This is a genomic window from Helicobacter sp. CaF467b, from assembly GCF_022664765.1.
Lineage (GTDB): Bacteria > Campylobacterota > Campylobacteria > Campylobacterales > Helicobacteraceae > Helicobacter_D > Helicobacter_D colisuis.
Genome location: NZ_JALAIY010000001.1, coordinates 215,134 through 268,762 on the forward strand (window position 1 = coordinate 215,134; position 53,629 = coordinate 268,762).

Below are 53,629 nucleotides of genomic sequence, written 5' to 3' on the forward strand. Positions count from 1 at the left end.
ATTTACTCCTGCAAATGGTTTTACAAACCAGCTATTACTAAAATCAAATACTTTACCTACATTTGCACTCAATCCAAAGAATTTTTGATCAAAGTCTGAAGTGTTGATACCAGCAATGCTTGTAACATCTTGATCAGTTTTGCCTAATTGTCCATAAGCTTTTAAGTTTAATTCCCAAGTTGGAGCAATTTTGATTTGAGAGTAAATACCCAATTGGAAGTTATCAGAATCTTGTTTTAAAAGCTTGTCTTGTAATTCTGCATTTGCATAAGTGAAATAAGCACCAATTAAAACATTATCAGTTAAATTGCTATCAGCACCTACGCTAATTCCATATACACCACCTGATTCTCCATCGATGATATTAGCACCACCAAAAGCATTTGCCCATACTGCTGCATTGTAAGTTTCATAGTATTTATAAGGCGCATCACTTTGGATAGAAGCAAATCTTTCTTTAGAAAGTGATTGGAATGGATTGTTAGCTCTTGCGATTCTAGAACCAATTGCCATATCATTAGAAACATTAACTGCAGTCATTGCTGATGAAGAAGCATCTGCAAAGCTTGTAGCACTTCTAGCGGCATCTCTTGTGTCTTTAAAGAATCTTTGGTTAGTAATTACTTGCATTACTTGTTGATTGTGAATATTAGAGCCTGCAATACTAGATAAGATTCCAAGTGATTCACCTGTGTTTCCTGAAGCTTTAGTTGCAGAAACGATTGGGGTGAGTGTATCATTCATACCACCAAGCACAATTCCACCTAAGATAGTATAATCTGTGCGAGTTTTTACTGCTTCTAGAATGCTATTAGCTAATGAATAATCCCCTGTATTAATGCTAGGTGCAAGAGCTTCTAACATAAGGTTTTTAAGCTCATTGAGTTTTTTTGCTTTTTCAGCATCAGTAGTTCCATCTTGTAAATTTTGAATTTCAGTTTGAAGCTTTGTAAATGCAGTGTTTCTCTCTGTTAAATCTTTAATAGCAGCTTCAATGGCGTTAAGTTGAGCAGTAGCGGCATTAAGATCGCTTGTGATTTGGTTAAGTTCTTTTTGTTGCGCAGTGATAGTAGCGTTTGCAGCATCGATTTTACCTTGAGCTGTTTTTTTAGCTGCATCATCCTTTGCTGCTGCGAGTTCTTTTTCTGCTTTAGCTTTATCTGCTTCTGCTGTTTTAATTGTAGCTTCAGCAGTGGTTTTCTGACCTTCTAAGCCTGTTTTTGTAGCAGTAACATTTGTTTGTGCTGTGCCTAATACGCCTTGTGCTGCAGTAATATTTGTTGATTCTGCATTTACAAGGTTAGTTGCAAGGCCTTTAAGATTAGTAAAATCTTGATTTTTGTTGAAAGCATTTTTGAAAGCATCTGTTAATTGCCCATCTACATAAAGGGTTTTGTTGTCTGTAGAAAGTTTAACTTGATAATCAAGATAAGCGCCATATTGAGTTTTAGCGTCAATAGGTATTAAATCATAATTACCAGTATCAAGATATGGAGCTAGAAGGCTTTGGTTGCTTAGATATTCAGAAACATCTTGTGCAAAACTAACACTGCCCAATGTAGCTGTATTGGTGATTTTTCCACCAGAAGTGATGAGATTGAGTTGTCCAAGTGGCAAATCACTGCTTTGGATATTTAATGTGCCATTGTTAAGTGTTACATCTCCTTTTGCGTAGATTCCTTGATTGTTATTATTCCAGCTATTATCTAATGAACCAAAAGTGAAATTGTTACCATTTGAAGCTAGCTTTCCTGTAACATTTAATTTACCAGATTCTATTGTTACAGCACCTGTTCCAAGATTAGCATCACCTGTAACATTTACATTTCCTTTGTTGCTAATAGTTAATGCATTAAGCACACCATTAAAAGCAGTCCCTGTTTTGCTTGTAATATCTAAGTTTGCACCCTCAACATTTACTGCACCACCAAAAGTTACTGCTCCTTCACTGCTTTTGATGCTAGAGTTGTGATAAACATTGGTTGCACCATTTTGTTTAACATCACCTTTAGTATCAATGTTAAAAGAATAAGTGTCTGCAAGTGGATTTTTTGGATTGAGTGGATTTTCAGCTCCACCTAGTGTTACGGCAACATCTCCAGTAAATGAGTTAGCATTAATAGTAAGCTTATTAAGTTCTATATTTGTGCCTTCACCTGTGGTTACCGATGTTGGATCAACACTAAGAGTTAAATCATTAGCTGTGTTTTTGTATTCCCAATTTCCTGTTGTGTTTTCTTTAAACTTTGTAGTAAAGTCTGTCTTATTAACAGTATCTGGGGCTGCAATAGCACTGCTTGATAAAGCAGCGACTACACCTAAGCTTGTCAAAACTCGACTTGCTGCGATTGAAATTTTCATTCATTCTCCTTTAAAAAAAAAAATGCCCCACTATTATGCCCCCCCCCCCTTATTTTTTGCTTAAATTTAAAAATATTTATGTTTTATGATTTAAATTATTTTTTGAGTGGATTTGAAGTGCTTGGAGTAAGGTAGGAAGTTAAATGGTAGCTTTGGAATGCGTGGGCTTAGATGAAGTCCATTATTTCACAGCCAAGCACTTCAGAATCTTTTGGGAGATAGTGGATGAATTGATCTAGGAATTGTTTGTTTAAAAACATTTCTCCGCAGATGATGATGCCTTTTGTGCTATAGTTTTCCTCCATATCGCGACTTAGGTTAGCAAAGAATTCTGCCATCGAATCTAAAATGCCAAAACAAAGCAATTCGCTCTCCACTCCTGCGAGTTTGAAGCTCATTACTGATCGCAAGGTGCGTAGAGTGTCAAGGTAGATTTTGCCTTCCTTGTCTTTTTCTAATCTAAAGTCAATACGTGGTCCTTTGGCACCGACAAATTCCCCTGCTTTTTGCAAGAGTGCTTTTGTAGCGGCTTTGAGATTTGAATCAAAGTTTGGTGTAAAGGGAAAGGGTGCGTGTAAATCTAGCAAGATAGCGCACAAGCCTAGTAAATCTAAGAGATTGCTTGAAAATCTATCGTGTGGGGGGAGTGATTCTAGCTGTGAGATGAGAGTTTCATTAGCTTTGGTGAAGTTTTTTAGCAAAGATTGGGTGGTGGGGTTTTGGGTTTTTAGAATCTCTAGGATTTGGGCTAGGTTAGTTTGGAGGGTGAATTCTATAGGGGTTTTGAAGCTTTGGTTAAAATAGAGCATAAAATGCGTTGGGTGCTTGCCTAGATAGAGCGCATTTGTTTGGGTTAAGTTTTGGGATTTTATCGTGTTTTTAAAGGCTAGAAGTTCTGGGCAAGTGGCTGTGGTGGGAGTGGCTTTAAAATGATGTTTTAAAATAAGGGAGTTTTTACCAACGCTAATTTCTAGTGGAGTGTCATCAGTTTTGAAAAATTGGCAGATTCCGTTACTTAGCTTTTGGCTAGGTTCTATGAGATAAAAGCCGCTGTGGGATTCTAAGAATTTGCTTAGTAGTAACAAAATAGGATCAAAGGGGAGAATACAAGGCACTTCGTGTGTCGGAAAAAGCGCTTTGAGAATGGATTTGGGCTTGAGTGTGATGAGGGGCTTTTCTAGCGTGGCTAATGCTTGGCATTCTTCAGTGCTAATTTTAAAGAGGGATTGGGCATTGTTTAGACAAAATGGCACAAAAATGTAGGGGGATTGAATTTTTGGTGGATTATTTTCATCAAAGAGAATGACTTCTTTTTTGCCTAGGGGAGTTTTTAGAAAAATACTTTGTTTATTTTTAAGAAGTGTGCTTAGGTATTGGAGTGATTCTTGGAGTTCTTTTGGGTTGTTTAGGGGGAGTTTTTGATTGTCTTTTAGAAAAGTAACTTTTTGGGGTGTGAAGTCAATGAAACTTTCCCATAGATTACAAAAAGTGCTTGAATCTTTTTGGGTAATTTTTTCTAATTCAAGCGGGGTGAGTAGGTTTGATGATTCTTGTGGGCTTGGGAGAGAGTGGGTGGGGGAGAGCGCTTTTAAGATTCTTAGCTCCTTAAAAGTCCATTGCAAAGAGAGTGGAAGACTTGTAGATAAAGCGTTTGTGAAATCTAATAGGTTTTGCTCCTCTCCTTTGGCTTCTAGTGTGAAGCTTGTATCAGTTTGGAGTATTTGTGTTTCAAGCTCAAAAGTATGGGCGGTTTGGGTGAGTGTTTTGCAAAGAAAGTTTTTGATTTTTTCTAAATTTTGTAAATTTTGGATAAGTAAAAAGTCAAGTGCAAGTAGCAAATTAAAAGCCTTTGTAAGAGAGATTTGCGATTTCTTGTAAATCTTTTTGGGTTTTTTGATCTTTTGGGTTGGTTTTGATTCCTAGCTCTTGGAGGTATTTGATAGCTTGTGTTTCCATTGTTTTAGCCGCTTTTAGAATTTCAGGAGATAATTCAAATGTTGGATCGCTTCCGATAACGACAGGCTTCACACCTAGGATTTTGGTGGGTGGCAAGTCGCCTAACATTTCAATCATCTTTAGTGTTTGTAGCATTTCTACTTCGTGTGCGCTACCTGCCCAAGTGATATTATCTGGGATGGCACTGAAGTCAAAAAAATACACATCTCCGATTTTGGCATCATCAGCATCAATGCAATCTAAGATTAAAACGCGGTCATATTGAGTGATAATGGGGATTAGGTGCTGCGCCATCGTTCCGCCATCAATAATATCTAGTGAATGCTCACCGCTAAAAGTGTAATTGACTTTGAGAAAATTGGAGAGATGCACTCCAATCCCCTCATCGCCAAAAAGAATATTTCCAATGCCTAAAATGAGAATCTTCATTGATTTGTTTCATCTTTTTCAAATCTTAGTCCGCTTACGATTGTGTCGATTCCTGAACCTGGAAATTTCACTGCATTCCAGCTTGCCATATAAATATGGATAGGAATGAAAATAATAAATGCCCAAGTCAAAATGTGGTGAATCAAGCGGACATTTGCTATCCCGCCACAAAGCACTTCTAGGGGCTTCATAATTGGCATAAGGAAACCGCCAAGCCCTTGGTGATAAACATGTGTATAGAGAATAAGCCCTGTTAGCGAGATGAGAATAATAAGAATCATTATGGCAATGTAGGTTACAAGCTGCAAAGGATTGTAAGAGCCTTTGTTGTGCGGATGTCCCCCAAGCAAAAGATAGGTTTTTAGAATCTGAAACCATACTATTGGGTTAATGAGATCTAAAAATGAGCGACGCTCCATTTGACATTCTTTTGTAAAAACAAAGAGGTAGATTCTAAAGATTGAAATTGCAATAAGTAAAAATCCGATGGATATATGCCAGATTCTTGATAGAGAATAAATCTCATAATCTGGATTGGCACTTAAAAAAGGGTAGGCAAGGTAGAAACCTGTGGCGATAAGCGCAAAAATCGCCAAAGCACGAATCCAATGAAATATCCTTGTTAGTTTTGAAAACTCAAGGACAGATTTGTATTTTGTTTCCATAATATGCCCCCTTTAGATATTGCAATTCATCGCGATTGGGTCAATTTTATATTGTCCAATTTCGTTACCTTTAGTATCCATTAAATGCACCGCACAAGCAATACAAGGATCAAAAGAGTGGATTGTGCGGATAATTTCTAAAGGTTGAGTAATGTCTTGAATCTTAATGCCCACTAAGGAAGCCTCATAAGGTCCCATTTGATTTTTAGAATCTTTTGGTCCTGCATTCCAAGTGCTTGGAACGACTGCTTGGTAGTTTGAAACCACTCCATCTTTGATTCTAACCCAGTGGCTTAGCATACCCCGTGGAACATTTCCGATGTAGCGCCCTTTGTATTCTTTGTTGTTATCTATCTCATAAGGTGCGCAAGTAGCTTGATCGCCGGTTTTTAGGTTTTCAACTAGAGAGTTAAAGGCTTCAATTCCATAATCTGCAGAAAGCTTACATTCTAAAAGTCTTGCTGCTGTTCTGCCCAAAGTTGTGAAAAGCGCTTCAATAGGCAAACCAGTGTCTTTTAGGAATTGGGTGGCAATTTTTGTGATTCTTGGATTTTTAGCTGCTAATCCCACAACGATAGCAGCCAAAGGTCCAACTTCCATAGACTCACCATTGTAGCGAGGAGATTTTATCCAGCTATATTTTCCATCTAAGTTTAGAGCTTTTGTTTTTATCGGAGTGCCATCAGGTCCGATTGTATCAGCATCTACAAAGCCGGTATAGTTAGGTGTTGTCTCTCCATCATAGGGGTGAAGGGCTTTGTTGTTTTGATACCACGAATGTGTTGCTTCTTCAGTGATTAATTCCTCGTTGATTTCGATGAGTTTTGAAATATCTCCATTGCGAACGATTCCGCTGCTATAAAGTGTCTCATTGCGATTGACTGGAATCTCTGCATAGCTTAGGAAGTTTTTTACGCCACAACCTTTAAGCACACTGGGTTCGTTTTTATAGACTTCAGCTGCCATTACTACATCAGCATAATAAGCACGATTTATAAAATCGGCAACTTCTTTGTATTTGGTAAGCCAATCTCCAAGCCTTGAAGGATCTAAAATATCGGCTACACAAGTTACTCCACCAACGGTTAAGCTTTGTGGGTGTGGTTGTTTTGCTCCAAAGATTGCCATCATTTGCGCAGCTACTCTTTGTACTTCAAGCGCTTTTAGATAATGAGAAAGCACAATGAGATTTTGTTCTGGTGAGAATTGGTAAGTTTTATGCCCCCAATAAGCATTTGCAAAAGGACCTAAGCCTTGTTTGGCGCTTGCAAATTTTGCTACTTTTTCTTGCACAGCTTTAAGTTCATCTTCGCCTGTTGCAATAGGGTTTTTAACATATTTAAAGGCAAGTTCTGAAGCTTTTTTGGGATCAGCTTTGAGAGCGCTAGTAATGTCGCACCAATCTAATCCGTGTAGGTGATAGAAATGCACTAAATGATCGTGTAGCACAAGAGAAACATTCATAAGGCTTCGCACCATTTGGGCATTAAAAGGGATTTGAATACCTAGAGCATCTTCAACGGCTGTGATTCCTGCTTTGTAGTGAGAATAGGTGCAAACTCCGCAAATCCTTTGCACCATAAAACCAACATCTCGGGGATCGCGGTTTTTGACAATCACTTCAATACCTCTCCACAAAGTCGAGCTTGAATAAGCATCAGTGATGACATTATTTTCATCAACAATGACTTCGATTCTTAAATGTCCTTCGATTCTTGTAATAGGATCAACAATAATTCTTTTTGTCATTTATTCCCCTTTGTGAATTAGTCTTTATTTTTTCTCATACTAGATAAAACAGCGTGTGCTGCCATACCAATTGCCGCAACCCCTAATAGTGTGATTCCGATATTGTCTGCTGTTCTATCTTTTCCACTAAAGAAAGGGACATTATAGACTTTGTTTCCAAGTGGTTCTTCAAAAGGTCCCATAGTATCCCAGAAGTTTGGTTCGCTACAGCCAATGCAGCCGTGTCCTGCTTGAATTGGCCAACTTGTGTGGGAGTTAAAGCGAAGTTTGGAGCAGTTATTAAAAGTGTAAGGTCCTTTGCAACCAACTTTATAAAGGCAATATCCATTTTTGGCTCCCTCATCGCCAAAGTTTTGAACAAATTCCCCTGCATCAAAGTGTCCTCTTCTCTCACATAGATCGTGGATTCTAAGTCCATAAGCCCATTTAGGACGATTGAAAGCATCAAGGCTTGGCAAGGTTCCAAACAAAATAAAATGAATCACATTTCCAACAATATTCTTTTCGCTTGGAGGACAGCCTGGGACATTGATAACAGGCTTATTAGTAATGGCACTAAGTGGTTTAGCAGCAGTAGGATTTGGATTAGCTGCTTGAATACCGCCAAAACTAGAACAGGTTCCAATTGCAAAGATAGCTGCTGCATTTTCACTTGCTTCCTTAGCAGTTTCTAAACCTGTTTTGCCGTGTGCTCCAATGGTTAAATATTGCCCTTCTAGTGCAGTTGGAACGCCACCTTCTACCATTAAAACATAACGACCTTTGTATTTTTCCATAGCTGATTGAAGATTGTGTTCGGCTTGGAAGCCAGAAGCTGCCATAATGGTTTCGTGATATTCTAAAGAGATATAATCAAAAATTAAACTTGCAATACCTGGTCCATCGCTTCTAAGTAAGCTTTCACTGCAGCCGGTGCATTCTGCTAAATGAAGCCAAATGACAGGTAAGCGATCAGCTACTTCAGCAGCCTTTGCAGTTAGCGGTGCAAAGCTTGCGGGAAGTGAAAGCATTGCAGTCATCGCACCTGCCCATTTTAGAAAATCTCTTCTTGAAATTCCCTTTTCTTGTAACATTCTTTTAATGCTGCTTCCTTCTTTTAAGGCTGGGAATTTACTAATCTCTTTTAATCTTTTTTGTGCTTTTTGAAGCAAGAGCTCTTCTTTTTCCAACTTAATCCTCCTAAAGAAATGTGTTAAAAATAAGATTATTTTTAACTTTTAAAAACTTTTAAAGAGTCAATCTTGGCAAGTTTAAGAAAAAATTGACTTTTAAAGTTCATTATTTTATCACTTTTTTACAGATTATTTCTTGAAATGCAAGAAAATTAATTAAAATTAAGAAGATTATCGGTTTGTTCTTGAATATCTTTTTCTTGGTTGGCGTTAATGAGCCAATAAAATTGTGATATTTCTTTTAAGAAGGGTTTAATAATAGCGATTTGATAGCCTTGTCTTTCTTCTACGGATTGGACTTCTCCTATAGGAATCTCAGGGTAGAAAATCCCATCATAACCACTTGTTTTTATTACATCCCCTGCTTTTATTTTTGGATAGGGTGGAATATAATCCACAATAAAGCCTTTGTTAATATCGTATTTTGCGATTCCTGGGGCTTTGTTTTCTCCTATAATCACACTATAATTACATTGTTCATCGCCATTTAAAAAGCCCATTAAACGATTGTTTCTAAAAATCGCAATCCCTGCAACTTGATTGTTTATAACAAGCCCAAAAATTTTGTCCTCTTTATCTTGGGAGATAATTTTGTTATCGCCTTGGAGCCAAACTTTTGTGTAGTCATTGAGGCGTGCATAAGAAATCGTTCGGACAAGATGAAAATTAGGCGATTCAAAATTACTAGCTTGGAGCAGTTCTAAGAGGGCATTGTATCTATGTTCTAAAGAGTTAAGGGAGTATTGCAAACTTTCTTTGTTTTTTAATTCATTAGTTAGATGTTTGATTTGCTCTGCTTGGTTAAAGTGTCTTGTGATGATATTGGTAATGTTTTGGTTTAGGTTTAAAATGCCAATTTTAACTCCATCGCTAAGGTAAAGAAGCTTGGAGTGCAATCCTTTGGAGACTTGTGTAGAAAGAAAGAAAACAATAAGAATAAAAAGTATCCAAAGGAAGAGTTTTTTCATTTTTTACTCATAGGAAAGTTGTTGAAGAATATCAATTTCTTCTAGTGCTTTACCAGTTCCTTTTGCAACGCACAAAAGTGGCTCTTCGCCAACATACACAGGAAGTTTTACAATTTCGGATAGATATTTATCAAGTCCTCTAATGAGGGCTCCACCGCCGGTTAAAACGATTCCATTCTCAACAATGTCTCCAGCTAAATCCGGTGGCATTTGCTCTAGAACATCTTTTAGGGCATTGGAGATTTCTTTTAGTGGTTCTTTCATTGCTTCTCTGACATCCTCGCTTGTAAGCTCGATAGTGTTGAGTAATCCACTTACTTGATCACGCCCTTTGACTTGCATACTTAAAGGTTCATCAAGGCTAATTGCAGATCCGATTTCTATTTTGATAATTTCACCGGTTCGCTCACCAATAAGTAAGCTGTATTTGCGCCTTACATAATCTACTACGGCATTATCAAGCTTATCTCCAGCAGTTCTTAGGGATTTTGAAATAACCAAACCACCTAGTGAAATTACACCAATTTCTGTTGTTCCACCCCCAATATCAACTACTAAGCTACCTTTTGGCTCTTTAACAGGCAATCCAGCTCCGATTGCAGCAGCCATTGGTTCTTCGATTAAGAATACTTCTCTAGCTCCAGCACTCATAGCTGATTCTCTAACGGCTTTGCGTTCTACGCCTGTTAAACCATAGGGGACACAAACGATAATTCTAGGACGCATTAAAGCCTTTCTGCGGTGAGCTTTTTCTATAAAATGACGAATCATCTTTTCGGTCATATCAAAATCTGCAATAACACCATCTTTCATAGGTCGCACCGCTAAGATGCTACCTGGAGTCTTTCCTACCATTTCTTTGGCTTCATGTCCCACTGCTAGAATCTTATTTTTGCCATATCTGTCATTTCTTACAGCTACTACAGAAGGTTCATTGATAATGACACCTTGCCCTTTTACAATAACAATTGTATTTGCAGTTCCTAAGTCAATTGAAATATCATGTGAAAACCAACCAATTATTTTATCTAATAACATTTCTCCCTCTCTTTTGTAAATTAAGCACTTTTTTTGTTTTTTTTCTGTTTGATAAGTATGGGTTTTTCTTTTTTGGACACCAATTCTTGAGTAATGATGACTTCATACCCTTTAAGTTCTGGCAATTCATACATAATATCTAGCATAATTTCTTCCATAATTGAGCGCAATCCCCTTGCACCAGTCTTTCTTTGAATAGCTAGTTTAGCGATGGCTTCTAGGGCTTCTGGTTTGAAAGTTAATAAAACATCATCAAGCTCAAAAAGTTTTTGATATTGTTTGGTTAGTGCATTTTTGGGTTTTTGGAGAATAGTTACCATTGCTTCTTTAGTTATTTCATCTAAAGTTGCAATCATATGCAAACGCCCAATAAGCTCAGGAATCAATCCAAAACTCACTAGATCATCTGGTTCTACTTCATCAAGTAGATTCTTTGATTCTGTTTTAGCATTTTTTTGGTGATGAAATCCAAGAACATTGCCTCCAATGCGCCTTTCAATAATTTCGTTTAATCCATCAAAAGCACCGCCACAGATAAAAAGAATGTCTTTGGTATTGATTTGAATAAAATCTTGATTGGGGTGTTTTCTGCCCCCTTTTGGCGGGATATTAACAACACTTCCTTCGATAATTTTTAAAAGTGCTTGTTGCACACCCTCGCCAGAAACATCGCGCGTGATTGAGCGATTTTCAGAAAGTCTTGAAATTTTGTCAATTTCATCAATAAAAATAATCCCTTTTTCTGCCCTTTCTATATCACCATTGGCTTCTTGCAAGAGTCTTGTTAGGATATTTTCTACATCTTCTCCCACATATCCTGCCTCTGTTAAGCTTGTGGCATCGCAGATTGCAATAGGGATATTAAGCGCTCTAGCTAGTGTTTGTGCCATCAGTGTTTTTCCACTTCCTGTGGGTCCAATAAGCAATATGTTGGATTTGGAGATTTCTGTTTCGCCTTCTTTTGGTTTTTGTAAAATTCTTTTATAATGGTTATACACTGCAACACTAAAGACTTTTTTAGCTTTTTCTTGTCCGATTACATAATCATCAAGAATCGCTTTTAGTTCTTTGGGTGGTATGACCTTTAAATCCATTTCTTGATCGGTTTTGGTTTCTTCTAAATGATTTTCTGTGCCAAAAAGTAGATTATAAGAAGCAATGATGCAATTTTTGCAAATGCAGACATTATTTCCAGTGATTAAAGGATTTTTGTGAGATTCTTTTGATTTGCAAAAATCACAGATTCTTTCGTTCATAGGCTTTTCCTTATAAATGGGATTCCTCTTGTAGAATTAAGAACGAAATGGCACATTTTTATGACATTTTCATCCTTTGGATTCTCATCTAAGATTTCTTGGGCGATTTCTTTGATGGGTTGGTTGCTAAAAAATAGGCGCTTATAAGTAGAATGAATCTTATCTACTTGATGATGTTCAAAGTTTTTTCTTAGGCGGTGGAGATTAAGTCCCCTAACTACTGCACGATTCCCCTCTGCCATACAAAAGGGAGGAATGTCTTGAGAAAGTGCGCTTGCACCAGCAATCATCGCATAATCTCCAATTTTAACAAATTGATGTATGGGTGTTAATCCACCAATATTAATGTGATTTCCCATAACAATATGCCCACCTAGTGTGGCTCCATTAGCCAAAATGCAGTGGTCTCCAATAATGCAATCGTGTGCAACATGCACATATGCCATTAATAAATTATTGCTTCCAATAATGGTTTTGCTTCCACCACCTTCAGTTCCTGGGTTGATCATTGTGAATTCGCGAATCTTGTTGTTGTTGCCAAAAATAAGCTCATTAGGTTCGCCGTGATATTTGAGATCTTGGGGCTCTGTGCCTAGGGTTGCATTAGGAAAAATTGTATTGCCTTTACCTAAAGTCGTGTTGCCTAAGATTGTTACATGATTGTATAGCTTTGAATTATCTCCGATTTTAACATTCTTGCCAATAATGCAATAATGCCCAATTTCAACATTTTCTCCAATCACTGCCCCTTCTTCTATGATTGCACTTGGGGCTATTTTAGCAGTTTTTGCGATACTCACTTGTTTGCCCCTTCTTTGTTTTTATCGACAATCATTGCTTTTAATTCAGCTTCTGCTACTAATTTTTCTTCTACATAAGCATAGCCCTGCAAGACCCAAATGCCACCTTTTTGTTTGATTACTTCAAGCTTATAAGTTAGTCTATCACCTGGGATAACAGGATTTCTAAATTTGGCTTTATCGATACTCATAAAATACACGATTTTATCGCCATTATTGCTTGATTCTTCTCCAAACATACTCACAAAGGCTAACACTCCACCTGCTTGCGCCATTCCTTCAATAATATAAACACCCGGATAAATAGGTTGCACAGGAAAATGTCCATTAAAAACTTCTTCATTTATAGTAACATTTTTGTAAGCTTCGATAGTTTGATTAGGGGTGATTGCTGTGATTCTATCTACAAGCAATAAAGGATAGCGGTGGGGTAGAATCTCGCGTATTTTTTGCACATCATAAATCATAGGATACCTTTAGTTATTAAATTTTTGTTTTGTAATAAAATGAAATTCTCTTTCATAGTGCCATTTTACCTGGATTTAAAATATTATTTGGATCAAAGGCTTTTTTGATTGATCTAAAGAGATTCATTTCCTCTTGAGTGAATGCAAGATTCATAAAAGGAGCTTTGGAAATGCCAATGCCGTGTTCTCCACTTAGTGTGCCACCAAGATCAATGGTGATTTTAAAAATCTCTTCAATGGCTTTGTGTCCTTTTTTTAATTCTTCTGGGTTGGAGCCATCTACCATAACATTTGTATGCACATTTCCATCACCTGTATGCCCAAAGCAAGGGATTACAACGCCATATTTTTGAGAGACTTGTTGAATCTTCTCTAATAATTCTGGGAGTTTGGAGCGTGGCACGGTAATGTCTTCGTTGAGTTTTTTGCTGCCATAAATTGTAATGCTTGGACTCGCATTTTTTCTTGCAAACCATAAATCAGCTGCTTCTTGCTCATTGGTTGCTTTTATGAATTGGGTTGCACCATTTTCATAGAATTTTTCTTCAATTTTGGTAATTTGATATGCAATCTCTTCGGGTAAATTTCCATCTACTTCTGTGATAAGAATTGCTCCTGCATCAGTAGGCAAACCTTTGTGAAATTTTTCTTCTACGGCTTTAATACTAAGATTGTCTAAAAATTCCATTGCTACAGGCGTGATTCCACTTGCCATTGTTTTATAAACAGCATTCATTGCGGCTTGAATACTTGGAAAAATACCCATAGCACTTTGCTTGTGTTTAGGTTTGCTAAGTAACTTTAGGGTGATTTCAGTGATGACTGCTAAAGTCCCCTCACTAGCAATTAGGATTCCTGCGATATTATAACCTGCTACATCTTTGATGGTTTTTTTGCCTGCACAAATAATATCACCATTAGGTAAAACAGCGCGTAAAGCCATCACAAAATCTTTGGTGATTCCATATTTGGCTGCACGCATTCCCCCAGCATTTTCGCTAACATTGCCACCTAGTGTAGAGTAATGCTCACTTGCAGGATCAGGTGGATAAAACAATCCGACAGCTTCTACAGCCTTTTGGAGTTGCATATTCACAACGCCCGGTTGAACTCTAGCTACCATATTTTCCATATCAATTTCTAGAATCTTGTTCATATGCTTCTCTAAAGCCAATACCACCCCGCCCTCTATGGCTAAAGCACCTCCTGTAAATCCACTTCCAGCACCGCGTGGAACGATTGGTATTTTATGTGTGTTACAATATTTTAATACCTTACTTACTTCTTCTTCATTGTGTGGAAATACAACACATTCAGGATATTTGCGGTCTTTGGTAGCATCATAGCAGTAAGCAGTCAAATGTGCCTTGTCGCTATAGCAATCTTCATTTCCAACAATCTTTTGTAAGTCAAGAATGTTTTGCTCTGTCATTTTGTGGATTCCTTAAAAAATATCTTTAAGATTTTGGCTGAAATAGTTCGTAACTCTACCAAAGAAAGTCGCATCGCTATCTTTGATTTCCCCCTTGATTAAAGCATCAAAATAGATATAGTAATCTTGTGTTCTTTTGTCGTTAATCAAATAAGAAAACCATTCTTGATTGGTGGTTCCAATACGAGAGAAAAAGGGCAACATTCTTTCTTTAATAGGGGCTCTTCCAGTGATATAATCCTTTTTTATAAGACTAAAGGTTTGGCAATCTAGGGCTTGTCCTTCATTGAGATTAACAATATAAACAACCCCAGTAGCGTATTGGGAACATACTTTTCTAAAATCTGCCTTCACAGGTGCGGTGTGTCCAACATCCATTAAATAAGCAGCAAATAAATCAGGATGGAGCCAAGTGATCTCAGGATAAGTATTTTTGACTTTTTCATAAATATCTTGAGTGGGCGCGATTAAAAAGGCGCGATCATTGAAGCTACGAAAAATAACTTCATCGTTTTTTTGTGGTTTTAAAAGTGGAGTAGGAAAAGCTTTTTGTTCTAGTGCTACAAAAGGTTCAAAGGCTATTTTTGCTCTATTGTCTTTTATTTCTACGACTGCAGCCATTGCTATGATTCCAGAGTGATCCTTATCAAACCAACGAATAATTTCTCCGCTCTCACCGACTTTCAAATCAAATGCAGGGACATAAGCAAAATGTTCAGAATCAAGCTCAATAATGGGAACAATAAGTTTGTTTCCAAAGGGTAAGGCAAATGCAGTAAGGCTAAAAAATAAAGTAAAAATAAAAAGTTTAATCTTTAAATGTTTCATTAGATCAATGACCTTAAGTGTAAAATATTTGCAAAAATAACGAAGTTAATTATACATTTAATTTTCTTAAAATTTTGACATATTTTGTAAATTTTACTAAGGATTATTGGAGTTTGCTTGAATTTATTTGATAGACAAAAAAAGGAATGTCAGAAAATATTCTTTATATACTAGAATTTCTTTTTAATAAAAAATTCTAGCTAGGATTTTTTATTGCTTTTTTATTTTCACACTACAAAATTTATTTTTAAGATTATGAAAACGCTTTAAGGATTGTTGATTTACAACAATTATAGAGTAAATTTGCTATACTTATGAGTTTTAATCCAAAATTACATTCCAAATGAGAGAGTAGCGAATGCAGCTTAAAATTTATGATAGCATCAAGAAAGAAAAGGTGGATTTTTCCCCCATTAATCCCCCAAAAGTAAGGCTTTATGTCTGTGGTCCAACGGTGTATGATGATTCACATTTGGGACACGCAAGGAGTGCGATTGTTTTTGATTTGTTGCGCCGAATCTTAAGAGAGAATGGCTATGAAGTGCTTTTTGCAAAAAATTTCACCGATATTGATGATAAGATTATTAATAAATCTTTACAAAGTGGCTTAAGTGTTACGGAGATTACACAAACTTATACGCAAAAATATCTTGATGAAATGGCGGCTTTAGGAGTGGAGAGAGCTGATATTGAGCCAAAAGCTACAGAGAGTTTAGAGAGCATTTGTGCGATGATTGAGGAATTACTAGAAAAAGGTTTTGCTTATCAAACACCTAATGGAGATATTTATCTCTCAGTGGAGAAAGATTTGCAATATGGCTCTTTAAGCGGGAGAATTGCTGAACTTGAAACACAAAGCAGAATTCAAAATAGCGAACAAAAAAGAGATGCAAGAGATTTTGCTTTGTGGAAAAGTTATAAGGGAGTTGGTGATATTGGCTATGATTCTCCCTTTGGCAAAGGGCGTCCAGGGTGGCATATTGAATGTTCAGCTATGATTAAAAAACACCTCGCTTATAGTGGGGAATATGCTATTGATATTCATGGGGGTGGAGCAGATTTGCTCTTCCCACACCACGAAAATGAAGCTTCTCAAACGCGTTGTGCGGATAATCAAGCTATCGCAAAGTATTGGATTCATAATGGATTTGTGACTATTAATGGTGAAAAAATGGCAAAATCTTTGGGGAATAGCTTTTTTATCAAAGATGCATTAAAAAATTATGATGGTGAAATTTTGCGATTCTATCTTTTAGGGACACATTATCGTGCTGGATTAAACTTTGCAGAAGAAGATTTACTAGCAGCTAAGAAGCGCTTAGATAGAATTTATCGTTTGAAAAAGCGTATTTATCCAATCCAAAAAGTTGATGAAGGGGAATGTTGTGAGTTTAGAGAATCGTTTTTGGAAGCTTTAAATGATGATTTAAATGTTTCAAGAGCTTTGAGCGTGGTGGATGAATTTGTAGCAAAGGCAAATGAGCTTTTGGATAAAAAGCAAAAAGATAAGGCACCAATGATTGCTGGGAATTTAGCGATAATAGAGCGACTTTTGGGAGTTGGTGGCAAGAATCCTTTTGCGTATTTTCAGCTTGGAGTGAGTGAAGAGCAGAAAAATGAGATTGAATCTTTAATAGCAAAGAGGAGTGAAGCAAAAAAACAAAAGGATTTTGCAGAAGCCGATAAGATTCGAGAGGAATTACGCAAAATGGGGATTGAGATTATGGATACTTTTGAGGGTTGTGTGTGGGAGAAAGTTTAAAGCTTCTTGAATTGAGTAAGGATATTTATGGAATATGCAGGTTTGTTTGGTCTTTTTGTAGTAGCTTTACTTGGTAGTTTTGGTCATTGTATTGGAATGTGTGGTGGCATTGTTTTGGCTTATAGTGGAAAATTAACTAATAATGGGATAACTAGTAAAGGGACTTTGGCGCTTTATCATATTTTGTATAGTTTGGGGCGTATAACTACTTATGTGATTTTAGGGGCGATTGTAGGAGTTTTAGGGAGTATGTTTAGTTTTAATGCTACCTTGCGTGGAATCTTGTTTCTAATTGCGGGGGTTGCTATGATTCTAGCAGGATTGTCTCTTTTTGGTAAAATGCAATTTTTGACAAAATTAGAATATTCTTTGCAAAATTCCAAATGGTATCAAAAAAGCTTTCAAACAGCTTTAAATCTAAGAACGCCACAGAGCATTTATTTGCTAGGGTTATTAAATGGACTTTTGCCCTGTGGGTTTGTGTATGCGTTTTTGTTTAGTGCAGCTGGGAGTGCTAATGTTATAAATGCTATGCTTGTGATGCTAGTTTTTGGGATTGCGACGACTTTTCCTTTATTTTTGTTTGGAATACTAGCTAACACGCTTTTTTATAAGTCAAATTTTAGAAAAATTTTGATGAATCTAGCTGCAATAGCCATTGTAATTTTTGGTGGTTTGATGGTGCAAAAAGGTATTAAGTTTTTACAAAATCCGAATATGGGGCATAAAATGCATATGAGTATGTTGGTGCTAGAAGATTCTAAGCCTATTAAATCCATAGAAAATCTTGGGGATTCTTAGAATTTAAAAGTGTAAAATTTTTATGAGAAAATTCTATTATTTAAGACAAAATTGCATACTATATAGAAAATAAAAGAAGCATTAAGGTTAAAATAAAAATGAATCTTGCAAAAATCATCCACCATTTTTTTCCCACAGTGATTGTTGGGATTGAAATTGACAACAAAAATTGTAATATTGTTGTGAAGTTTTATCGAGGTGGTAAGCATATACGCACACAGACAAAAAATTTCAAGACTATTCCTGGGGAGTTACCTGCACAAGCAATTTGGTTTTTAAGAAAAATTTATGCAAAAAATCCATTTACTTATATTACAACCCTTCCTTCTTCTATTATTCAAGGTGCAATTAACACTAGTCGCAAAGAAGATTTTAATCAATATGGAATCAATGTTGATGAGGTTGCAAAAAAAAGCTTTAATGATGGCTGGTCAGTGTATATTTCTAAAGAAGGTATTACTGAAACAAAAAAAAGATTTTCGAAATTGGGGGTGGATTTTATTATCTCACCTTTTTTGGTGCTTTATCATTTGGCTAAAGACACTTTTCAAGAAGATCATTGCAAACTTTATATTTTATTTCAGCGTTCTAATATGACTATGATTGTTACAAAATCAAATAGCGGAGTCTTATTTGGCGGTTATTATGCCTTAGAGAGCGAGATTGATTCAGAGTTAAAGGTTGTAAAAAATTCATTTACACAAGATGGCAGAGAAGAGATGGATATTACAAAAGATATTCAACAAGAGCTTAGTGAGATTGGGGATGTAGGTTTAGAGAATGAAAAAGGGGATGATGAGCTTATTGAAATTTTAAGGAGCGAAGATAAACAAGAAGATGAAGAAAAGACTGAAAACTTAGAGAAAGGCAATGATGATTTAGATGATTTTGCAAGGGTAAATATGGCGACTAAATTTATCCAATCTGCGATGAGTGAATTTTATAGTAATGATATTTATAAGAGCGAATTCATTAGTGAAATCGTGCTTTTTAATCCTAATAATATTTCAGAAGAGACACTCAAACAAATTCAAAACTTTACAATGTTAGAGATGAAAATTATGCCTTGCAATATTGCAGAAATACTAGTTGAATTGGGTTTTGAAACTTATCGATTTTTTGAAGCAAGGGGGGAAGTGTAATGAATTATAGTTTTGTCTCACCCAATAAAAAAACATTGCTAAAAAAAGTTTCGCGCATTTGGTGGGGTTATATTTTTTTGACGCTTTTTATCTTTGTTGGTTTTGTAGTTACCTTGAAGATTCAAGGGTATTTTATGGAAATAAAAACAACAGAAGCATTACAAGCACAGCAAACAGCTTTAGATGAAATCAAAAAATTTCAAGAAATTAGAGACCAAGAAGCACAAAGGGTGCAGTTTGGAAAATTTATCGCCAATCAAAACGCAATGCTAAAAGAGAGTGTGGAGAATTTGTTTGATTTGATTCCAGAGCAAATCACTCTAAATAAGGTTCAAATGGAACAATACCAACTTGTTTTGTATGGCGCAACTCCCTCAAAACAAATTTACACTTTTTTGCTTGAAGTTCCTTTGCGCTCCATCTTTCATCAAAGCAGGGCGGATTTTTATTTATTGCCTAATGGTTGGTATAATTTTGTCTCTGTGAGTAAGTTGAATAAAGAGGAGCAAGCACAATGAAAGCTTTTTTTGCACAGATTGATTGGGTAAGAAATACTTTCTTTTTTGTGTTTTATTTTTTCTTGGTGGCGCTTATTTTTATAGCTATTATCAAGCCACAGCTAGAAGTCTTTAAGACAACAAATACTAATTATAGAAAAGAAATCTTTGCTTTAAATCAAATTCAAAATCAACATAATTCTCAAAAACAAGAATTGTTAGATTATCAAAAACAAAATATTGAAATTATAAGAGCCTTTGAGACTCCTATTACACAACAAGAGATTGAAGAGAAGTTAAAAATTATCTTTGATACTTCTGGAGTTGTGCAAGATGGTGAGCCAATAAGAGAGGGTGAGTATTTAAAACAACGCTATGTTGTAAGTGGAAAATTAAAAGGAATAGAGAAATTAAAGAGTGCATTAGATTTGGTGCAAAGTTTTAATGCAATTGTGCGATTTAATTTTCCCCTCCATATTGAAAAAGAAAATGAGATGCTTGTTTTTTCTTTTCGGTTAGATGTTTATTATTCACCCAAAGATTCTAGTATATTAATCAACAATTAAAGGAGAATGCGATGCGAAGTGATATTATCAAACAAGGCTATCAAAGGGCACCACACAGGAGTTTATTGCGTGCCACAGGGCTAAAAGACGAGGATTTTAATAAGCCCTTTATTGGTGTGGCAAATAGTTATATAGACATTATTCCCGGACATTTTTTCTTAAACAAATACGCAGAGATTATCAAGGAGGAAATCCGCAAAGCTGGTGGTGTGCCATTTGAGTTTAATACTATTGGCGTGGATGATGGTATTGCTATGGGACATAATGGTATGCTGTATTCCCTCCCTAGTCGTGAGTTAATCGCTGATTGTATCGAAACGGTGATGAATGCGCATAGCCTAGATGCGATGATTTGCATTCCAAATTGCGATAAGATCGTGCCTGGTATGCTTATGGGGGCATTGCGTGTCAATGTGCCAACGATTTTTGTAAGTGGCGGACCGATGATGGCAGGGAAGCTAAGCGATGGAAGCGTGCTAGATCTAAATTCTGCTTTTGAGGCAGTGGGTGCGTTTGAAAGTGGCAAAATCGATGAAAAACGCTTACACGAAATAGAATGCAACGCCTGTCCTGGTGGCGGAAGTTGTAGTGGTATGTTTACGGCAAATTCTATGAATACGCTTTGTGAAGCTATGGGTGTGGCCTTGATGGGTAATGGAACAATCCCAGCACTAACGCCTCAGAGGGAGGAGCTACTACGCAAGGCTGCAAGGAGGATTGTAGAAATTGCCCTAGATTCTCAAAAGAGTGAGCAGTTTAGATTCCGCAATATCTTAAATCACAAAGCTGTGCATAATGCCTTTGTTGTGGATATGGCAATGGGGGGAAGCACAAATACGGTGTTGCACATGTTAGCCATTGCGAAAGAAGCAGAGGTAGAGTTTAACCTTCAAAATATTAATGACATTGCCAAAAATGTCGCGCATATCGCCAAAATCGCTCCAGCACTTAGCAGTGTGCATATGGAAGATATTAATCGTGCAGGTGGTGTAAGTGCGGTGATGAATGAAGTAGCCAAACGAGATACACAAACTTTATTTTTAGACGCCCTAACGATTACAGGAGAGACTTTAGGCGAAAGAATTAAGGGCAAAGAAATCACTGATACGCACATTATCCATACTAACGAAAATGCTTATTCACAAGTTGGTGGGCTAAAGATTCTCTTTGGGAATCTCGCAGAGCAAGGCGCCGTGCTTAAAGTGGCAGCTGTAGCAGAATCTATGAAAGAATTTAAGGGTAAAGCGATTTGTTTTAATTCCCAAGCTGAAGCGATTAAAGGCATAGCAGGTGGCAAGGTAAAAAGTGGCAATGTCGTGGTTATCCGCTATGAGGGTCCAAAAGGGGGTCCGGGAATGCAAGAAATGCTAAGCCCTACAAGTTTGATTATGGGAATGGGACTAGGCGAATGCGTGGCACTTATCACTGATGGGCGCTTTAGCGGAGCGACGCGTGGGGCGTGTATCGGGCATATTAGCCCAGAGGCAGCAGAGGGAGGGCTTATCGCGCTTATTGAAGATGGCGATGAGATAGAGATTTCTGTTTCACGCGGAGAGCTAAATTTGGTTGTGGATTCTAAGACTTTAGAATCTAGGCGGGCAAAATGGCTAGAGCAAGACTTGGCAAAGAAAATTATGCAGAATAAAAACATCACAAGCAAATGGCTCAAACGCTACTCTTTGCTTGTCAGCAACGCCGCAAATGGTGCGGTACTAAAAATAGAGCTGTAAAGAGAAACAATGTTACCTCAAATGCTTCTTGAAATGGTGGATTTTTTAAGAACACAGAATTTTACTCTAAGTATCCAAAATCGTGATGGACGCATAAATTCTGCCTTTAATGAAGATGAAATTTTTACTCTTTTAAATCAAAATTTTAGTATTAATCGCCCTAATATGCGAGATTGGGTGGATTTTAGTTTTAGTGAAAATGAGATTTTTATTCCTGTAAATATTAAGGTTAGCACGACAAAAACTGCGGATAATCTTAATTGCAAACTTGGAATCTATTATGCCCTTACAGGACAGATTCCGCCATTTAATAATGGTGTATCTTGGGAAAATTATTTTAAAACTTTAAGTGAAAATCTACAAGAAAACACTGCGGATTATTATTTTTTGATTATCAATAAAGACAATCCTAACGATGTTTTTGCTACCTCTCTTAAGGGCTTAGAATCTATCAATCCAAATGGCAATAATCTACCCTTTCAAGCAAAATGGGATAGTAATCGCAATCATATCCATAGGGATTTCACACAAGCAAAAGAGTTTATTTTAACCACTTTTGAGGAATCACTAAAATTAAGAGCTGATGCCTACCTCTCGTTTAGAAAGTATTTCTATGAATCTTGATGTAGCAAATCTGGGGCAGGTTTTTACTCCACAACATATCGTGAGTGATATGCTAGGGCTTATTAAAAATACTACAAAAATGAAAAATCCAAGATTCTTAGAGCCAAGCTGTGGTAATGGGGCATTTTTTAAACATTTACCACAAAATAAAATTGCTATCGAATTGGATTCTAATGTGATAGCAGATTCTAATGTTTTAAATACTGATTTTTTCTCCTATCCTGTGAGTGAAAAATTTGATACCATTATTGGCAATCCCCCTTATGTGCGGTATCAAGATATAGTAGAATCTACTAAGTTTTTGCTTAGTAGATATAGTGATATTTTTGATTCTCGCTCTAATCTTTATCTCTTTTTTATCTATAAATGTGTGTTACATCTTAAGGAGGGCGGTGAGCTTATCTTTATCACGCCTAGAGATTTTTTAAAAAGCACGGCTAGTATGAAACTCAATGAGTTTCTGTTTTCGCAAGGTAGCATTACGGACTTTTTAGACTTAGGAGATAAAAAGATTTTTGAATCTGCACAGCCAAATTGTGCTATATGGCGGTTTGAAAAGGGAGATTTCTCTCGTAATACTAATTGTCTGAGGCAGTTTTCCTGCATAAATGGGCAACTACTCTTTACCAAAAACAGCTATACCATTCCTTTTTCTAGCCTCTTTTTTGTCAAAGTCGGGGCAGTGAGTGGGGCAGATTCTCTCTTTGTGAATGAGGAATTTGGCAATATGGACTTTGTGTATTCACAGAGTGCTAAAAGTGGCAAAACACGCAAGATGATATATGGAATCTATGGCAGGGATTTGGCATTTTTACAGAAACATAAGGAAGCATTATTAAAGCGAAGAATCAAGAAATTTGATGAAACAAATTGGTGGGAATGGGGTAGAGATTATTACAAAAGTGATTTACCTAGAATCTATGTCAATGCTAAAACACGCAATAAAAAGCCCTTTTTCCTCCATTCTTGCAAGGCTTATGATGGCTCAATCTTGGCTATTTTCCCAAAGTTTAGGGTAGATTCTAAGAATTTAGAGAATCTCTGCACAAGACTTAATGAGGTAAATTGGCAAGAGCTTGGCTTTGTGTGCGATGGGCGGTATCTCTTTTCGCAAAGGAGTTTGGAATCATGTGTGTTAGATTCTAGCTTTGGGGAATTTGTGAAGATTCCAAATGTGCTATAATGCTTAAAAATATTACAGACAAATGATTGAAAAGATACTCCTTGCTTGTAAGCAATGCCGCAAATGGTGCCGTGCTAAAAACGGAATTATAAAACATTCTATGGATTTTTAAATCCATAGGATTGTAAAATGCTTGGTTTGTTGAAGTTAAAGATTAATGAATTAAAACTTTTGTGTGGTGTGCAGAAATAAAACTAAACTTTTAGATAAAATAAGTGGCGAGAATTATAATAAGGGAATTTAGAGCAGCCTCTCGCTAGGAGTACCCCACAACTATCGGCAGGTTAGCCCTCTAAACTGGCGGAATTGTAGCAGACAAAACATTAAAGAAAATTAAATAAAGGTGTAAAAATGGGTTTTTCTTTGCAGAATCTTGAATATGAAAAGATTAAGGCTTTGTTTTGTGATTTTCCAAATTTATTAAATAAAAACTTTGAAGTTCGTATGAAAAAAGCGCTAAGTGTATTGCATTTTGCTTATTTATGGGGTGCTTGCAGGGAAGCAGAAAAAGCTCTAATAAAATATAAAAAAGATGACTTATATGAATTTATCATGCAATTATATAGAAAAAGAATCAAAACACATCAAGCTAATTTTTTGCTCTTGCATTGTTTTGAAAATGCACTGCGTAGCACATTGTGTGTTAAAATTGCAAATTTTTACAATAAAGATAATGGCGATTCGTGGTTTATAGATCAAACTTCAAACCCAAAAATCGTTACCAAGCTTCTTCAAATAAGAAAAAAACATCTAAAAAATAAAAAAGCTAAAAATTCTTGGGAGATTTTTGATTGTTTTTATCTTAGAGATTTGGAAGATATTATTAGCTCTCATTGGGATATTTTTGCACCTATTTTTAAAGATAAAAAAATTTATAAAGGGGAAGAATTGCCATGTTATGGCACAAAAGAACATTTGCTAACTAAACTTAGTCAAATTAGACAGGCAAGAAATGAAATTTTTCATAATAAATCTACAAAAATGAAATTTCGCAAAGAATTAGAAATATTGCTTTTGCGTTTGGATTATTATTTAGAAGATGCCATTAAGATTGGTGAAATTTCAACAGGCATTAATCTCAAATACAACTACAAGCAACAATATATTAATGAGTTATAATTTGTAAGCAAATTACCCATATTTGGAAGATTCCTTACAATTTTAGCTTTTTTCACAAACTCGCCTAAGAGGCTATACCAATACACAAGAACACGAAGAAAATTTAGCCTTAATCGCTTCTATTACTCATAAAATAGGCATTTTGGAGATTATCTTACGGAACAAAGAGGCTAAAGCCAAAGTAGAATCTGCGATAACTACTAGAGAATAAAGCTTATGTTGCTTGGGGTTGTTGATATTTAAATTTTTCTTATTGTAAATTAAAAATTTGTTAATTTGGCTATTTGAATGTGAAAGAGAAATTTAAGATAATTTAATTAAATAAATTATAGAATATCTAGGTAACTTTTACAAAAAGGAGAAATTATGTCAAAAAGTTCTAATTCGCTTATTATGCGGGGGGGGGGGGGCAATAACCCTTTAAATGCAAAAAAGTTTTTCTTAAATTCTTCATCTTGCTTTAGGGGGTATTTTGTAAAATCCTCTAAATCCCTTGTAAATATTTCTATTGTTGCAAGTTTAGCACTATCACCTAGTCTATCTGCTGCAAATTTACCTACAATAAGCAATAATCAATTGCCAAGTGGGGGTAAGTTTGTAAATGGGACAGGAAGTATTGCTACAAATGGTAACAAAATGGATATTGCAGGTAATAATAAAAACAATGTCATTGCTTGGGGTGGTGGATTTAATATTGGTAAAGAAGCAAGTGTTAATTTCACTACAAATCAAAAAAATTATTTAAACTTGGATTATACTAATAAAGCTTCACAGATTCTAGGAAAATTAAATGGTGGAACTAATAATATTTATCTAGTCAATCCTAGTGGGGTATTAATAGGCAAAGATGCAAGTATCAATGCTAATAAATTTGGTGTTTCTACTTCACCTTTTGATAATAATGCTATTCAAACTTTTTCAAATAATGGTTCTTTCTCCCCTGTTTTTAGTGCTAATAAGGGTGATATAGTTAATATGGGAACTATTAATGCTAATGAAATTGTTCTTGTGGGGAATAGGGTAACGAATGTTGGAAACTATGTTGATGAAAAGGGTAAAAAGCAAGTCGCTTTTGGAAGTTTTAATAAAAAAGATAGTTTAACTAACACAAAATTAGAAATAACGGCTAATCATACTGATTTACATGCAAATAGAAATACCATTGGTACAATTGATTCTATAAATGTTACTGCAAAAGGGAATAACGCAAAAATTGAAGTAGGACAATCTGCAACAGGTTGGACTGATGTTAAATTAGGAATTAATCAAAATGGTAATGTCACTATTACCACATACACTTCTATTAAAGACACTGAAGATTGGAGTAGTTTTACAGATATTATTAATGGGGGAAATGCAAACAACATAGATACCTTTAAACTCCTTAAGGATATTGATTTTAAAGATGCAGGAGCAATTGAACCTGTGGGGAATGATACTTCTAACCCTTTCTCAGGTAATTTCTATGGTAATGGACACACTCTCTCTAATCTACTCATTGATGCAGATGGAAAAAATTCTGCTGGGTTGTTTGGCTACATTAATGGTGGAAGTGTGCAAGATCTAACCATTGATGGATTAAATTTTCAGGGTAGTGCTTCGGTGATTGGTGGATTTGCAGGGCGGATAAATAATGGAACTTTTTCTAACATTGTTTTAAATAATATTGGGAATATTAGTGGTGATATTGCAGGTGGATTTGCAGGGTGGATAGATAACGGAATTTTTTCTAACATTGTTTTAAATAATATAGGGGATATTAGTGGTTTTAATTCTGCAGGTGGATTTGCAGGTTTAGGAGCTGGAACTTTTTCTAACATTGTTTTAAATAATATTGGGAATATTAGTGATAATGTTGCAGGTGGTTTTGTAGGGCGGATAAGATATGGAACTTTTTCTAACATTGTTTTGAATAATATAGGGGATATTAGTGGTTTTAATGGTGCAGGTGGATTTGCAGGGCAGATAAATAATGGAACTTTTTCTAACATTGCTTTGAATAATATAGGGGAGATTAATAGTGAATTAAATCGTGCAGGTGGATTTGCATCGTTGATAAATAATGGTGGAACTTTTTCTAACATTGTTTTCAATAATATTGGGAATATTAGTGGTGATCATGCAGGTGGAAGTGCAGGTGTAGGTGCAGGTGGATTTGCAGGTGGATTTGTAGGGGATGGCTCTCTAACTTCTGCAGCTGATATCTACTTCTATGGTGCTATGAATCTTAGTGGTAACAATACAAATCAAAACCATATAAACTCCTACAACCCAACAGCCCTTAATCTCACTAATACAACTGATTTACAAACAATCCAAAATCATATGCAAAATGGCAGCACTCTAAAAAACCTAGAATATGTTACAGGAACAAATGGTAACTCCTATCTCCATATGGTAACTAATGGTAAGATAGGTGATGCAGATTCTAAGATTACTTTTGATAATGAAGAGTATAAACTTCCAAAAGTTAGCAATAACACAACCTCTCCCACACCCCCTTCAATCTCTAATGGAGACAATCTCTCTAGTGTAACTCTTGAAGCTAGTGATTTTGATGTATCTATTTTAGAATCTATTATTAATGATATTTTAAATAAAGAATATGTGTTAAATCTTGATGATTGGACTAATTTTGGAGCATTGAGTAAAGATTATGCAACAATTCTCTCTTATCTCTTAGAAAACACACAAGATGAAACCCTAAAAGAATCCATTAAACAATCTCTAGAATTCTATGCAGAATTTAATAAGGGTGAAACAGATGGATTAAAAGCAGAATTTGAAAAATGGTATGTTAATGATTCATCAAGCACTTACAACAGCTCTATGAAGAAATATGAGGGCATTGCAGCTTCTATTGAAACACTTAAAAATTATGTCAATGGGACTTTAAAACCCAAACTAGAAAGAATTCAATCTAATCTTAATCGATTTGAATTCCTAAAAGCAGAAATTGCAAGATTGGATAAAGTCTATCAAGAAGCCCTAGAGAATAAACTTCTCCCTTATAATCAATTAGAAATCATCTATAAAGACACAAAAGAAAAGATTGATGCTTATTATACAGAAGCAAAAGGTTTATTAGCAACACTCAAAGAAGACAATAAGCCTTTCTTGGAGGCATTAATTGGAAAAACATATAATTTTAAAGACAAATACAATGATGTTACAGGAAGCTTTAGCTTTGTAGGAAGTAATATAGGAGGCAATATAGAAAGAAGCATTAATGGTGGATTAGACGATAAACCAATCCTTACACTGCCAGACAATGATGATTCAGGCAATAATCAGACAATTGATGGGGGCAATAGTGCAGAGATTGCCAATACACTAGCTAAACAAACTGAACTAGCTTCCAAAGAAGCAGTTATCACTCTCCCAGCACAAGAAAAAGAAGATGTTATTACAGAAGATGAAAGGGAATTAGGAAGAGCTTGCATTGTAAGTGATAATGCAAAAACCAATAGCCCTTGTGTAGCGGCATTTTAGTAAAACTGCTTAAAAGGATGATAAAGAATCCCTTTCTTTATCATTATCCTTTGTAATAAGTTTAATTCTTTTTTTAATGTCGTATTAACATAAAAGAATTTCAAAAATCTAATTTAATTTCATAGATTACTTAAGGAGAAAATTATGCGGCAGTGCTTTTTAAGCAATAAAATAATGTTAAGCTTCCTTGGTGTAAGTTTAGCATTAAGTCAGACTTTATTGGCAGCCACGCAGGCAGATAAAGTCAATAACCAAACCTTTCAAACTCCAAGTCATCAGTTTTCTAACCAAGAGGTTTGGGATTCTAAAAGTCAAACTTTTAAAGAAATCAATGGAACTAACTATTATGGTGTCTCAAAAGCAGGATTAGTTAGTGGAATCACCCTAGAGGTTTTTAATCCTAAAAATCCTAATCAATCTTTGCAAGAATCTAAACTTAATATTTTAACCCCCAATCAATCTTTGCAAGAAATCTTAGAAGTGCAAGGAACACACACTGCTAATTCCCAAAACAAAAATTTGCACTCCATACAAATTCTTCCTTTTTTAGTAGCAGGGAATTCTCTAAAAGGCGATTGTATTAACAATAAATTGCTCATTAAAGAAGCAGAATTAAGTTCAGTTGTTTTTCTAAAACCAACGCATATAAAAACTAAAAATCCACCTAAGAAAGAAATAGAAAGCAAGATTAATTATATTATAGCAGCAGGGGTTGCTAAGGAGGGAAATGCAAAAAATAATGCCCTAGAGCTTCAAAAAGGAAGTTATATTAATATGGGAGTGGAAAACACCTATAGCCTAAAATTAAATGGTGCTCCCTATGTTGTAGGAGGGATTGCTATTTTAGGAGATGCTATAGGGAATTCTTTGTCTGCTAAAAGTGGTTCTAGGGTTGATATTCACACCGCACCTTTTTATAAAAATGAAATGGGAAAATTTGTCTTTGATGAGAGAATCACTCATCTTGTTGGGGGATTGGCTTATAATGGAAATGTAAGAGAAAATAAGCTTAATCTCAATGGGGTAGAGTTAATGATTCATGCTCCAAGTGGCTTGTATTCTTCCTTTGCTTCTGCTCATATTACCGGAGCCTTTATTGATGGAGATGGCAAAAAGGCACACCATGCCATTAAAAATACCTTAGTCATTGATGAATTCCTTTTGGGCTTAAGAGTAGATGGAAATCCTCCTCTTTTTTATGATGCTATCTTTTTAGGAGAATTCTTTGGTGGGAAAACAACTCGCGGGAATGCTAATGAAAATTATATTGCCCTAAAAAATGTCCCCTCTATTGGAAGAATGGATAAGAATGTAAAAGTGCAAGGAATATATGAATTTTTTGCAGGATATACACTAAATGGAAAGGCAAATGCCAATGTTTTAGATGTTGCTTTAAAATCTCCTTTGCAAGTGAGTAATTCTTATTTCAGACAAAATGCCTTTGGATTTTATGGGGCTTTTGCAAGTGAGGGTGCAAGTCACAATACTATTAAAATTAGAAATAATCTAACTATTATTGATGGCACAAAAAATCCTAATGATAGAGTAAATATTATTGCTGGAAGAACTCTAGCAGGAGAGGCAAATTCTAATGTGATTGATTTTAAAGATTCTCAAGTTTCCTTGCCCTTATTTGTTTATGCAACCACACAAGAAAACTTTGAAGGTTCTATTCATTATCCAGAGTATGCCAAGCACAATAAGATTAGCTTAAATAATGTCTTTGGGAGAAAGGATATCCGCTCTGGGGTAGAGGCTATGAGTGTAGAAAATAATCAAATCTTTTATCACAATGTAGAAGCACAATCCTCTGGAGAGGGAGCTGATAAAGAAAGTAGCGTGTATATTAGAGCAGTCAATCTTGCAGTAAATAATCTCTTTAAGGCAAGTAATTATTGGGCAACTTCTATGCTTAATGTTTATGGTATTCGTGGGGAGGAAGAATCTAAAAATAATCAAATGATTTTTAATAATGTAGGCTTTAACACAGATAAAATTGCTATGGGTTCAGGATTGATTTTAATAGGTGGAGTGGGTAAGAGTGCATATCATAATCTCTTAAGTATTCAAGATTTAGAAATTGGAGCTTATGATAAAGAAAAGGATTTTATCTATATTGCAGCAAGTGCAATTCCTGATGCCAATAGTAATCTAGCACTCTCTTATGACAATACGCTCTATATTGGTGGAAATGTTTCTATTCATAAGCAAACGCTTTTAAATGCACTAAGTGGAAGTGTGATTAGGGTTCCAAGCTATACAAATAATAAAGCGGATATTATCACGCTGCCTGCACCTTCTTTAGCGCAACTTACAGATGATAACCATTTAATTTTAGAGCAACCCTTAAGGGCTAGAGTAGTTAATAACTTTGAACATTATAGTTTAATTTATCATTCTAATAATCAAGATAAACCGCTTGTTGAAAGTTTAGAGACACCTATTAATCTCTCTAGTGAATCCCAAATTACTCTACTTTTAAAAAAGGGAGAGAAAGCTCCTAAAAAAGGAAGTAAAGTTGCATTAATTTCAAGCCAAAATGGCTTTAGTGATATTAATGGTAATACTATGAATGAAGCGCAATTAAATCAACTCTTAGAGAGGATTTCTAAAAATCCAAAAACACTCGATTACAAAAAGATTCCTCAACTCAAACAAGAAAACCTAAGGGTTATCCCTCTAACTTTATCTTTAGGCAATGAAGGAAGAGTGATTTATGGAGAAATCTAAAGTGATTAAAAATCAACAACACAAATAAAATTTTAAATGAAAGGATAAAAAATGAAAAAAATATTAGTAGGTTTAGGATTATGTGTGGGAGTATGTATGGCTAATGATGCCCTAATTCAAAAGGGAGAAGCACTTTATAAAAAATGTATTGCTTGTCATGGTGTCAATGGAGAGAGAGTGGCTCCAGGAAGCAAGGGCAATATCAAAATTGGAGGTTTAGATAAAGCCTATCTTATAGAGCAACTTGAAGGCTATGCCGCAGGGATGGCAGATAATGGAGGAGCTAAAATGATTATGTATGCTAATATGAAAAATTGGAAATTTACCCCTTCTGATATTGAAGCAGTGAGTGCTTATATTGCCCAATTGCCTAAAGCAAAATAAAAACATAAAACAAAGGAAACTTATGGAAAAACCTTTTTTAAAAAGCATCATTCTAGTCTCTTGTCTTTTAACAGGAGCACTCTCGCAACAAAACAAAGAAAACACAGAAGCTTTAGAGCAAATGATGGAAATTTCTCCTTATAAAAATATCCCTCAAAACAAAAACATTCAAAATACTCTAAAAAATAAACAATCCCCTTTAGATATTAGAAAGAATAAACAAGATTCTTTGCAAAAAGATTCTAAAGAAGCCTTAGATAAAGAGGGATTAGTGGTGCCAAGTGATGAAGAGTTTCGCTTTAAATATAAATTCTTTGTGGATACCAAAGAAGATGGAAAAACACTCACTTTAGAAGATATTGGAATTAATGAAGTATGGCTTAGTGAATCTATTGTTGCCCTAAAAAGATCGGATTTAAGCGTGGAAATCTTACAAGAAATTGCTAATATCGTTTCTTATTATTTTCAATACCATGGTTACCCTTCAGCAACTGCCTATATCCCTCAACAAGAAATCACAGATTCAATCCAAGTTAATATTATGCTAGGCAAACTAGGAGAATATCAAGTTAAAAATTATTCTAAGCATCTAAAAGAGAATGCTATTAGCTCTAAGCTAAAAGAATCACTCCAAGGAAAGATTTTAAGAACTAAAGAATTAGAAGATGTGATTTATAAAATCAATGAAATGTCAGGAATTAAAGCAAGTGGAAGTTTGACTGCTGGGAATGAGTATGAAACTACAGATGTGATTATTACAATAGAAGATTCTAAAAAAGCCAATGCGATGCTTTTCTTTGACAATTATGGAAGCAAAGGTTCTGGTGTCTATAGAGCTGGTGTGAGTGGTGCTTTAAATAATCTCTTAGGATATGGGGATTCTCTTAATTACTTTGCACAACTTTCTGATGAAATGCAAAAGAGTTATGGAGTAACCTATAATACCTTTTTAGGGAATCTTAAAATCTCTCCTAGAGTGCTTAGAAGCAATTATGAATTAGGGGGAGAATATAAGGATTTAGATGCCTATGGAAATGCTTTAGATTTAGGAGTGGATTTAGCCTATCCGCTTTTTATTAACACCACTAATTCCCTATACCTTACTGGAGGTTATGTTTATAGAAAGCTTGAAGATATTTATGGAAGCTTTGGAATTAATTTTAATAAGGAAAGTGATGCCTTTTATTTAGGGACTGAAGGAACCTTTGGTTTAATTCCCAATAATATTCTAAGCTACAATGCAAGAATAACTTATGGAGAAGTGAAGCCTAGAAGCTCACTTTTAGAATCAAGCCCTGCTATGGGAGATTTTTGGAAGTTTAATGCCACTTTAAATAACTCCTATTATTTTAATGATAGTTTAACGCAAATTATTAATCTTAATTTGCAAAAAACATTAGGGGATTATCAATTAGATTCTAGTGAAACTACATCCCTAGGAGGACCTTATGGGGTTAGAGCTTATCCTAATGGATTTGGAGAAGCTGATAGTATGATTTTAGCTACATTTGGATTGCGAACAAATCTCATAAGCCCTAATTTTTATCTTACACCCTTTTATGAATTTGCTTATGGCTGGAATGAAGACTATCAAAATAATTCAATCAATATGGCAGGAAGGGGAGATAAAAATGATGTCTTTGTGGATGCAGCAGGATTAGAACTGCTTTATCTTATGGCTAATTACTTTTATATTAAAATAGATTTAGCTAAAGCTGTGAATAAATATGTAGCAGATGGAAAAAGAAGAGATAGACTTTATATAAGCACAGGATTCTACTTTTAATTAATTTTGGCAAACCCCAAAGGCTAAGAAGCCTTTGGGGTTTGTGTAGCTAGATCAAATGTGACTTTTTGCTAGATTTTAAAATAACTCTACAATTTAATAAATAATTACATTTTTTATTGCTTTTGACTGAATAAAATTTATGGCAATATTTTGCTCTTAGGAAAATCCAGAGTGAATCATTTTTGCATTTCAAAAAAGATTAATTTGTTTATGATACAATTTTGATAATTATTTTTAATATCAAAGGAAAACAATGGAAATCCTCAAAGAAACAATTGATTATATTATCTTTGGAATCCTTGGAGTTATGGGCTTTATAGCTTTGTGGCTTACGATAGAGCGAGTGATATTTTTCTCTAAAATTAAGTTTAGTGATTATAAAACGCAAGAATCTCTTGATGATTCGATTACTAAGAATCTCACTACTCTTTATATTATTTATTCTAATGCACCTTATGTTGGGCTTTTGGGAACGGTGATTGGGATTATGATTACTTTTTATGATATGGGGTTAAGTGGCAGCATTGATACTAAAGAGATTATGACAGGTTTATCCCTTGCGCTAAAAGCGACAGCTTTAGGTCTTGCAGTGGCGATTCCAACTTTGATTGCTTATAATGCTTTGTATCGAAAGATTACTCTTTTAAGCAACCTTTATAAAACAAAGGCAACTTATGGTCAAGATTCCTAAAAATGAATCGCTTAATATCGTTCCTTTTATCGATATTATGCTGGTTCTATTAGCCATTGTGCTAAGTGTTTCAACTTTTATCGCGCAAGGTAAAATACAAATCGAGCTTCCACAAAGCACTAATCAAGAGCAACAAAAAGATGAAAAAAAGGTGCAAATTCTAGTAGATAAGGACAATCAAATTTATTTGGATGAAAAAGTAATAGCGCTAGAGAATTTAAAAGTGGAGTTAGAAAAGCTTGATTCTAAGACACTAGTAGAATTGCGTAGTGATAAGGATGCAAAATTTGAAACTTTCATTCAAATTATTGATATTTTAAAAGGAAAAGCACATGAAAACTTTAGCATTGCAACACAAGCCAAACAATAGCACTTTGCAGTCATTTTTGGTTGCAAGTGGGATTTATGCCGTAATTTTTTTAAGTCTTTTTTATGGTTCATCTTATCTTGTCCCAAAGGATATTGGCTTACAAACTCAAACTATGGCAATTTCTCTTATGCATTTTGCACAAAATCCTGCAGCGCAAAAGAGTGCTCCACCGCCTATACAAGAAGAAATCAAAACTCCCCAAAAACCTAAAGTAATGGAAAAACCAAAACCGATTCAAAAAACAAAACCTATTAAAGAAAAAAATGTTCAAAATACAAAACTATTACCACAACCAAAGCCTATTTTAGATCAAGCAACACATGCGCAACCACCTGCTACCCCTAGTGTTTCTAATGCTCAAACTCAAGCTCCATCTACTTTGACATTTGGAAAAGTGAATGATCCCTTTTTGCTCTCTATAAAACAAGCAATTGACAAGAATCTTCAATATCCAAGAAAAGCAAGAATGCTAAGAATGGCAGGGATTGTGATGGTAGAGTTTAAGCTTTTTAAAAATGGAGAATTAGGTAATGTGAAAGTGATTCAGCCTTCTAAGCACTCGCTTTTAGATCGATCTGCAATTAAGACAATTCTAAGCGCTGGGCGAGATTTTCCAACACCTAAAAATGATGTGATTATTCAAATTCCTATTCAATATGTTTTAACTTAAAATTGTTAGGTTGTGGATCAAAGCTATTTATTGTAAATAGCTTTGCACATATTTTTGTATTTTTTCTTTAATATTGGGCGCAATATGCAATTCAAGATGAAGAATGGAAAGAGGCAACCCAAAATCTTCTAATTTAACCGCATCTTTTTGAGTAACAAGCAGTGAAGTAGCATTGAGATTGGCATAAGATTCTAAAATCTTTGTCTTATCAAAATAAGAATGATCTTTGAGAATAATTTTTCCAACTACATTAGGCAAGTATGAATCAAGCCTAGATGGATTTGCAATAGCTGTTAGCAAAAGCATTCTTTGTGTTGGGTAGAGGAGTTCCACCTTTCTAGTGTAATCTTGCCCTTCTTTGGCGATAATATCAGCTTCCTTATAGGCTCTTTTGGATTCGCGATAGCCGCCACTTGGAATGCAAAAGCTAAAATAAGGCTCTAATTTTGGCTTTAATAAAATATTGAGTTTTTTGAAATTAAAACGGAATCCATCATCTAAAAAGATAACTTTTGCCCCCATTTCTTTAGCTCTTAGGATAGCTTCTGTGCGATTTTTGCTAACAATCACTAAGGCATTGGGGAGTAATTTGGCAAGCATAATTGCTTCATCGCCGGCAACTTCTGGAGTTTCAAGAATATTTCCATTTTGACTAATGATTTTTAATCCCTTGCTTTTGCGCCCATAACCTCTTAGAATAATGCAGCTTTGATCATAGTCTTTTGCAATTTCAGCAACAAAAGGACTTTTGCCACTTCCGCCTAAGATGAGATTGCCAACACTAATAATGGGAATTTGAAAGTCTTGCTGAATAGACATTTTTCGCTTTAGTGTTGCGATGAGACAATAAATCCAGCTAATAGGCAATAAGCAGAAAGCCAAAATTTTTTGTAGCAAACTTGGTGCAAAAAAGTATTTCTCTAAAGTTCTCATATTATACCCTGTGAGTTGCAAGTCTTGAAATTTCTTTGCAAATATAATCAATATCTTCTTTTTTCATTGCACTATAAATAGGCAAACTTAAGATTTGTTGGTAATTTTTAAGAGCGATGGGAAAATCACTAATTTTGAATTTGTATTTGCTTTTATAATAGGTTAAAAGATGTGAGGGTACAAAATGCAAAGCAGTTTCAATACCACTTTCTTTTAGCTCTTTAGCAAAGTGATCGCGATTCTTGTCAATTTTGATGATAAAGTGAAAAAAGATATGCTCATTTTTAACTACAGGCATAGAAATATGCGGTGTATCTGCTAGGTTTTGCATATAATGAGAAGCGATTTCTTTGCGCCTTTTGATAATATAATCCATTCTATTTAGTTGGCTAAGGCAGAGAGCGGCATCTAGGTAACTTAAATTGTATTTATTGCCAATCCCCACGACATCATAGAGATATTGTGGGCGCACACTTGTAATTTTTTCACTTACAATTCCATGATAGCGTAATAAAGTGGCTTCATTAGCTAGTTTTTCATCGTGTGTGGCAAGGATTCCAGCTTGTGCTACAGGACTAGAAGAATCAAGAACAATACTAAAAATAGTGGCAAAACTTTTTTGATTTCCTATTTTAATACCATTGTGAGTTAATCCAAGTGCCATAGTCGCATCTTCAATAATTTTAAGATTGTAATGCCTAGCAAGTTCATAAAAGGGCTCTGTATTGCAAAATTGTCCTGCAATGTGGCTTACAATAATTGCGCGAGTTTTTTTGAGATTGTTTTTTTCTAGCGCCTCTTTGCATTTTTCATAAGAGATTTCAAAAGTATCTTCCATAATGTCTATAAAAATGGGTTCAGCATCAAAATGGCGAATGATTTCTGGGAAGCTTGGGTGGCAATTTACAGAACAAAGAATCTTGTCTCCGCGCTTAATATCCATAGCAAAAAGACAGAGATGGAATGCTGCAGTTCCACTATTTGCAGAAATTGCATATTTGATTCCAGTGTAGCTTTTGAAAGCTTCTTCTAAATCTTGAGTGATATTGTGGCTTGGATTTTCAAGCACATGATTGATAAGTTTTTTCTCATTTTCTGTAATATCGGGGATAAAATAGGGAAACTTAAGCATTTATAATCCTTTTATAAAGGTGCAATTTCTGGAATCTTTCTTTTAAATTCCATTGTTTTTATTCTTTGAATAACCATATCAATTGCCTTTTGTGGTAGGTTTTGATTTAAAATTTCTTGTTTAGAGAATCCTTGCTCTAAGAGTTGCATAATTTTATCTAAAATTAAATAAGAAAATCCAAGCTCTTTTTCATCGCTTTGCCCTTCATATAAATCCGCGCTAGGTGCTTTGGTTTGGATATTTTGGGGGAGATTTAGAAGTTTGGCAATTTCAAAAATTTCTGTTTTATAGAGATTTCCAATGGGATTAATTGCGCAAGCTAAATCACCAAAAATTGTCCCATATCCAAGCAAAATTTCACTTTTATTACTTGTCCCAATAACTAAAGCATTGTTTGCAAAGGCATAGTCGTATAAATAAATCATTCGGATTCTAGCACATAGATTCCCAATTCTAGCTGGATTATTTTCAAGCCCTTCTAAAGTCTCTAAAAAGCCTTGTTGGGGTTTTTCTAAAGGGAGAATGGAGTAAGAAATATCAAAGGCTTTGCAGAGTTCTAGTGCATCTTCAAGGCTACTTTTGGAGGATTGCAAAGAGGGCATTAAAAGTCCTTGAATATTTGATCCAAAAGCTTTTTTGCACAAAACAGCAACAACTGCAGAATCAATTCCTCCGCTTAGCCCAAAGACAACGGATTGGAATCCTCTTTTTTGCACTTCTGTTTGTAAAAATTTTATTAGCTTTGTGATAATTTTTGAGTAATCTTTCATAAAATTCCTAAAATTTTAATTTATTTAAGAAAATAAAAATAGTTCTTATAAATAGGATTCTATCCAAAAAACCTTTTAGATTATGCTTAGTTTTTTAATTTTAGTAATATTTAAGTTTTGAATCAAATTTTAAGTGGTTGAATGATTTAAAATATTGATTGGCTTATTAAAGAGAAACAATGGTCGGAGTAGCGGGATTTGAACCCACGACCTCACCCACCCCAAGGGTGTGCGCTAGCCAGGCTGCGCTATACTCCGAAAAATGTAGTATGATTTAAAGTTGAAATTCTATCAAAAAATGATTAAAATAATATTGAAATCAAAAAATATTTTTGGAATGTTTTTTGCTTTTTTGGTTTTTAAACTTTAGCGAAAATAAGGATATAGCAGCTATGAAAAAAATAATATCTCTTCTTTTTAGTCTTTTTTTGGTTACCCCAGTTTTTGCTGCCAAAGTGAGTGATTTGGTGAATATTGTTGGAGTGAGAGATAATCAGCTTATTGGTTATGGTTTGGTAGTTGGATTAAATGGAAGCGGAGATAAGACAACTTCCACTTTTACGATGCAGTCTATTTCAAATATGCTAGAGAGCGTGAATGTTAAAATCGATCCTAATGATATACAATCTAAAAATGTCGCAGCAGTAATGGTAACAGCCAAATTGCCCCCCTTTGCTAGACAGGGAGATACGATTGATATTTTAGTTTCTAGCATTGGGGATGCCAAATCGCTTGAGGGAGGAACTTTGCTTTTAACTCCATTAAGCGGATTAGATGGTAGAATCTATGCAGTAGCACAAGGAGCAGTGGGGATTGGTGGAAAAAATGAAAGAGGAGGAAGCGCTAACCACTCTCTTGCAGCAACAATGCCAAATGGAGGGATTGTTGAGAGAGAAGTTACATATGATTTGTATAGCAAAGTTAATGCAACTTTGAGCTTAAAAGAAGCTAATTTCCAAAATGCTATGCGGATTCAAACTAAAATCAACGAAACTTTTGGCGCCAGTCCTAATAATAAACCTATTGCTATAGCAATTGATCCTCGAACCATCAAACTCCAAAGACCAGAAAATTTGAGTATGGTAGAGTTTCTAGCGCGCGTGCAAGATATTGATGTGGATTATGTTAGAGAAGATAAGATTATTATTAATGAAAAAACAGGGACGGTTATTGCAGGAATGGGGGTTGAAGTTTCTCCAGTGGTAGTAACACACAATAATATTACCATCAAAGTTTCCAATGAAGCGGCTAATGATCCAGAAGCGGTGGATATGGGTTCAGGAGCAGTCTTTAGTCCGCAGCAAGCAATGGTTACAAGCCCCAATAATCCAACAATTTCAAGTGTTACAAGGGCATTGCAAAGAATGGGTGCTACTCCAAAAGATATGATTGCCATTATTGAAACAATGAAAAAAGCAGGTGCTTTTAACGCAGATTTAGAGATTATTTAAAAGGGAGAATTATGGAAATTAATTTTAATCACTTAAACGCATATTCTAAGGATATTTTAGATGCAGCAAAGCAGGCTCCGACTATTCAAAAGACTGATGATGACACGCGTTTAAGAGAGCAAACTGATGCCTTTGAAGCATTGATTATAAAAAATATGCTTGATACGGCTTTGAAAATGGATGATTCGTTATATCCAAAAGCCCCAGGACATGATATTTATGAATCGATGTATCGTGATACTTTATCAGAAAGTTTAAGTGGGAGTTTTGGTTTTAGTGATTTACTTTTTGATTATCTAAAAGATTTACAAAGCAAACAAGGAAACAAGTGATTGATCAAAATTTACTTGAATCGCTTAGTAGTAGCGATAAGGAATCATTTGCCAAAGGCTTAAAAGAGCTTATTACTCAAACTTACGAAGTTGAAAAAGAATTTATCGAGCTTAAGGCACTTTTTGAAGAAGTGCTTGATATTTTACCAACAGCCGTTTGGGTTTTGGAGCAGGGGGGCGAGATTTTTTATCAAAATAGCCTTGCATCGGAGATTCCAGAGCTTTTGGAAGCTTTTGATTTGCAAAAGACCAAGCGTCAGGAAATTGAGCTAGATTCAAAAGTTTATTTGGTTCAGACTAATCAAAAGTTAAATAAAATCATTATTTCTGCTACCGATATTACAAGTGAAAAGCGTCGTGAAAGACTAGCATCTATGGGTCAGATTTCTGCGCATCTAGCACACGAAATTCGCAATCCAGTTGGCTCTGTAGCGCTACTTGCTTCTACACTTTTAAAACGAGTGGATATAAAAAATAAAACTTTGGTTTTGGAAATTAAAAAATCAATTTGGAGAGTGGAGCGAATTATTAAAGCAACTTTGCTTTTTTCAAAAGGGGTGCATATCCAAAAAAGTAAAATTGATCCCCAAAAATTACAAGATGAATTGGAAGAATCTTTGAGTTACTATACTTATTCTAAAAATATTCATTTTGCTTTTGATTTTAGCGGAGAATCATTTGAAGCAGATTTTGATTTGTTGTGCATTGTTTTGCAAAATTTCCTTTTTAACGCCATTGATGCCATTGAAGAGGGTGAAGAAGAAGGTGCAGTGGAGATAAGTTACCAAAAAACAGATAAGGGAGTAGTATTTAGGATTTTTGATAATGGCAAACCCATAGAGAATCCACAAATCCTTTTTGAGCCTTTTAAAAGCACTAAACTTAAGGGGAATGGTTTGGGACTTGCTTTGTCTTTGCAGATTATCCAAGCACATGAAGGTAGCATTGAGCTATTAGCAGAAAACAAGAAAGGTTTTGAGATTCTTTTGCCACAAAGCGTTTAAAGGATATTAATTACATTAAAGATTAAGTCATTTTTTGTTAGCATTATTAAAACAAAAAAGGATTGAAATATGAGCAAAAATATCCAATTAATGCAAAGTGTAAAGAGTATTCGTGAGGTTGATATTAAAAATAAGCGCGTTTTGATTCGTGTGGATTTTAATGTGCCTATGGATGATGAATTGAATATTAGCGATGATTCAAGGATTAGGGAAGCGATCCCAACTATCAATTATTGTATTGATAATGGTGCAAAATCTATCATTCTTGTAAGCCACCTTGGCAGACCAAAAGGCAAAAGTGATGAGTTTTCACTAAAGCATGTTTTAAAAAGACTAGAGAGATTACTTGCTAAAGATGTTGTTTTTGTAGAGAGTTTAGAAAATGCACAAGTAGCCTTAAATACTTTAGTTGATGGAAGTATCGTGCTATTAGAAAATATTCGCTTTTATGAGGGTGAGGAGAAAAATGATCCAGCACTTTCTCAAAAACTGGCTAATTTATGCGATGTGTATGTGAATGATGCTTTTGGAACATCGCATAGAAAACATTCCTCAACCTATGGAATCGCGGAATATACAAAAGAAAAAGTGGCGGGATTGTTGCTTAAAAAAGAAATTGATTCTTTTGCAGTGGCTTTGTCTAATCCATTGCGCCCTTTATTGTTGATTGTTGGAGGATCTAAGGTTTCTTCAAAATTAACACTTTTAAAATCCATCTTGGAAGTAGTTGATAAAATTATTATCGGTGGTGCGATGAGTAACACTTTTTTAAAGGCAATTGGTTATGACACTAAAAGCTCTCTAGTAGAAAATGATTTATTAGAAGATGCAAAAGATATTTTAAGAAGCGCAAAAGAAAAAGGTGTTAAAGTTTATTTGCCTGTAGATGTTGTGGCAACAGACAATGTAAAAGAACCTAAAGAGATAAAGATTACTCCTGCTCAAGATATTCCAGATGGGTTAATGGCAGTAGATATTGGACCTGCCACGGTAAAACTCTTTAATGAAGTGATTCGGGTAAGTGAGACCATTATTTGGAATGGACCTTTAGGAGTTTATGAACAGCAAAAGTTTTCAAGAGGAACTTTTAGTATCGCACACACTATTGCCGACACTTATGCTTATAGCGTGATTGGTGGTGGAGATACGGCAGATGCTGTTGATAAAGCAGGAAATAAAGATAGTATGAGTTTCACTTCCACGGGCGGAGGAGCTAGTTTAGAGTTGTTAGAGGGTGTGGTTTTACCGGCTTTTGAGGTCTTAGAGAAAAAGGATTATTAAAGTTTTATTTAAAGGGGCTTGGATGCTGAATCTTTTTACTAAACGCAATGGTATGGTTGTTCGAGAGACCGTTGCATCTGTAAGAAATATTGAAATTGGTGCGGATATTTTATGGATTGACCTCTTGCATCCTAATGTTGAAGAGATTGCTTATATTTCTAAAACCTATCTTTTGGATATACCTACTAAGGAAGAAAGAGAAGAAATTGAAGAATCAGCAAGGTATTGGGAAGATAGTGAAACCGTTACGATTAACACTTACTTTCTAACGCGCCCCAATGAAGAGAAAATATTTCATAATGAAACTATTACTTTTCTTATTACGCATAATATTCTCTTTACTGTGCGCTATAGCGAATTTAAAGTTTTTGATGAAATACAGCAGCGTGTTTTAGCAAGTCCAAAGAATTTTGAAGATGGATTTGATTTGATTTCAAAAATTTTTGAATTGCGCGTAGAAAAAGATGCGGATATGCTTGAGGGAATTGCTAAAGAAACAAGGTTGTTAAGGCGTATGGTTGTTTTTGATAAGCAGCTTGGTGATGAGATTTTAGAGAAGCTTTCTATTTTGCAGGAAATGCATTTGAGTTTGCGAGATAGCTTGTTTGACAAAAGACTTGCAATTACAGCATTGCTTAGGACTAATAAAGCTGATAGTGAAGTGAAAAAGGATTTGGGGATTGTTTTGAAAGATATTAATTCATTGGTGGAATTTACTAATGTTAATATGAATATTTTAGATAATATCCAAACACTTTTTGCAAGTCAAATTAATATAGAACAAAACAAAATTATTAAAATTTTTACGGTGGTAACGGTGGCTATGATGCCTCCAACACTCATTGCAACAATCTATGGAATGAACTTTGAGCATATGCCTGAGTTAGAATGGACTTATTCTTATCCAATTGTATTAGTAGTGATGATTATTTCAACTATTTTACCACTTCTCTATTTTAAAAAGAAAAAATGGCTGTAGGGTGGAGTAATCCACTTAAGATTTAAGTGGATTATAGTAGGCAATGTCTATTGTCTCTTTCCAAAAGTGATTGCGTAGGTAGGTGTTCTAAGATTGAAAATAGGATCTTTAGGTGCTTCTACTCCGCTTGGTAGTTCTGATGGGAAATAAACATCTTGATTGCACGCTTCACCATCGTATTTTTCAGCTTTGAGTGTTCCTACTAATAAAGTCTTGTGATTCCCTTTCCACAAAGCGGTTGTATCATCAACTGCATCTCCTTTGTTAGGAAATTCAAGATACATTTCATATTCAACAGATTTATTTTTTGTGTAAGCTATGAAACCTTCTTTTAGAAAATCTTTAGAAGCACTCTTAAGCTCACTTTGACTTAAATAGCTAATTCCATCTTTGGGGATAAATTTCCATCTAGCAGGAATAGTTTCGTTTTTCCCTTTTTCTTTAAACCAAAAAGTGTGAATGCTATAAAAAGGAGTATGCTCTAGGCTTGAAATACCAATTTTATCTAAATATGCACTAAAGTTTTTATAAGAATTTACATTTTTACTGAGCTCATCAATAGTTTTTTGGTCCATAAAATTTGGAATTTTCATTTCAAAGAATTGTCCAAATTCTTTTGGGGTCCTAGCAAAGTTAATTTCAGTGTTAAGCATTACCATAGTTCAAGAATCATCTTTTCCCATAAATTTAAGAGCCATACCTCTTTGTTTGCTTCTATCATCTTGTATAACGCCACCTAGAGAATAGCGAATTTGCACGGGAATATTTGCTTGATTGAAAAGCGGAATATCTATATTAGAAAGGCTGAAGTTCTTATCGGCAATAAAAGTAGCATTTGCACAAAATCCTTTTTTATGATTCACTCTTGCTTTGCTATCATTTGGGTCGCCATTTAGTTTATAGAAAATTTCTGCAATTTTATCTGCATCATAAATGGTTTCTTGAGCATTAATAAAAGTTCCGAGCAAACAAGTGCTAGCACAGACTGCTAAGATTTTTTTGAAATTTTTAATCATTTAAAACTCCTAATAATAAAAATTGTTAAAAGATAATAGTATAATTAATACAATAAGTAAAGTAGCACTAGAGATTAAAAGTGCTTTGGGTAAATTTTCGCACTTCAGTGTCTAATGCAAAGATTTCATCAAGAGAGTTTGGTAGTGTGCTGTGAAAATGATCTAGGGTTTTTTGAATGATGATTGTAATTTTTCCAAAAGGAATAGCGTGGGACAAAAAAGATTCAACTGCAACTTCATTGGCTGCGTTTAAAATAACGCCTAGTTTAGGATTTTCTAAGAGAGATTTTCTAAGATTCCATAAAGGATAGCGTTTGGTGCAAATGGGCTCTAGGGTGTAGTTTTGATTTGTTAAGCTAATGCTTGGGATAAGGGGAGAATTAGAAAAAGATTGTAAAAAATCCTCTTTTAAATTAAGCCCATGGGCAATGGCATAAGCAATAGGGAGTTGCATATTGGCATTGGCAAAATGTGCTACCACACTTCCATCCCAAAACTCTACTAAGGCATGAATCTGAGAGTTTCGCTCAATATAAGCATCAATATTTTGAGTTTTAAAAAGCCAATGTGCTTCTAGAATCTCAAAGAGCTTATTAACCATAGTTGCTGAATCAATAGTGATTTTTTTGCCCATTCTCCAATTGGGGTGCTTAAGCGCATTAGCAGCATTTTGCAAGGGGATTTCTTCTAGGGGAGTATCTCTAAAGGCACCCCCACTTGCAGTGATATAAAGATTTTTAAATGGGCGGATTGCAGGATTGAAATTCATAAGATAGGCAAGACTAAAATGTTCGCTATCAATGGGAATGATTTTGGAAGTATCAATGAAATCTCCTCCAACAACAAGACTTTCCTTATTGGCTAAAGCAACCCTTTTGCCTTCTTTAAGAGAATGCAGTGTAGGCTCTAAACCCAAAAAGCCAACAAGAGCATTAATCACTAAATTACTTTTGGAAGCAGAAATGGATTCTAAGATACCATCTTTGCCATAATAGATTTTTCCACTAAATTTTTTGGTGATTTTAGGAATATCTTGTTTGTCTGCAATAACTACATTTTTGGGATTAAATTCAAGAATTTGCTCATTAAGAAGGGAGATATTTTTACCTGCGCTTAGTGTTTCAATTTCTAGCAAAAAGCGTTTGGCGATAGCTAGGGTGCTAATTCCAATAGAACCTGTTGAACCTAAAACAATCATTGTAAATTACCTTTGAATGATTCCAAGAAGTGCATAAAGAATGATTGCGCCAAAGAAATATCCATCGAGCCTATCTAGCATTCCACCATGTCCTGGAAAAATACTGCCACTATCTTTGACTTCTGCTTTTCTTTTTAGGTAGCTTTCATAAAGATCGCCAAAAACGCTTGCAACACTAGCACAAAAACTAAAGACAAAAGAAGTGAAAAATTCACAAACGCCAAGTCCCACAAATGTGCCAACAATAACTGCACAACTCACTCCAATCAAAACCCCTTCTTTGGTTTTATTAGGAGAAGTGATACAAAAAGCACTATTGCTAAAAAGTTTTCCACCAAGGAGTTTTCCGCCAAAATAAGCAAAGCTGTCTGTTAGGGCGACAATAAAGATTAGCCAAATAATGGCATTAATGGTGTATTCTAAATAAAGAAGATAAAGTAAAATAAAGGGAATAGTGGGGTAGATAAAGGGCATTATTTGTTCAATTTTACCCTTTTTGGTGTAGGCTTGATAGGATGCTAGAAAAACCAGAGCAACAAAGAGCCCATTTAAGGAGGGAGAAAAAAAGATGCTAATCCAAATTAAAATGCAAAACAATAAAAAAAACCACTTGGGGGCTTCTTTGTTATAGAGTTTGTAAGCCTCATAAAAAGCAACTATATAGGCAATCCCCAAAACACTCCAAAGCAAGAAAGGATTGTGAAAAAAAATAATTAAAACAACTGCAATTAGCATAAAAAATGCAGTGTATAGGCGCTTTGATTCTATGGTTTTGAGTTGGTTTAGCATTAACTATCCTAAGATTTTTGAATGATTTGGATTATATCAAAAAATATTTTTGCAATGGCTTAGTATTGCAATAAATAAAAGCACCTGCACTAATAAGTCCGATTAAATAATCAAAGATTCCACCTGTTTTAAACCGCAAAACTCTAGGCAAAATGTGGTAGTTTTTGAGGCTAAAAGGCATTAGCAATGGCACTCCACTAGGCGTCATCATATCGCCTATTAGGTGTAAAATACAACCTAAAACCAAGCCTATTGCTAAAATCAAAGATAGAATCTTAAAATAAATTAAAGCTCCTAATGCTATGGCTAGTAAAACGACAAACAAAAGGCTATGTGTGAATCCGCGATGCCCAAAGAAAAATTTAATAAGATTTGAGATTCCAAGGGTTTTTCTACCTATGAGAGATTGGGGCTCATCAATATCGGGCAATAACGCACCAATGCTAATAGTACTATAAAAAAGAATTAAATCTTGAGAAGATAAAAGTTGCGGTTTCCCCAGAAAATTAATCGCATAGATTCCACAAGAAGCAACACCAAGCCCAAAAGCTAAATGGGTTTTTCCTAGCATTCTTGATTCCGAACAATGAGGCTTTGTGGTAGATTAAAAAAAGTAATTAATTCTTCTTCTTTGCATCTTTGTTCCCCCATATCTTTTTCGTGATCAAAGCCAAGCAAATGTAAGACTCCATGAATAAACAAGAGCGCCATTTCATCATTGGGTGTGTGATGGTATTTCTCGCTATTTTGTTTAATAAAATCAAGTGAAATAACTATGCTTCCAAGTAAAGGAGAAAAATCTGATTCCAAAGGGAATGATAGCACATCAGTGGGTTTGTCTTTATTACGGTGAGTTTTATTTAGGTTTTGAATGGTTGGATTATCTACCAAAAGCAATTCGCATTGTTTATCTTTGAGTTCTAGGTCTAATAGAATTTTATCAAAAATCTTTTCTAAAAATAAAAGCAGATCATCGCTGATTTTAAAATCAGTTTGATTGTCAAAATCAATTTTATTGCGCATTGATTTCTAAGCCCACAGGGCAATGATCGCTACCAAAAACTTCAGGATAAATCTTAGCATCTAAGAGTTTTGAATCTAAAGCTTTAGAGCAGAGAAAATAATCAATCCGCCACCCTGTGTTATTCTCTCGCGCTTTGCCCATATAACTCCACCAGCTATACGCTCCCTCTAGTGTGGGATAAAAATGCCTAAATGTATCAGTGAATCCAGAATCTAGAAGCTGCGTCATTTTTTCACGCTCTTCATCAGTAAAACCGGCATTTCTGCGGTTTGTTTTTGGATTTTTGAGATCAATTTCTTGGTGAGCGACATTGAGATCTCCGCACACAATCACAGGTTTTGTTTTCTCGAGATTTTTGAGATAGGCGCGAAAATCATCTTCCCATTCCATACGATATGACAATCTCTCTAGTTCGCGTTTAGAGTTTGGCGTATAGACATTGACAAGATAAAAATCCTTATATTCTGCACAAATAATACGCCCTTCTTTGTCGTGGTGTGCTATACCCATATCATACGCGACACTTAAGGGTTTGGTTTTGCTAAAAATTGCCACTCCAGAATACCCCTTTTTTTCGGCGCTATTCCAATATTCTTCATAATTAGGAAAATCAAATGTGGCTTGTTCACGTTGCATTTTAGATTCTTGGATACAGAATACATCAGCATTAACTACTTTAAAAAAATCCATAAAGCCCTTATTCATACAGGCTCTAAGTCCATTAACATTCCATGAAATGAGTTTCATTAATACTCCCAAATTATTTAAACTTTAAAATTTAAGATTCTTGTGAGAATCTTAGTTTGTTATGGTTGCTTGACAACGCCATTATAAAAGGGCTTGCATTTCTCTTGAGTGTTAGTAATTGTTTGCGCTCCTTTTTTGAATCTATCAAATAATGAAGTTGCTAGATTTACTGCAGTAGAAATGGTGGTGCTAGTAACTTGTATTTTGGGATCTGTGAGAGTGCCCTTGATAGCTTGAGAATATTTTGCGCAATTTTGTGAATCCAAAATGCCAATGGAGAAGTTTTCAAAGGCATTATTGTTAAGATTGATAGCTCCAATAGCGGCAATTCTTGTTTTGCCTGTAGCAAAAGCGACATCTTTAGCATAGGCAATCCCTTTTTGAATGTCAAGTTGCATTTCTAATTGCTTGATTGCTGTTTTGGTGTCCAAAAGTGTATTTAGTCCAAGCATTCCTATATTACTTCCTTTGGTAGTTGCAATTCCAATAGGTCCTGCAAGCACAAAAGCGCCAATATCTAAAAGACTAATTTGATTGCTTTTTTCAAAGTTTTTTGCAAGGGCATCGATGTCAATGCTATAAATTTCAATGTCGTGACCACTTAACAAGAATGTTCCATTGAGATTCTTAATAATTGTTGGAGCATCCATTCCTTTGAAAGTTAGGTCTGCATTTGTGTTGATGATTCCGCCTTTGATAATTTTTCCATTGCCAGTAAAATTAGCAATTTTTTTGACATCAAGATTGTCGCCAATGAGTTTTAGTTTCTCATTAGCAAGATCTATAGTAAGATCTCCAAAATCTTGGTTTTGTAGATAGAGAGTTGGAATATTGTTTTTTAGGGTTGCCTTGCCTTTGAGTGTTAATGCACCTTGCAATTCCATAGCAGTGGGATTGATATTGGCAATATTTTGGGTATTGATAAAAAAGTCAGTGCTATAAGTATTGTCTTTAAGGTTGATTTTTGCATTGGTGATTTCTAAGTTAATGTCCTTTCCGTTGGCTTTAAGTTCAGCTTGTCCAGCACCATTGCTAAATTTGCCATCACCATCAAGCGAAAGGCTAATGTCTTTTTTGAAGTTCATTCCACTAAGGGCATTAAGGGTATTTTTGGCAATAGTGATGTTTTGAGATTGTAGATTAAAATTGCCATCAAAATTAGAATCTTTGAAATTTTTAAGATCAATTTTTGCGCTTAAAAAGCCATTAGCATTGTATTGGAAAAGCTTGGCAAGTTTTTGGAGGTTCAGGTTTTGTAAGTCTAGTGAAATAGTTTCAAGCGTGTAATTTTTTAGAAGCGTATTGGTTTTGAGTTTAGAATCAAACAAATCACTATTAGCAAGAATCTCTAGTGTCTTAGAATCGCCCTTAATATCAGCATTTAAAGTGTTGTTGTTTGCAAGGTTAAGTTTGTTAAAAACAATAGATTGGATATTGCTATTAAGATTTGCGGTGAGTTTGTAACTAAGGTTTGTAAGATTAATTTCATTTACCTTGGCATCAAGATTAAGTGTGCCCTTGGCATCATAAGGCAAAGAAGCAAATTCTAAAATTTCTTTTAAATTAAGATTCTTGGCATTAAGCGTGAGGTTTTTGGGTTTATAGTTTGGGAGCGATAGCTTGGCTAAGATTGGATTTGTAACAATATTCAGAGCCAAATTAGCTTCTTGATTGGCAATTTGAGTGGATTTTAAATTTAGATTGGCATTGATTGGTTTTTTTAGAGAAAAGCCACTTGCGATGATGTTTTGCAAAGTGAGCTTTAAATCCCCATTGCTTGAGTAATCCTTGAGATTTAAAGCAAGATTATTGGAATTAAGATTTAAATAACTAGAGTTTGCTAGAATTGTTGCTAGAATGTTTTCTCCCTTAGCCTCGCCATTAATAGCAAGCTTGATAGGATCTTTGGGTAGGATGATGCTATAGTTTTTTGCTAAAAGAGTAGTGTTAGGCAAGATTGCATTGGAGGCGATTTTGAATCCGCCTTTTGGAGCAGTGAGATTGGAAATATCCAAATCAGCATTAAACAGAATCTTTCCATTAGCATAGTTTGGTTGATTTAGAAAATATAAAAGGGAGGCGATATTAATGCCTTCTTTACTGGAGATAAACAATCTTTTTGGATTGAAGTCTTGTAGTGTTATATCAGCGTGTATCGCGCTTTCAAAGGCAGTAATATCTGCTTTGATGCCAAGATCACCTGAATCTTTAATGATATTACCATTAAGACTTGCGCCCCCATTTAGCTTCATTCCAATGAGTTTTTCATAAGGACTTAAGTTTTTGATAACCGCATTGACTTGAGCCTGTGTGTTAAGGGTTAAAAGAGAATATTTTCCGCTAATGGCGATCTGCGATTTTTGTTTATCGGTGATTCCAAAGGCATAAGAGTTAGAATCAAGCTTAAAATAAGTAAATTCAACCCCAATAGGAGCTTTTTCATTGGCTATTTGAGTGATTTTGTTTTTAAGAAACTCATTTCCGCTTTCAGAAAAGAGCCACATTGCAATCCCAATAACAGCAAGAGCAATGATGGCAATGAAAATTCCAAGGTATTTAAAAAATTTTTTCACAAGATATTCCTTAAATTTAAGTGAATGTTTTTTGGGATTCTATTATAATCCGAATTTTAATTTGATTTAAGTTAAAATAATATAAATTCCTTTAAAAGACTTAGAATATTAGGATATTAAAAAGAATAAAAATTTTATAATTTAAGATTTTATAAAAAAGACCGATATAAAATTTTGAAATTCTTTTTTAAAGGACTAAAAAGAATTTACAAAACAGAAAGGAGTCTGTTATGATCTCAGGTATCGATAGTGGTTCAGTAGCAGTAAGTGGAAACTTAAATGTGCTCAAAAAAGCAATGGATACAGAGGAGGCTTTGATGAGTTCTATTATTAATGGAATGCAAGGTGCGCAAACATCAATGCAAACTTCTCAAGCTCCTGCGCAATCTGCTCCAGTTGCCTCAAGCCAATCAAGTTCTAAATTAGACATTATGGCTTAATCTTTGGTGCCTTTTGGGGCGCTGGAGATTTAGATTTTATAATTAATTCTAGCTTTAAATAATTTTTTCTACAATTTTATTCCTTTAATTCTAAAGTAGGCAAATAGTAATGACGCATCAAAATTTTTCTACCAAAATTGTTAATTCTATTATGCGTTATGCAACCAATAAATACCTTACTTTAAAACCTTCCAGTCTCACACAATTGCCTCCACCAAACCCCACTAAAGCAAAAGAAAAGTCTTATTTATTGTATATTCATATTCCCTTTTGTATGACACTTTGCACTTATTGTTCTTTTAATCGCTTTTTATTTCAAGAGGACAAGGCGAAAGCTTATTTTGAATTATTGCGCAAAGAAATGTTGATGGTTAAAGATTTGGGATATGATTTTAATGCTATTTATGTAGGTGGTGGGACAACTTCAATTATGCCAAAAGAATTGTGCGAAACTTTGGATTTAGCTAAGAGTCTCTTTGGAATTAAGGAAGTATCATGTGAGTCAGATCCTAACCATCTTCATTTAGAAGAGTTGGAAATATTTAGGGGTCGCATTGATAGACTTTCTGTTGGGGTGCAGAGTTTTGATGATGGAATCTTAAGAAAAGTTGGGCGTTATGAGAAGTTTGGTAGTGGCAAAGAAGTGATAAAAAAGCTACAAAAAGCTATTGGAGTGTTGCCTATTTTAAATGTAGATTTGATTTTTAATTTTCCTAATCAAACTAAAGAAATGTTGGCAAAAGATCTAGAGATTATTAAAGAGTTAAAACCTGAACAAGTTACACTTTATCCTTTGATGTCTTCTCCATCGGTTAAAAGCATTTTAAAGCGTTCTATTGGGGAGGTTAGTTTAAAGAATGAAGCACAGCTTTATTGGCAGATTCTAGAAACCTTAAAAGAGGATTTTTCTCCTTTATCAAGTTGGGCTTTTTCACACAAAGGCAGTGCAATTTTTGATGAATATGTGGTGAATAATGACGAGTATGTAGGGATTGGTTCGGGTTCTTTTAGTTTTTTAAATGGCACTTTATATGTGAATACTTTTTCGCTCAAAGAGTATGCACATAAAATTAATAGTGGTAATATGGGAGTTGCAAGAGAGAGAAAATATTCTAAAAAGGCGCAATTGCAATATCGCTTAATGGTAGAGCTTTTTGGTGGCAAAGCTAGTGCTAAAGATTTTAAGCAAAAATATAATGCAAATTTAGAGTGGGATTTGTTTAAAGAGTTAGCATTTTTAAAATTAACAGGTAATATTTATAAAAAAGATGGAGATTATTATCCAACAACACAGGGTAAATATCTTTTTTTATCAATGATGAAAGAATTTTACATTGGTATGGATAGAGTGCGTGAAGAATCTCGTGCAATGCTCAAAGAAGAAGATATGTAGTTATAATCTAAAAATTTCTTCTGTAGTATTAAAAGGTGAGAACTCTTTTTCATTAGGCGTATTGGATTTCTGATCTTGGGTTTTGTTTTTAGATTTACTTTCTAGTAGATTATTGAGGCTTTTCATTTGTTCTTCTAAGAGTTCTTTTGTTTTATTATCCTCCAAAGCTTTTTCTATTTCTCTTTGGAGAATCTCACTTTGTTTTTGGAGAAAATCTTTTGCTTGATTGTTGAAATCATTTAGTTTTTCACTTTTGTTAATTAAGGTGTCTTTTAATCCAGAATTCTCCAATGTTTCTTGTAATGTTTGCGAACCCTTTTGGGCGATTTCATCGCAGCCACAAAGCAACAAAAGACAAAGAATATTAAAAATAGATTTTTTCATTTTGCAGTCTTAATTGTGTATTTTTAGTTATAATCTTAACAAAAATTTTTAAATGGAAAATTAAATGCAAAAAAATAAAGTATTGTTAGTTGCAGAGCTTTCTGCAAATCATAATCAAAACAAAGAGATTGCTCTAAAAACCATAAAGGCCGCCAAAGAAAGTGGTGCAGATGCAATAAAATTGCAGACTTATACGCCAGAGTGTTTGACTTTGGATAGTCATTTAGAATACTTTAAGATTCAAGGGACTTTATGGGAGGGAAAAAATTTCTATCAACTCTACAAAGAGGCTATGACACCTTGGGAATGGCATAGTGATCTTTTTTCTTATGCACAAGAGTTAGGAATGATATGTTTTTCGAGTCCTTTTAGCAAAGAAGCAGTTGATTTTTTGGAAACCTTGGAGAATCCTATTTATAAGGTGGCGTCATTTGAAATTGTGGATTTGGAGCTTATAGCTTATATGGCTAAGAAAAAAAAGCCAATGATTCTCTCTAAAGGAATTGCAACCAAAGAAGAAATAGAAGAAGCTATTCAAGTGTGTAGGGAAAATGGTGCCCAAGATATTACTTTGTTGCAATGCACTAGCTCCTATCCTGCACCACTTAATGAGGCAAATTTATCTTTGATTCCTAAAATGGCAAGGGATTTTGAAGTGAAAGTTGGGCTATCAGATCACACTTTGGGGATAACAGCTGCTATTGTTGCTACAAGTTTGGGGGCTAGGGTTATTGAGAAGCATTTTATTTTAGATAAGAATCTAGGTGGTCCAGATAGTGCCTTTAGTATGGAGCCAAAAGAGTTTAGTATTATGGCAAAAGCGATTAGGGAAGTTGAAGAGTTGCTTGGTGAAGAGACTTATGAGTTAAGTAAAAAATCCAAAGAGGGCAGGGTGTTTATGCGATCACTTTTTGCAGTAGAAGATATTGCAAAAGGAGAAATTATTAAGCCTAATCAAATTCGCTCGATTCGACCAGGTTTTGGAATCCCACCTAAAATGAAAATGGAAGTAATAGGCAAAAGGGCAAACAAGGACTTAAAAAGAGGGGAGCCACTAAGTTTTGGAGATTGGGAAGTTTAGGACTTGGAAGAAAGCACAAGTAAATAAAGCCACAAATGCCAGAACAAAAGGAAGCAAGAAGAATGGAGAGATTATTAGCATAATTTAAATATCACTCACTTCATAGACTAGAGTATCGATAAATAAACTCATTTTAAAGCCAATTCCAGTGAGAATGCAAACCCCATAAAGTTATTTGGAGTTTATTTTTTTATGGGAGTTTGGCTAGTTTTAATTTGATAGCTAGATGAGTAAAGAAAAATACCTTAATTTGTTTGCTTATAAAAAATTCTAAAAGTATTCCTATACTCACTCGCACCAACAATCCATAAAATACCAATTTGTTCATTACTTAATTTTTGCATTAAAGAACTTTTAATTTTAAATGCATTATTGTAATATTTTTAAAATAAATTTTGAAGTCTTGCCTTAAAGTATTTGAGGGTAGTCTA

General features: G+C 34.9%; 47 protein-coding genes, 1 tRNA gene and 2 pseudogenes. 24 read left to right on the forward strand and 26 right to left on the reverse strand.

Annotation, left to right across the window (positions count from 1 at the left end):
- From MKD52_RS01090 to MKD52_RS01150, 13 genes are all read right to left on the reverse strand, one after another.
- Nucleotides 1-2,361 (reverse strand): autotransporter outer membrane beta-barrel domain-containing protein (locus tag MKD52_RS01090; RefSeq protein ID WP_242098958.1); only part of this gene is annotated, 2,361 nt, incomplete at its 3' end.
- Between the two features lie 167 nt (nucleotides 2,362-2,528).
- Nucleotides 2,529-4,199: a protein hydE gene (locus MKD52_RS01095; RefSeq protein ID WP_242098959.1), complete on the reverse strand. Its 1,671-nt coding sequence runs from the start codon at nucleotides 4,197-4,199 to the stop codon at nucleotides 2,529-2,531.
- Nucleotide 4,200: 1 nt separating this feature from the next.
- The gene (locus MKD52_RS01100) at nucleotides 4,201-4,746 is read right to left on the reverse strand and encodes a HyaD/HybD family hydrogenase maturation endopeptidase (RefSeq protein ID WP_242098960.1); all 546 of its coding nucleotides are present in this window, start codon (nucleotides 4,744-4,746) and stop codon (nucleotides 4,201-4,203) included.
- Nucleotides 4,743-5,411, reverse strand: a complete 669-nt coding sequence (cybH, locus tag MKD52_RS01105) for a Ni/Fe-hydrogenase, b-type cytochrome subunit (protein WP_242098961.1) — start codon at nucleotides 5,409-5,411, stop codon at nucleotides 4,743-4,745. Before cybH ends, MKD52_RS01100 begins: the two co-directional genes overlap by 4 nt.
- Before the next feature lie 12 nt (nucleotides 5,412-5,423).
- Nucleotides 5,424-7,160 (reverse strand): nickel-dependent hydrogenase large subunit, encoded by a 1,737-nt coding sequence (locus MKD52_RS01110; RefSeq protein WP_242098962.1) that lies wholly within the window; start codon nucleotides 7,158-7,160, stop codon nucleotides 5,424-5,426.
- Nucleotides 7,161-7,177: 17 nt separating this feature from the next.
- Entirely contained in the window at nucleotides 7,178-8,329 is a 1,152-nt protein-coding gene (locus MKD52_RS01115; RefSeq protein WP_242098963.1) for a hydrogenase small subunit, read from the reverse strand.
- 155 nt (nucleotides 8,330-8,484) lie between these two features.
- Nucleotides 8,485-9,300, reverse strand: coding sequence for a rod shape-determining protein MreC (mreC, locus tag MKD52_RS01120; RefSeq protein ID WP_242098964.1), 816 nt, complete (start codon nucleotides 9,298-9,300; stop codon nucleotides 8,485-8,487).
- 3 nt (nucleotides 9,301-9,303) lie between these two features.
- Nucleotides 9,304-10,338, reverse strand: a complete 1,035-nt coding sequence (locus tag MKD52_RS01125) for a rod shape-determining protein (RefSeq protein WP_112057950.1) — start codon at nucleotides 10,336-10,338, stop codon at nucleotides 9,304-9,306.
- A gap of 20 nt (nucleotides 10,339-10,358) precedes the next feature.
- On the reverse strand, nucleotides 10,359-11,594 hold the full coding sequence (gene clpX / locus MKD52_RS01130) for an ATP-dependent Clp protease ATP-binding subunit ClpX (protein ID WP_242098965.1): 1,236 nt from the start codon (nucleotides 11,592-11,594) through the stop codon (nucleotides 10,359-10,361).
- Nucleotides 11,591-12,394 (reverse strand): acyl-ACP--UDP-N-acetylglucosamine O-acyltransferase, encoded by an 804-nt coding sequence (lpxA, locus tag MKD52_RS01135; protein WP_242098966.1) that lies wholly within the window; start codon nucleotides 12,392-12,394, stop codon nucleotides 11,591-11,593. Before lpxA ends, clpX begins: the two co-directional genes overlap by 4 nt.
- Nucleotides 12,391-12,858 carry a 3-hydroxyacyl-ACP dehydratase FabZ gene (gene fabZ, locus MKD52_RS01140; RefSeq protein ID WP_242099887.1) on the reverse strand — a complete coding sequence of 156 codons (468 nt, stop codon included), beginning with the start codon at nucleotides 12,856-12,858 and terminating at the stop codon, nucleotides 12,391-12,393. The genes lpxA and fabZ overlap by 4 nt, the downstream gene beginning before the upstream one ends.
- A 55-nt stretch (nucleotides 12,859-12,913) precedes the next feature.
- Nucleotides 12,914-14,293, reverse strand: coding sequence for a glycolate oxidase subunit GlcD (gene glcD / locus MKD52_RS01145; protein WP_112057946.1), 1,380 nt, complete (start codon nucleotides 14,291-14,293; stop codon nucleotides 12,914-12,916).
- A gap of 12 nt (nucleotides 14,294-14,305) precedes the next feature.
- A complete protein-coding gene (locus MKD52_RS01150; protein WP_242098967.1) occupies nucleotides 14,306-15,121 on the reverse strand; it encodes a plasminogen-binding N-terminal domain-containing protein in 816 nt (271 codons plus the stop codon).
- A gap of 358 nt (nucleotides 15,122-15,479) precedes the next feature.
- On the opposite strand from MKD52_RS01150, the gene cysS reads away from it, so the two are divergent.
- The 16 genes from cysS to MKD52_RS01230 all read left to right on the forward strand — a co-directional run bounded on the left by cysS (nucleotide 15,480) and on the right by MKD52_RS01230 (nucleotide 34,671).
- Nucleotides 15,480-16,883 carry a cysteine--tRNA ligase gene (cysS, locus tag MKD52_RS01155; RefSeq protein WP_242098968.1) on the forward strand — a complete coding sequence of 468 codons (1,404 nt, stop codon included), beginning with the start codon at nucleotides 15,480-15,482 and terminating at the stop codon, nucleotides 16,881-16,883.
- 27 nt (nucleotides 16,884-16,910) lie between these two features.
- Nucleotides 16,911-17,684 carry a sulfite exporter TauE/SafE family protein gene (locus MKD52_RS01160; RefSeq protein ID WP_242098969.1) on the forward strand — a complete coding sequence of 258 codons (774 nt, stop codon included), beginning with the start codon at nucleotides 16,911-16,913 and terminating at the stop codon, nucleotides 17,682-17,684.
- A 98-nt stretch (nucleotides 17,685-17,782) separates the two neighbouring features.
- Nucleotides 17,783-18,826, forward strand: coding sequence for a hypothetical protein (locus MKD52_RS01165; protein WP_242098970.1), 1,044 nt, complete (start codon nucleotides 17,783-17,785; stop codon nucleotides 18,824-18,826).
- Complete coding sequence (locus MKD52_RS01170; RefSeq protein ID WP_242098971.1) at nucleotides 18,826-19,344, forward strand: hypothetical protein; 519 nt, start codon at nucleotides 18,826-18,828, stop codon at nucleotides 19,342-19,344. The genes MKD52_RS01165 and MKD52_RS01170 overlap by 1 nt, the downstream gene beginning before the upstream one ends.
- A complete protein-coding gene (locus tag MKD52_RS01175) occupies nucleotides 19,341-19,889 on the forward strand; it encodes a hypothetical protein (protein WP_112057940.1) in 549 nt (182 codons plus the stop codon). Before MKD52_RS01170 ends, MKD52_RS01175 begins: the two co-directional genes overlap by 4 nt.
- A gap of 11 nt (nucleotides 19,890-19,900) precedes the next feature.
- On the forward strand, nucleotides 19,901-21,619 hold the full coding sequence (gene ilvD, locus MKD52_RS01180) for a dihydroxy-acid dehydratase (RefSeq protein ID WP_242098972.1): 1,719 nt from the start codon (nucleotides 19,901-19,903) through the stop codon (nucleotides 21,617-21,619).
- A 9-nt stretch (nucleotides 21,620-21,628) separates the two neighbouring features.
- Entirely contained in the window at nucleotides 21,629-22,243 is a 615-nt protein-coding gene (locus tag MKD52_RS01185; protein WP_242098973.1) for a restriction endonuclease, read from the forward strand.
- Nucleotides 22,203-23,426, forward strand: coding sequence for a class I SAM-dependent methyltransferase (locus MKD52_RS01190; protein WP_242098974.1), 1,224 nt, complete (start codon nucleotides 22,203-22,205; stop codon nucleotides 23,424-23,426). The genes MKD52_RS01185 and MKD52_RS01190 overlap by 41 nt, the downstream gene beginning before the upstream one ends.
- A 351-nt stretch (nucleotides 23,427-23,777) precedes the next feature.
- Nucleotides 23,778-24,545, forward strand: coding sequence for a CAAX protease (locus MKD52_RS01195; RefSeq protein WP_242098975.1), 768 nt, complete (start codon nucleotides 23,778-23,780; stop codon nucleotides 24,543-24,545).
- A gap of 366 nt (nucleotides 24,546-24,911) precedes the next feature.
- Entirely contained in the window at nucleotides 24,912-28,037 is a 3,126-nt protein-coding gene (locus MKD52_RS01200) for a filamentous hemagglutinin N-terminal domain-containing protein (protein ID WP_242098976.1), read from the forward strand.
- 144 nt (nucleotides 28,038-28,181) lie between these two features.
- Nucleotides 28,182-30,767, forward strand: coding sequence for a hypothetical protein (locus MKD52_RS01205; RefSeq protein ID WP_242098977.1), 2,586 nt, complete (start codon nucleotides 28,182-28,184; stop codon nucleotides 30,765-30,767).
- Between the two features lie 51 nt (nucleotides 30,768-30,818).
- Nucleotides 30,819-31,151, forward strand: a complete 333-nt coding sequence (locus MKD52_RS01210) for a c-type cytochrome (protein WP_112057934.1) — start codon at nucleotides 30,819-30,821, stop codon at nucleotides 31,149-31,151.
- 22 nt (nucleotides 31,152-31,173) lie between these two features.
- Nucleotides 31,174-32,937, forward strand: coding sequence for a ShlB/FhaC/HecB family hemolysin secretion/activation protein (locus MKD52_RS01215; RefSeq protein ID WP_242098978.1), 1,764 nt, complete (start codon nucleotides 31,174-31,176; stop codon nucleotides 32,935-32,937).
- A 256-nt stretch (nucleotides 32,938-33,193) separates the two neighbouring features.
- A complete protein-coding gene (gene exbB / locus MKD52_RS01220; protein ID WP_242098979.1) occupies nucleotides 33,194-33,631 on the forward strand; it encodes a TonB-system energizer ExbB in 438 nt (145 codons plus the stop codon).
- Nucleotides 33,615-34,001: a TonB system transport protein ExbD gene (gene exbD, locus MKD52_RS01225; RefSeq protein ID WP_242098980.1), complete on the forward strand. Its 387-nt coding sequence runs from the start codon at nucleotides 33,615-33,617 to the stop codon at nucleotides 33,999-34,001. Before exbB ends, exbD begins: the two co-directional genes overlap by 17 nt.
- Nucleotides 33,964-34,671: an energy transducer TonB gene (locus MKD52_RS01230; protein WP_242098981.1), complete on the forward strand. Its 708-nt coding sequence runs from the start codon at nucleotides 33,964-33,966 to the stop codon at nucleotides 34,669-34,671. Before exbD ends, MKD52_RS01230 begins: the two co-directional genes overlap by 38 nt.
- A gap of 27 nt (nucleotides 34,672-34,698) precedes the next feature.
- Here the strand turns inward: MKD52_RS01230 and MKD52_RS01235 are convergent, their stop codons facing one another.
- The 4 genes from MKD52_RS01235 to MKD52_RS01250 form a co-directional block, all read right to left on the reverse strand.
- Entirely contained in the window at nucleotides 34,699-35,604 is a 906-nt protein-coding gene (locus MKD52_RS01235; RefSeq protein WP_112057929.1) for a tetraacyldisaccharide 4'-kinase, read from the reverse strand.
- 1 nt (nucleotide 35,605) lies between these two features.
- Nucleotides 35,606-36,736: an aminotransferase class I/II-fold pyridoxal phosphate-dependent enzyme gene (locus MKD52_RS01240; protein WP_112057928.1), complete on the reverse strand. Its 1,131-nt coding sequence runs from the start codon at nucleotides 36,734-36,736 to the stop codon at nucleotides 35,606-35,608.
- An 11-nt stretch (nucleotides 36,737-36,747) separates the two neighbouring features.
- Nucleotides 36,748-37,506, reverse strand: a complete 759-nt coding sequence (locus tag MKD52_RS01245; RefSeq protein WP_242098982.1) for an NAD+ synthase — start codon at nucleotides 37,504-37,506, stop codon at nucleotides 36,748-36,750.
- A 180-nt stretch (nucleotides 37,507-37,686) separates the two neighbouring features.
- Nucleotides 37,687-37,764, reverse strand: a tRNA-Pro gene (locus tag MKD52_RS01250).
- Between the two features lie 134 nt (nucleotides 37,765-37,898).
- Between MKD52_RS01250 and MKD52_RS01255 the strand changes: the two genes are divergently transcribed.
- From MKD52_RS01255 to corA, 5 genes are all read left to right on the forward strand, one after another.
- Nucleotides 37,899-38,957, forward strand: coding sequence for a flagellar basal body P-ring protein FlgI (locus MKD52_RS01255; protein ID WP_242098983.1), 1,059 nt, complete (start codon nucleotides 37,899-37,901; stop codon nucleotides 38,955-38,957).
- Nucleotides 38,958-38,968: 11 nt separating this feature from the next.
- Nucleotides 38,969-39,289, forward strand: a complete 321-nt coding sequence (locus MKD52_RS01260) for a rod-binding protein (protein WP_242098984.1) — start codon at nucleotides 38,969-38,971, stop codon at nucleotides 39,287-39,289.
- Complete coding sequence (locus tag MKD52_RS01265; protein ID WP_112057924.1) at nucleotides 39,286-40,293, forward strand: ATP-binding protein; 1,008 nt, start codon at nucleotides 39,286-39,288, stop codon at nucleotides 40,291-40,293. The genes MKD52_RS01260 and MKD52_RS01265 overlap by 4 nt, the downstream gene beginning before the upstream one ends.
- A gap of 69 nt (nucleotides 40,294-40,362) precedes the next feature.
- Nucleotides 40,363-41,574, forward strand: coding sequence for a phosphoglycerate kinase (locus tag MKD52_RS01270; protein ID WP_112057923.1), 1,212 nt, complete (start codon nucleotides 40,363-40,365; stop codon nucleotides 41,572-41,574).
- A gap of 22 nt (nucleotides 41,575-41,596) precedes the next feature.
- Nucleotides 41,597-42,553 (forward strand): magnesium/cobalt transporter CorA, encoded by a 957-nt coding sequence (corA, locus tag MKD52_RS01275; protein WP_242098985.1) that lies wholly within the window; start codon nucleotides 41,597-41,599, stop codon nucleotides 42,551-42,553.
- A 47-nt stretch (nucleotides 42,554-42,600) separates the two neighbouring features.
- On the opposite strand, the pseudogene MKD52_RS08645 reads toward corA, so the two are convergent.
- The 7 genes and pseudogenes from MKD52_RS08645 to MKD52_RS01315 all read right to left on the reverse strand — a co-directional run bounded on the left by MKD52_RS08645 (nucleotide 42,601) and on the right by MKD52_RS01315 (nucleotide 49,900).
- Nucleotides 42,601-43,569, reverse strand: a pseudogene (locus MKD52_RS08645) (catalase).
- A 67-nt stretch (nucleotides 43,570-43,636) separates the two neighbouring features.
- Nucleotides 43,637-44,767, reverse strand: coding sequence for a 1-deoxy-D-xylulose-5-phosphate reductoisomerase (gene dxr, locus MKD52_RS01290; RefSeq protein ID WP_242098988.1), 1,131 nt, complete (start codon nucleotides 44,765-44,767; stop codon nucleotides 43,637-43,639).
- A gap of 6 nt (nucleotides 44,768-44,773) precedes the next feature.
- Complete coding sequence (locus MKD52_RS01295) at nucleotides 44,774-45,556, reverse strand: phosphatidate cytidylyltransferase (RefSeq protein ID WP_112057920.1); 783 nt, start codon at nucleotides 45,554-45,556, stop codon at nucleotides 44,774-44,776.
- Nucleotides 45,557-45,587: 31 nt separating this feature from the next.
- The gene (locus MKD52_RS01300) at nucleotides 45,588-46,127 is read right to left on the reverse strand and encodes a metal-dependent hydrolase (protein ID WP_242098989.1); all 540 of its coding nucleotides are present in this window, start codon (nucleotides 46,125-46,127) and stop codon (nucleotides 45,588-45,590) included.
- Complete coding sequence (ybeY, locus tag MKD52_RS01305) at nucleotides 46,121-46,579, reverse strand: rRNA maturation RNase YbeY (protein WP_242098990.1); 459 nt, start codon at nucleotides 46,577-46,579, stop codon at nucleotides 46,121-46,123. The genes MKD52_RS01300 and ybeY overlap by 7 nt, the downstream gene beginning before the upstream one ends.
- Complete coding sequence (locus tag MKD52_RS01310; RefSeq protein WP_242098991.1) at nucleotides 46,569-47,327, reverse strand: exodeoxyribonuclease III; 759 nt, start codon at nucleotides 47,325-47,327, stop codon at nucleotides 46,569-46,571. Before MKD52_RS01310 ends, ybeY begins: the two co-directional genes overlap by 11 nt.
- Before the next feature lie 59 nt (nucleotides 47,328-47,386).
- The gene (locus MKD52_RS01315; protein ID WP_242098992.1) at nucleotides 47,387-49,900 is read right to left on the reverse strand and encodes a hypothetical protein; all 2,514 of its coding nucleotides are present in this window, start codon (nucleotides 49,898-49,900) and stop codon (nucleotides 47,387-47,389) included.
- A 230-nt stretch (nucleotides 49,901-50,130) separates the two neighbouring features.
- On the opposite strand from MKD52_RS01315, the gene MKD52_RS01320 reads away from it, so the two are divergent.
- Both MKD52_RS01320 and MKD52_RS01325 read left to right on the forward strand, forming a co-directional pair.
- On the forward strand, nucleotides 50,131-50,340 hold the full coding sequence (locus MKD52_RS01320) for a hypothetical protein (protein WP_112057916.1): 210 nt from the start codon (nucleotides 50,131-50,133) through the stop codon (nucleotides 50,338-50,340).
- A 109-nt stretch (nucleotides 50,341-50,449) separates the two neighbouring features.
- Nucleotides 50,450-51,733 carry a coproporphyrinogen III oxidase family protein gene (locus MKD52_RS01325; protein WP_242098993.1) on the forward strand — a complete coding sequence of 428 codons (1,284 nt, stop codon included), beginning with the start codon at nucleotides 50,450-50,452 and terminating at the stop codon, nucleotides 51,731-51,733.
- On the opposite strand, the gene MKD52_RS01330 is transcribed toward MKD52_RS01325, so the two are convergent.
- The gene (locus tag MKD52_RS01330) at nucleotides 51,734-52,117 is read right to left on the reverse strand and encodes a hypothetical protein (RefSeq protein ID WP_242098994.1); all 384 of its coding nucleotides are present in this window, start codon (nucleotides 52,115-52,117) and stop codon (nucleotides 51,734-51,736) included.
- Between the two features lie 64 nt (nucleotides 52,118-52,181).
- Here MKD52_RS01330 and pseI point away from each other — a divergent pair, with 64 nt between their 5' ends.
- On the forward strand, nucleotides 52,182-53,198 hold the full coding sequence (gene pseI / locus MKD52_RS01335; RefSeq protein ID WP_242098995.1) for a pseudaminic acid synthase: 1,017 nt from the start codon (nucleotides 52,182-52,184) through the stop codon (nucleotides 53,196-53,198).
- A gap of 16 nt (nucleotides 53,199-53,214) precedes the next feature.
- Here the strand turns inward: pseI and MKD52_RS01340 are convergent.
- Nucleotides 53,215-53,490: pseudogene (locus MKD52_RS01340) on the reverse strand (Na+/H+ antiporter NhaA); the annotation flags it as partial.
- Nucleotides 53,491-53,629: the final 139 nt, after the last annotated feature.

Excerpts from the sequence above, each read along its gene's own strand:
- MKD52_RS01100 (WP_242098960.1), bottom strand. The coding sequence starts at position 4,746 with ATGAAGATTCTCATTTTAGGCATTGGAAATATTCTTTTTGGCGATGAG.
- cybH (WP_242098961.1), bottom strand. The coding sequence starts at position 5,411 with ATGGAAACAAAATACAAATCTGTCCTTGAGTTTTCAAAACTAACAAGG.
- MKD52_RS01110 (WP_242098962.1), bottom strand. The coding sequence starts at position 7,160 with ATGACAAAAAGAATTATTGTTGATCCTATTACAAGAATCGAAGGACAT.
- mreC (WP_242098964.1), bottom strand. The coding sequence starts at position 9,300 with ATGAAAAAACTCTTCCTTTGGATACTTTTTATTCTTATTGTTTTCTTT.
- MKD52_RS01125 (WP_112057950.1), bottom strand. The coding sequence starts at position 10,338 with ATGTTATTAGATAAAATAATTGGTTGGTTTTCACATGATATTTCAATT.
- clpX (WP_242098965.1), bottom strand. The coding sequence starts at position 11,594 with ATGAACGAAAGAATCTGTGATTTTTGCAAATCAAAAGAATCTCACAAA.
- glcD (WP_112057946.1), bottom strand. The coding sequence starts at position 14,293 with ATGACAGAGCAAAACATTCTTGACTTACAAAAGATTGTTGGAAATGAA.
- MKD52_RS01150 (WP_242098967.1), bottom strand. The coding sequence starts at position 15,121 with ATGAAACATTTAAAGATTAAACTTTTTATTTTTACTTTATTTTTTAGC.
- cysS (WP_242098968.1), top strand. The coding sequence starts at position 15,480 with ATGCAGCTTAAAATTTATGATAGCATCAAGAAAGAAAAGGTGGATTTT.
- MKD52_RS01160 (WP_242098969.1), top strand. The coding sequence starts at position 16,911 with ATGGAATATGCAGGTTTGTTTGGTCTTTTTGTAGTAGCTTTACTTGGT.
- MKD52_RS01165 (WP_242098970.1), top strand. The coding sequence starts at position 17,783 with ATGAATCTTGCAAAAATCATCCACCATTTTTTTCCCACAGTGATTGTT.
- MKD52_RS01170 (WP_242098971.1), top strand. The coding sequence starts at position 18,826 with ATGAATTATAGTTTTGTCTCACCCAATAAAAAAACATTGCTAAAAAAA.
- MKD52_RS01175 (WP_112057940.1), top strand. The coding sequence starts at position 19,341 with ATGAAAGCTTTTTTTGCACAGATTGATTGGGTAAGAAATACTTTCTTT.
- ilvD (WP_242098972.1), top strand. The coding sequence starts at position 19,901 with ATGCGAAGTGATATTATCAAACAAGGCTATCAAAGGGCACCACACAGG.
- MKD52_RS01185 (WP_242098973.1), top strand. The coding sequence starts at position 21,629 with ATGTTACCTCAAATGCTTCTTGAAATGGTGGATTTTTTAAGAACACAG.
- MKD52_RS01190 (WP_242098974.1), top strand. The coding sequence starts at position 22,203 with ATGCCTACCTCTCGTTTAGAAAGTATTTCTATGAATCTTGATGTAGCA.
- MKD52_RS01195 (WP_242098975.1), top strand. The coding sequence starts at position 23,778 with ATGGGTTTTTCTTTGCAGAATCTTGAATATGAAAAGATTAAGGCTTTG.
- MKD52_RS01200 (WP_242098976.1), top strand. The coding sequence starts at position 24,912 with ATGTCAAAAAGTTCTAATTCGCTTATTATGCGGGGGGGGGGGGGCAAT.
- MKD52_RS01205 (WP_242098977.1), top strand. The coding sequence starts at position 28,182 with ATGCGGCAGTGCTTTTTAAGCAATAAAATAATGTTAAGCTTCCTTGGT.
- MKD52_RS01210 (WP_112057934.1), top strand. The coding sequence starts at position 30,819 with ATGAAAAAAATATTAGTAGGTTTAGGATTATGTGTGGGAGTATGTATG.
- MKD52_RS01215 (WP_242098978.1), top strand. The coding sequence starts at position 31,174 with ATGGAAAAACCTTTTTTAAAAAGCATCATTCTAGTCTCTTGTCTTTTA.
- exbB (WP_242098979.1), top strand. The coding sequence starts at position 33,194 with ATGGAAATCCTCAAAGAAACAATTGATTATATTATCTTTGGAATCCTT.
- exbD (WP_242098980.1), top strand. The coding sequence starts at position 33,615 with ATGGTCAAGATTCCTAAAAATGAATCGCTTAATATCGTTCCTTTTATC.
- MKD52_RS01230 (WP_242098981.1), top strand. The coding sequence starts at position 33,964 with ATGAAAACTTTAGCATTGCAACACAAGCCAAACAATAGCACTTTGCAG.
- MKD52_RS01235 (WP_112057929.1), bottom strand. The coding sequence starts at position 35,604 with ATGAGAACTTTAGAGAAATACTTTTTTGCACCAAGTTTGCTACAAAAA.
- MKD52_RS01240 (WP_112057928.1), bottom strand. The coding sequence starts at position 36,736 with ATGCTTAAGTTTCCCTATTTTATCCCCGATATTACAGAAAATGAGAAA.
- MKD52_RS01245 (WP_242098982.1), bottom strand. The coding sequence starts at position 37,506 with ATGAAAGATTACTCAAAAATTATCACAAAGCTAATAAAATTTTTACAA.
- MKD52_RS01255 (WP_242098983.1), top strand. The coding sequence starts at position 37,899 with ATGAAAAAAATAATATCTCTTCTTTTTAGTCTTTTTTTGGTTACCCCA.
- MKD52_RS01260 (WP_242098984.1), top strand. The coding sequence starts at position 38,969 with ATGGAAATTAATTTTAATCACTTAAACGCATATTCTAAGGATATTTTA.
- MKD52_RS01270 (WP_112057923.1), top strand. The coding sequence starts at position 40,363 with ATGAGCAAAAATATCCAATTAATGCAAAGTGTAAAGAGTATTCGTGAG.
- corA (WP_242098985.1), top strand. The coding sequence starts at position 41,597 with ATGCTGAATCTTTTTACTAAACGCAATGGTATGGTTGTTCGAGAGACC.
- dxr (WP_242098988.1), bottom strand. The coding sequence starts at position 44,767 with ATGATTGTTTTAGGTTCAACAGGTTCTATTGGAATTAGCACCCTAGCT.
- MKD52_RS01295 (WP_112057920.1), bottom strand. The coding sequence starts at position 45,556 with ATGCTAAACCAACTCAAAACCATAGAATCAAAGCGCCTATACACTGCA.
- MKD52_RS01300 (WP_242098989.1), bottom strand. The coding sequence starts at position 46,127 with ATGCTAGGAAAAACCCATTTAGCTTTTGGGCTTGGTGTTGCTTCTTGT.
- ybeY (WP_242098990.1), bottom strand. The coding sequence starts at position 46,579 with ATGCGCAATAAAATTGATTTTGACAATCAAACTGATTTTAAAATCAGC.
- MKD52_RS01310 (WP_242098991.1), bottom strand. The coding sequence starts at position 47,327 with ATGAAACTCATTTCATGGAATGTTAATGGACTTAGAGCCTGTATGAAT.
- MKD52_RS01320 (WP_112057916.1), top strand. The coding sequence starts at position 50,131 with ATGATCTCAGGTATCGATAGTGGTTCAGTAGCAGTAAGTGGAAACTTA.
- MKD52_RS01325 (WP_242098993.1), top strand. The coding sequence starts at position 50,450 with ATGACGCATCAAAATTTTTCTACCAAAATTGTTAATTCTATTATGCGT.
- MKD52_RS01330 (WP_242098994.1), bottom strand. The coding sequence starts at position 52,117 with ATGAAAAAATCTATTTTTAATATTCTTTGTCTTTTGTTGCTTTGTGGC.
- pseI (WP_242098995.1), top strand. The coding sequence starts at position 52,182 with ATGCAAAAAAATAAAGTATTGTTAGTTGCAGAGCTTTCTGCAAATCAT.